65 protein-coding genes and 1 tRNA gene (1 of these 66 only partly in view) are annotated in these 57,237 nt (G+C 49.3%); 11 read left to right on the forward strand and 55 right to left on the reverse strand.

Annotation, left to right across the window (positions count from 1 at the left end):
- Positions 1–322: 322 nt before the first annotated feature.
- From FM042_RS11085 to dusA, 34 genes are all read right to left on the reverse strand, one after another.
- A complete protein-coding gene (locus tag FM042_RS11085; RefSeq protein WP_143236518.1) occupies positions 323–808 on the reverse strand; it encodes a YajQ family cyclic di-GMP-binding protein in 486 nt (161 codons plus the stop codon).
- 158 nt (positions 809–966) lie between these two features.
- Positions 967–1,365, reverse strand: a complete 399-nt coding sequence (gene rplQ / locus FM042_RS11090) for a 50S ribosomal protein L17 (protein WP_143236519.1) — start codon at positions 1,363–1,365, stop codon at positions 967–969.
- Between the two features lie 52 nt (positions 1,366–1,417).
- Complete coding sequence (locus FM042_RS11095; protein WP_143236520.1) at positions 1,418–2,407, reverse strand: DNA-directed RNA polymerase subunit alpha; 990 nt, start codon at positions 2,405–2,407, stop codon at positions 1,418–1,420.
- 25 nt (positions 2,408–2,432) lie between these two features.
- Positions 2,433–3,053 carry a 30S ribosomal protein S4 gene (gene rpsD / locus FM042_RS11100; protein ID WP_143236521.1) on the reverse strand — a complete coding sequence of 207 codons (621 nt, stop codon included), beginning with the start codon at positions 3,051–3,053 and terminating at the stop codon, positions 2,433–2,435.
- 30 nt (positions 3,054–3,083) lie between these two features.
- Positions 3,084–3,473, reverse strand: a complete 390-nt coding sequence (gene rpsK, locus FM042_RS11105) for a 30S ribosomal protein S11 (protein ID WP_007419210.1) — start codon at positions 3,471–3,473, stop codon at positions 3,084–3,086.
- A gap of 12 nt (positions 3,474–3,485) precedes the next feature.
- Entirely contained in the window at positions 3,486–3,842 is a 357-nt protein-coding gene (rpsM, locus tag FM042_RS11110; protein WP_143236522.1) for a 30S ribosomal protein S13, read from the reverse strand.
- Between the two features lie 122 nt (positions 3,843–3,964).
- Complete coding sequence (gene rpmJ / locus FM042_RS11115; RefSeq protein WP_072155090.1) at positions 3,965–4,078, reverse strand: 50S ribosomal protein L36; 114 nt, start codon at positions 4,076–4,078, stop codon at positions 3,965–3,967.
- Between the two features lie 24 nt (positions 4,079–4,102).
- Positions 4,103–5,431: a preprotein translocase subunit SecY gene (secY, locus tag FM042_RS11120; RefSeq protein ID WP_143236523.1), complete on the reverse strand. Its 1,329-nt coding sequence runs from the start codon at positions 5,429–5,431 to the stop codon at positions 4,103–4,105.
- A gap of 7 nt (positions 5,432–5,438) precedes the next feature.
- Entirely contained in the window at positions 5,439–5,873 is a 435-nt protein-coding gene (gene rplO, locus FM042_RS11125) for a 50S ribosomal protein L15 (protein ID WP_143236524.1), read from the reverse strand.
- 3 nt (positions 5,874–5,876) lie between these two features.
- Positions 5,877–6,059 carry a 50S ribosomal protein L30 gene (gene rpmD, locus FM042_RS11130; RefSeq protein WP_143236525.1) on the reverse strand — a complete coding sequence of 61 codons (183 nt, stop codon included), beginning with the start codon at positions 6,057–6,059 and terminating at the stop codon, positions 5,877–5,879.
- A 6-nt stretch (positions 6,060–6,065) separates the two neighbouring features.
- Complete coding sequence (gene rpsE / locus FM042_RS11135) at positions 6,066–6,566, reverse strand: 30S ribosomal protein S5 (protein WP_143236526.1); 501 nt, start codon at positions 6,564–6,566, stop codon at positions 6,066–6,068.
- Between the two features lie 9 nt (positions 6,567–6,575).
- Positions 6,576–6,929: a 50S ribosomal protein L18 gene (gene rplR / locus FM042_RS11140; protein ID WP_143236527.1), complete on the reverse strand. Its 354-nt coding sequence runs from the start codon at positions 6,927–6,929 to the stop codon at positions 6,576–6,578.
- 9 nt (positions 6,930–6,938) lie between these two features.
- Positions 6,939–7,472 carry a 50S ribosomal protein L6 gene (rplF, locus tag FM042_RS11145; protein ID WP_143236528.1) on the reverse strand — a complete coding sequence of 178 codons (534 nt, stop codon included), beginning with the start codon at positions 7,470–7,472 and terminating at the stop codon, positions 6,939–6,941.
- 13 nt (positions 7,473–7,485) lie between these two features.
- Positions 7,486–7,878, reverse strand: coding sequence for a 30S ribosomal protein S8 (rpsH, locus tag FM042_RS11150; protein WP_143236529.1), 393 nt, complete (start codon positions 7,876–7,878; stop codon positions 7,486–7,488).
- Between the two features lie 26 nt (positions 7,879–7,904).
- Positions 7,905–8,210 (reverse strand): 30S ribosomal protein S14, encoded by a 306-nt coding sequence (gene rpsN / locus FM042_RS11155; protein WP_143236530.1) that lies wholly within the window; start codon positions 8,208–8,210, stop codon positions 7,905–7,907.
- An 11-nt stretch (positions 8,211–8,221) separates the two neighbouring features.
- Complete coding sequence (rplE, locus tag FM042_RS11160) at positions 8,222–8,761, reverse strand: 50S ribosomal protein L5 (RefSeq protein ID WP_143236531.1); 540 nt, start codon at positions 8,759–8,761, stop codon at positions 8,222–8,224.
- A 20-nt stretch (positions 8,762–8,781) separates the two neighbouring features.
- Positions 8,782–9,096, reverse strand: a complete 315-nt coding sequence (gene rplX, locus FM042_RS11165) for a 50S ribosomal protein L24 (protein ID WP_143236532.1) — start codon at positions 9,094–9,096, stop codon at positions 8,782–8,784.
- 11 nt (positions 9,097–9,107) lie between these two features.
- Positions 9,108–9,476 carry a 50S ribosomal protein L14 gene (rplN, locus tag FM042_RS11170; protein ID WP_143236533.1) on the reverse strand — a complete coding sequence of 123 codons (369 nt, stop codon included), beginning with the start codon at positions 9,474–9,476 and terminating at the stop codon, positions 9,108–9,110.
- Between the two features lie 186 nt (positions 9,477–9,662).
- A complete protein-coding gene (locus FM042_RS11175; protein ID WP_143236534.1) occupies positions 9,663–11,006 on the reverse strand; it encodes a cell division protein ZapB in 1,344 nt (447 codons plus the stop codon).
- 132 nt (positions 11,007–11,138) lie between these two features.
- Positions 11,139–11,402 carry a 30S ribosomal protein S17 gene (gene rpsQ, locus FM042_RS11180; RefSeq protein WP_143236535.1) on the reverse strand — a complete coding sequence of 88 codons (264 nt, stop codon included), beginning with the start codon at positions 11,400–11,402 and terminating at the stop codon, positions 11,139–11,141.
- Positions 11,402–11,593: a 50S ribosomal protein L29 gene (rpmC, locus tag FM042_RS11185; RefSeq protein ID WP_143236536.1), complete on the reverse strand. Its 192-nt coding sequence runs from the start codon at positions 11,591–11,593 to the stop codon at positions 11,402–11,404. Before rpmC ends, rpsQ begins: the two co-directional genes overlap by 1 nt.
- The gene (rplP, locus tag FM042_RS11190; protein ID WP_143236537.1) at positions 11,593–12,006 is read right to left on the reverse strand and encodes a 50S ribosomal protein L16; all 414 of its coding nucleotides are present in this window, start codon (positions 12,004–12,006) and stop codon (positions 11,593–11,595) included. The genes rpmC and rplP overlap by 1 nt, the downstream gene beginning before the upstream one ends.
- Positions 12,007–12,017: 11 nt before the next feature.
- The gene (gene rpsC, locus FM042_RS11195; protein ID WP_143236538.1) at positions 12,018–12,704 is read right to left on the reverse strand and encodes a 30S ribosomal protein S3; all 687 of its coding nucleotides are present in this window, start codon (positions 12,702–12,704) and stop codon (positions 12,018–12,020) included.
- A gap of 10 nt (positions 12,705–12,714) precedes the next feature.
- The gene (gene rplV, locus FM042_RS11200) at positions 12,715–13,047 is read right to left on the reverse strand and encodes a 50S ribosomal protein L22 (RefSeq protein ID WP_126777749.1); all 333 of its coding nucleotides are present in this window, start codon (positions 13,045–13,047) and stop codon (positions 12,715–12,717) included.
- A gap of 12 nt (positions 13,048–13,059) precedes the next feature.
- Positions 13,060–13,338 (reverse strand): 30S ribosomal protein S19, encoded by a 279-nt coding sequence (gene rpsS, locus FM042_RS11205; RefSeq protein ID WP_143236539.1) that lies wholly within the window; start codon positions 13,336–13,338, stop codon positions 13,060–13,062.
- Between the two features lie 17 nt (positions 13,339–13,355).
- Entirely contained in the window at positions 13,356–14,180 is an 825-nt protein-coding gene (gene rplB / locus FM042_RS11210) for a 50S ribosomal protein L2 (protein ID WP_143236540.1), read from the reverse strand.
- A gap of 17 nt (positions 14,181–14,197) precedes the next feature.
- The gene (rplW, locus tag FM042_RS11215) at positions 14,198–14,500 is read right to left on the reverse strand and encodes a 50S ribosomal protein L23 (protein ID WP_126777746.1); all 303 of its coding nucleotides are present in this window, start codon (positions 14,498–14,500) and stop codon (positions 14,198–14,200) included.
- Positions 14,497–15,102, reverse strand: coding sequence for a 50S ribosomal protein L4 (gene rplD / locus FM042_RS11220; RefSeq protein ID WP_143236541.1), 606 nt, complete (start codon positions 15,100–15,102; stop codon positions 14,497–14,499). The genes rplW and rplD overlap by 4 nt, the downstream gene beginning before the upstream one ends.
- Before the next feature lie 18 nt (positions 15,103–15,120).
- On the reverse strand, positions 15,121–15,759 hold the full coding sequence (rplC, locus tag FM042_RS11225; protein WP_143236542.1) for a 50S ribosomal protein L3: 639 nt from the start codon (positions 15,757–15,759) through the stop codon (positions 15,121–15,123).
- Between the two features lie 35 nt (positions 15,760–15,794).
- Positions 15,795–16,106, reverse strand: a complete 312-nt coding sequence (gene rpsJ, locus FM042_RS11230) for a 30S ribosomal protein S10 (protein WP_007419233.1) — start codon at positions 16,104–16,106, stop codon at positions 15,795–15,797.
- 393 nt (positions 16,107–16,499) lie between these two features.
- A complete protein-coding gene (locus FM042_RS11235; protein ID WP_143236543.1) occupies positions 16,500–17,111 on the reverse strand; it encodes a DUF6445 family protein in 612 nt (203 codons plus the stop codon).
- Positions 17,112–17,199: 88 nt separating this feature from the next.
- On the reverse strand, positions 17,200–18,402 hold the full coding sequence (locus FM042_RS11240; protein ID WP_143236544.1) for a dipeptidase: 1,203 nt from the start codon (positions 18,400–18,402) through the stop codon (positions 17,200–17,202).
- Positions 18,403–18,461: 59 nt separating this feature from the next.
- Positions 18,462–18,767 carry a hypothetical protein gene (locus FM042_RS11245; protein ID WP_143236545.1) on the reverse strand — a complete coding sequence of 102 codons (306 nt, stop codon included), beginning with the start codon at positions 18,765–18,767 and terminating at the stop codon, positions 18,462–18,464.
- A 217-nt stretch (positions 18,768–18,984) separates the two neighbouring features.
- Positions 18,985–19,971 (reverse strand): tRNA dihydrouridine(20/20a) synthase DusA, encoded by a 987-nt coding sequence (dusA, locus tag FM042_RS11250; protein WP_143236546.1) that lies wholly within the window; start codon positions 19,969–19,971, stop codon positions 18,985–18,987.
- 148 nt (positions 19,972–20,119) lie between these two features.
- On the opposite strand from dusA, the gene zur reads away from it, so the two are divergent.
- The gene (gene zur, locus FM042_RS11255) at positions 20,120–20,593 is read left to right on the forward strand and encodes a zinc uptake transcriptional repressor Zur (RefSeq protein ID WP_143236547.1); all 474 of its coding nucleotides are present in this window, start codon (positions 20,120–20,122) and stop codon (positions 20,591–20,593) included.
- Positions 20,594–20,637: 44 nt separating this feature from the next.
- Here the strand turns inward: zur and alr are convergent, their stop codons facing one another.
- The 9 genes from alr to rnr all read right to left on the reverse strand — a co-directional run bounded on the left by alr (position 20,638) and on the right by rnr (position 28,520).
- The gene (gene alr, locus FM042_RS11260; protein WP_333472955.1) at positions 20,638–21,753 is read right to left on the reverse strand and encodes an alanine racemase; all 1,116 of its coding nucleotides are present in this window, start codon (positions 21,751–21,753) and stop codon (positions 20,638–20,640) included.
- Between the two features lie 3 nt (positions 21,754–21,756).
- Entirely contained in the window at positions 21,757–23,169 is a 1,413-nt protein-coding gene (gene dnaB / locus FM042_RS11265) for a replicative DNA helicase (protein WP_143236548.1), read from the reverse strand.
- A gap of 140 nt (positions 23,170–23,309) precedes the next feature.
- Positions 23,310–23,762 (reverse strand): 50S ribosomal protein L9, encoded by a 453-nt coding sequence (rplI, locus tag FM042_RS11270; RefSeq protein WP_143236549.1) that lies wholly within the window; start codon positions 23,760–23,762, stop codon positions 23,310–23,312.
- Positions 23,763–23,776: 14 nt separating this feature from the next.
- Complete coding sequence (rpsR, locus tag FM042_RS11275) at positions 23,777–24,004, reverse strand: 30S ribosomal protein S18 (RefSeq protein ID WP_007419241.1); 228 nt, start codon at positions 24,002–24,004, stop codon at positions 23,777–23,779.
- A gap of 12 nt (positions 24,005–24,016) precedes the next feature.
- Positions 24,017–24,343, reverse strand: a complete 327-nt coding sequence (priB, locus tag FM042_RS11280) for a primosomal replication protein N (protein WP_185960784.1) — start codon at positions 24,341–24,343, stop codon at positions 24,017–24,019.
- Entirely contained in the window at positions 24,343–24,711 is a 369-nt protein-coding gene (gene rpsF, locus FM042_RS11285) for a 30S ribosomal protein S6 (protein ID WP_143236551.1), read from the reverse strand. The genes priB and rpsF overlap by 1 nt, the downstream gene beginning before the upstream one ends.
- 186 nt (positions 24,712–24,897) lie before the next feature.
- The gene (locus FM042_RS11290) at positions 24,898–25,347 is read right to left on the reverse strand and encodes a hypothetical protein (RefSeq protein ID WP_143236552.1); all 450 of its coding nucleotides are present in this window, start codon (positions 25,345–25,347) and stop codon (positions 24,898–24,900) included.
- 3 nt (positions 25,348–25,350) lie between these two features.
- Positions 25,351–26,100, reverse strand: coding sequence for a 23S rRNA (guanosine(2251)-2'-O)-methyltransferase RlmB (gene rlmB / locus FM042_RS11295; protein ID WP_143236553.1), 750 nt, complete (start codon positions 26,098–26,100; stop codon positions 25,351–25,353).
- Positions 26,097–28,520 carry a ribonuclease R gene (gene rnr / locus FM042_RS11300; RefSeq protein WP_143236554.1) on the reverse strand — a complete coding sequence of 808 codons (2,424 nt, stop codon included), beginning with the start codon at positions 28,518–28,520 and terminating at the stop codon, positions 26,097–26,099. Before rnr ends, rlmB begins: the two co-directional genes overlap by 4 nt.
- Positions 28,521–28,765: 245 nt before the next feature.
- Between rnr and FM042_RS11305 the strand changes: the two genes are divergently transcribed.
- Positions 28,766–30,637: a DUF885 domain-containing protein gene (locus tag FM042_RS11305; protein WP_143236555.1), complete on the forward strand. Its 1,872-nt coding sequence runs from the start codon at positions 28,766–28,768 to the stop codon at positions 30,635–30,637.
- A 252-nt stretch (positions 30,638–30,889) separates the two neighbouring features.
- Positions 30,890–31,420, forward strand: a complete 531-nt coding sequence (locus tag FM042_RS11310; protein ID WP_143236556.1) for a carboxymuconolactone decarboxylase family protein — start codon at positions 30,890–30,892, stop codon at positions 31,418–31,420.
- A gap of 81 nt (positions 31,421–31,501) precedes the next feature.
- Here the strand turns inward: FM042_RS11310 and FM042_RS11315 are convergent.
- Positions 31,502–31,588: transfer RNA gene (locus FM042_RS11315), tRNA-Leu, on the reverse strand.
- Between the two features lie 137 nt (positions 31,589–31,725).
- Between FM042_RS11315 and FM042_RS11320 the strand changes: the two genes are divergently transcribed.
- Entirely contained in the window at positions 31,726–32,247 is a 522-nt protein-coding gene (locus FM042_RS11320) for an RDD family protein (protein ID WP_143236557.1), read from the forward strand.
- Between the two features lie 20 nt (positions 32,248–32,267).
- On the opposite strand, the gene lptG is transcribed toward FM042_RS11320, so the two are convergent.
- Together lptG and lptF are read right to left on the reverse strand one after the other, a co-directional pair.
- Positions 32,268–33,335 carry an LPS export ABC transporter permease LptG gene (gene lptG / locus FM042_RS11325; RefSeq protein WP_143236558.1) on the reverse strand — a complete coding sequence of 356 codons (1,068 nt, stop codon included), beginning with the start codon at positions 33,333–33,335 and terminating at the stop codon, positions 32,268–32,270.
- Complete coding sequence (gene lptF, locus FM042_RS11330; RefSeq protein WP_143236559.1) at positions 33,335–34,444, reverse strand: LPS export ABC transporter permease LptF; 1,110 nt, start codon at positions 34,442–34,444, stop codon at positions 33,335–33,337. The genes lptG and lptF overlap by 1 nt, the downstream gene beginning before the upstream one ends.
- Positions 34,445–34,728: 284 nt before the next feature.
- On the opposite strand from lptF, the gene pepA reads away from it, so the two are divergent.
- Genes pepA through FM042_RS11345 form a run of 3 tightly spaced genes read left to right on the forward strand, consistent with a single transcriptional unit; the run spans position 34,729 to position 39,548 of the window.
- Positions 34,729–36,234, forward strand: a complete 1,506-nt coding sequence (gene pepA, locus FM042_RS11335) for a leucyl aminopeptidase (protein ID WP_143236560.1) — start codon at positions 34,729–34,731, stop codon at positions 36,232–36,234.
- Positions 36,235–36,236: 2 nt separating this feature from the next.
- Positions 36,237–36,677 carry a DNA polymerase III subunit chi gene (locus FM042_RS11340; protein WP_143236561.1) on the forward strand — a complete coding sequence of 147 codons (441 nt, stop codon included), beginning with the start codon at positions 36,237–36,239 and terminating at the stop codon, positions 36,675–36,677.
- Between the two features lie 27 nt (positions 36,678–36,704).
- Positions 36,705–39,548 (forward strand): valine--tRNA ligase, encoded by a 2,844-nt coding sequence (locus FM042_RS11345; protein ID WP_143236562.1) that lies wholly within the window; start codon positions 36,705–36,707, stop codon positions 39,546–39,548.
- Between the two features lie 79 nt (positions 39,549–39,627).
- Here FM042_RS11345 and rraB read toward each other — a convergent pair whose 3' ends face one another.
- The 6 genes from rraB to nudF form a co-directional block, all read right to left on the reverse strand.
- Positions 39,628–39,987 carry a ribonuclease E inhibitor RraB gene (gene rraB, locus FM042_RS11350; protein WP_143236563.1) on the reverse strand — a complete coding sequence of 120 codons (360 nt, stop codon included), beginning with the start codon at positions 39,985–39,987 and terminating at the stop codon, positions 39,628–39,630.
- Complete coding sequence (locus FM042_RS11355; protein ID WP_143236564.1) at positions 39,981–40,739, reverse strand: 1-acylglycerol-3-phosphate O-acyltransferase; 759 nt, start codon at positions 40,737–40,739, stop codon at positions 39,981–39,983. The genes rraB and FM042_RS11355 overlap by 7 nt, the downstream gene beginning before the upstream one ends.
- Positions 40,740–40,860: 121 nt before the next feature.
- Positions 40,861–43,146 carry a DNA topoisomerase IV subunit A gene (gene parC / locus FM042_RS11360; RefSeq protein ID WP_143236565.1) on the reverse strand — a complete coding sequence of 762 codons (2,286 nt, stop codon included), beginning with the start codon at positions 43,144–43,146 and terminating at the stop codon, positions 40,861–40,863.
- Positions 43,147–43,183: 37 nt separating this feature from the next.
- Positions 43,184–45,082: a DNA topoisomerase IV subunit B gene (gene parE, locus FM042_RS11365; protein WP_143236566.1), complete on the reverse strand. Its 1,899-nt coding sequence runs from the start codon at positions 45,080–45,082 to the stop codon at positions 43,184–43,186.
- A 113-nt stretch (positions 45,083–45,195) separates the two neighbouring features.
- The gene (locus FM042_RS11370; RefSeq protein ID WP_143236567.1) at positions 45,196–45,633 is read right to left on the reverse strand and encodes a DUF1249 domain-containing protein; all 438 of its coding nucleotides are present in this window, start codon (positions 45,631–45,633) and stop codon (positions 45,196–45,198) included.
- Positions 45,626–46,252: an ADP-ribose diphosphatase gene (nudF, locus tag FM042_RS11375; RefSeq protein WP_143236568.1), complete on the reverse strand. Its 627-nt coding sequence runs from the start codon at positions 46,250–46,252 to the stop codon at positions 45,626–45,628. The genes FM042_RS11370 and nudF overlap by 8 nt, the downstream gene beginning before the upstream one ends.
- A gap of 291 nt (positions 46,253–46,543) precedes the next feature.
- Here nudF and tolC point away from each other — a divergent pair, with 291 nt between their 5' ends.
- Both tolC and lpxL read left to right on the forward strand, forming a co-directional pair.
- Entirely contained in the window at positions 46,544–47,896 is a 1,353-nt protein-coding gene (gene tolC / locus FM042_RS11380) for an outer membrane channel protein TolC (protein ID WP_143236569.1), read from the forward strand.
- Positions 47,897–48,008: 112 nt separating this feature from the next.
- A complete protein-coding gene (gene lpxL / locus FM042_RS11385) occupies positions 48,009–48,983 on the forward strand; it encodes an LpxL/LpxP family Kdo(2)-lipid IV(A) lauroyl/palmitoleoyl acyltransferase (RefSeq protein ID WP_185960785.1) in 975 nt (324 codons plus the stop codon).
- Here the strand turns inward: lpxL and glnE are convergent.
- Entirely contained in the window at positions 48,980–51,862 is a 2,883-nt protein-coding gene (glnE, locus tag FM042_RS11390; RefSeq protein ID WP_143236570.1) for a bifunctional [glutamate--ammonia ligase]-adenylyl-L-tyrosine phosphorylase/[glutamate--ammonia-ligase] adenylyltransferase, read from the reverse strand. The genes lpxL and glnE overlap by 4 nt on opposite strands.
- Before the next feature lie 5 nt (positions 51,863–51,867).
- A complete protein-coding gene (locus FM042_RS11395) occupies positions 51,868–52,485 on the reverse strand; it encodes a CYTH domain-containing protein (protein WP_185960786.1) in 618 nt (205 codons plus the stop codon).
- Between the two features lie 236 nt (positions 52,486–52,721).
- Between FM042_RS11395 and putA the strand changes: the two genes are divergently transcribed.
- Positions 52,722–55,886, forward strand: a complete 3,165-nt coding sequence (gene putA, locus FM042_RS11400; RefSeq protein WP_143236572.1) for a bifunctional proline dehydrogenase/L-glutamate gamma-semialdehyde dehydrogenase PutA — start codon at positions 52,722–52,724, stop codon at positions 55,884–55,886.
- 71 nt (positions 55,887–55,957) lie between these two features.
- Here the strand turns inward: putA and FM042_RS11405 are convergent, their stop codons facing one another.
- On the reverse strand, positions 55,958–56,125 hold the full coding sequence (locus tag FM042_RS11405; protein ID WP_143236573.1) for a PLDc N-terminal domain-containing protein: 168 nt from the start codon (positions 56,123–56,125) through the stop codon (positions 55,958–55,960).
- A gap of 169 nt (positions 56,126–56,294) precedes the next feature.
- On the opposite strand from FM042_RS11405, the gene rlmD reads away from it, so the two are divergent.
- On the forward strand, positions 56,295–57,237 hold the 5' portion of the coding sequence (rlmD, locus tag FM042_RS11410; protein ID WP_143236574.1) for a 23S rRNA (uracil(1939)-C(5))-methyltransferase RlmD. The gene runs 500 nt beyond the window's last position; 943 of the gene's 1,443 nt are visible here — the first part of the coding sequence; its start codon is at positions 56,295–56,297; its stop codon lies beyond the right edge, outside the window.

A 57,237-nucleotide genomic window follows, 5' to 3' on the forward strand; every position in this document is an offset into this window, starting at 1 on the left:
GCAAGTGCCCACACAGATTGCTTGGCTTGATAAATTGTTAAAGAACGTTGCTTCTTTCCGAAGCAGGGATGCGAATTCTACGCGACCCCTAGGGTAAGTCAAGCAGCTTTGGATCTTTTTTTGATCTAGCGCAATCTTGCGCTGCTTCTTGCTTTCCGGCTGCCAAGTTATCCCTGACAACGGAGGCGCATTATAAGGATCGATGCATGGCGATCAAGATCTTTTTTCAAAAAAAATACCGATCGCCTATTTTCTGTTCGAAACGCCCATAAAAAGCTCTAAATTCACGAAATTTCACAGTTTTTTAACAATTTAGGTAACGTTAGTCGCGGAAGTTTTCAAATTGAAGTGGCAATTCGATATCCGAGTCTTTGAGTAAGGCGATAGCCATTTGCAGATCATCACGCTTCTTACCGGTCACTCGAACTTTCTCACCTTGGATTGAAGTTTGAACCTTTACTTTACTGTCTTTGATCACCTTGATGATCTGCTTGGCGATCGGTTGATCAATCCCTTGCTTAAAAACAACATTAAACGCGTAGGTTTTGCCACTATGCACAGGTGTATCTTCGATATCCGCACCAGCAAGGGAAATTCCTCGCTTCGTACATTGGTTGCGAAGGATCTCCAAAAGCTGTCGAACTTGGAAATCAGACTCGGTTTTCAATGTGACAGTGAGTTCTTTAAGTTCGATAGTCGATTCAACACCACGAAAGTCAAAACGCGTGGTTAGCTCACGATTCGCATTATCCACTGCATTCTTCAGTTCAACTTTATCTATCTCAGACACAATATCAAAACTTGGCATGGTGTTACTCTCCTCAACCCGTTGCTCAAACGAAAACTCCAGTCCATCTGGACAAAGTACATCACTATAAAAACCTATTTCGTGCTTCACAAGTAGATAGACATAAAAAAACGGAGCCTAAATAGACTCCGTTTTTATTAAGTGTTGGAACCAAGTGCTTACTCTTCAGCAGCCGCTTCTTCTACAACTTCTTCAGTTACAGGTCGGTCAACCAACTCGATAAATGCCATAGGGGCGTTATCACCAGCACGGAAACCACACTTCAGAATCCGGGTGTATCCACCTGGACGCTCTGAAAAACGTGGGCCCAGCTCGTTGAAAAGCTTACCTACAACTTCTTTATCGCGAGTGCGAGCAAATGCCAAACGGCGGTTTGCAACGCTATCTTCTTTTGCCAAAGTAATTAAAGGTTCAATTACTCGGCGCAACTCTTTCGCTTTTGGCACAGTGGTTTTGATCACTTCGTGACGAACCAATGAGCTAGCCATGTTACGGAACATAGCCTGACGATGGCTGCTGTTTCGGTTAAGTTGACGACCACTCTTACGATGGCGCATACCAATACCCTTCTCAGTAAATCTTCTACCTAGGCGACCTTAATCGGCGTCCTTAGTCGTTATCCATCAAACTTGCTGGTGGCCAGTTCTCTAAACGCATGCCTAGAGACAATCCACGTGATGCAAGCACATCCTTGATTTCGGTCAGCGATTTCTTACCAAGGTTAGGTGTTTTCAATAACTCAACCTCAGTGCGCTGGACCAGATCGCCAATATACTGAATCGCTTCTGCTTTCAGACAGTTTGCAGACCGGACAGTCAGCTCCAGATCATCAACTGGACGCAGGAGAATCGGATCAAATTCCGGCTTCTCTTCTTTCTCTTCTGGTTCGCTAACATCGCGCAACTCAACAAAGGCTTCTAATTGTTCAGCCAAGATTGTAGCCGCTCGACGAATGGCTTCTTCTGGTTCGATGGTACCATTGGTTTCCATATCGATTACCAGTTTGTCCAAATCAGTGCGTTGCTCTACACGTGCCGCATCGACATTGTAGGCAATACGCTCAACCGGACTAAATGAAGCATCTACCAAAAGACGTCCAATCGAACGACCTTCTTCTTCATTCTGCTGACGAACGTTTGCAGGGACGTAACCACGACCGCGTTCAACTTTGATGCGCATTGAAAACTCAATGTCACCGGTCAATGTACAAATCAAGTGGTCTGGATTGCAGATTTCAACATCACCATCAGTGGTGATGTCGGCCGCAGTTACCGGACCTACACCTGACTTGCTCAAAGTCAACGTAGCTTCGTCTTTGCCGTTCAGTTTGACAGCCAGACCTTTTAGGTTGAGCAGGATCTCGATGATGTCTTCCTGCACACCCTCTTTCGTGCTGTATTCATGCTGTACGCCGTCAATCTCTACTTCAGTTACCGCACATCCTGGCATTGAAGAGAGAAGGATACGACGCAGAGCATTCCCCAGCGTATGACCGAAACCGCGCTCCAACGGCTCCAAAGTGACCTTTGCGCGGTTGGTGCTAACTTGCTCGATATCAACGAGTCGCGGTTTCAGAAATTCGGTTACAGAACCCTGCATTGTGTCCTCTCTTTATGCTGAGGCCTTACTTAGAGTAAAGCTCTACGATCAACTGTTCGTTAATGTCTGCAGACAGGTCAGTCCGCTCTGGTAGACGTTTGAAGATACCAGACATTTCTTTAGTATCTACTTCTACCCAAGTCGGCTTTTCACGCTGCTCTGCAAGCTCAAGCGCAGCACCGATACGTGCTTGCTTCTTCGCTTTTTCGCGAACGCTGACCACGTCTTCAGGCTTAACCTGAAACGATGGAATGTTCACAACTCGACCGTTAACGACGATCGCTTTGTGGCTTACCAACTGACGCGCTTCAGCACGAGTTGACGCAAAGCCCATCCGGTAAACTACGTTATCGAGGCGAGCCTCGAGTAATTGCAGCAGGTTCTCACCGGTGTTGCCTTTAATTCGCGCAGCTTCTTTATAGTAGTTACGGAATTGCTTTTCGAGCACGCCGAAAATACGACGAACTTTTTGCTTTTCGCGCAACTGGAGACCGTAGTCAGACAAACGACCGCGACGCGCGCCGTGTTGACCAGGTGCATTCTCCAACTTACATTTTGAGTCGATTGCACGTACGCCGCTCTTTAGAAAGAGGTCGGTGCCTTCGCGACGACTCAGTTTGAGTTTTGGACCCAAATATCTAGCCATGTTCTTTCTCCAACTATCGTTTCACGCCAATTAAACGCGACGTTTCTTAGGCGGACGACAACCGTTGTGAGGAATAGGAGTCACATCGGTGATGTTTGTGATTTTGTAACCGACCGCATTCAAGGCACGAATCGAAGATTCACGACCTGGACCTGGTCCTTTCACGAACACTTCCAAATTTTTCAGACCATATTCCTTCGCCATTTCGCCTGCGCGCTCTGCAGCTACCTGAGCAGCAAACGGAGTCGACTTACGCGAGCCACGAAAACCTGAGCCACCAGCGGTAGCCCAAGACAATGCGTTGCCCTGGCGATCGGTGATTGTCACGATCGTGTTGTTGAAAGACGCATGGATATGCGCCATGCCGTCGGTCACTTGCTTTTTAACGCGTTTCCGAGCGCGAGTAGGTGTTTTAGCCATTTTCGCTTCTCCTTACTTACGAATCGGTTTACGCGGACCTTTACGAGTGCGCGCATTAGTTTTAGTGCGCTGACCACGTAACGGTAAGCTGCGACGATGACGGAGACCACGGTAACAACCGAGATCCATCAGACGCTTAATGTTCATTGATACTTCGCGACGCAGGTCACCCTCTACTGAGTATTTTGCAACCGCATCACGAATTACGTCGATTTGTTCCTCTGACAAAGTGCCTAGTTTTGTATCTTCAGCGATACCAACGGCAGCCAAAATCGCTTTAGAGCGAGTACGGCCGATACCGAAGATCGATGTCAATGCAATAACTGCATGCTTGTTGTCAGGGACGTTAATGCCAGCTATACGGGCCACTAACATATCTCCTATAGTTTAATGGGCACCAGTTGAAAAGCCCGTTAGGATACTCAACCGGTTTACTTAATGCAAATAGCATTTATCACAGCCCGGCAAAGCCGGACTGTGAAACTTCTTTCTTAACCCTGCCGCTGCTTATGCTTAGGGTCAGTACAAATCACCCGGACTACACCGTGGCGCTTGATGACCTTGCAGTTGCGGCAGATCTTCTTAACGGAAGCACGTACTTTCATTGCTAGTCTCCGTAACCAACGACCTTAGCGGCCGTAGCCCTTAAGGTTCGCTTTTTTCAGTACCGACTCATATTGATGAGACATCAAATGAGTTTGTACCTGAGCCATGAAATCCATAATAACAATGACGATAATCAATAGTGACGTTCCGCCAAAGTAGAACTGAACGTTCCACGCAATCATCATGAATTCAGGAACCAAACAGATAAATGTTATGTACAGAGCGCCAGCCAGCGTGAGTCGTGTCATCACTTTGTCAATGTAGCGCGAGGTTTGCTCCCCTGGGCGAATACCCGGGATGAACGCACCAGACTTCTTCAAGTTATCTGCTGTATCGCGCGGGTTAAATACCAACGCAGTATAGAAGAAACAGAAGAAGATAATCGCAGCGGCATATAACATCACATACAAAGGCTGTCCCGGTGACAATGTCAACGCAACGTTTTGTAATGCTTCTGCCACACCGCCTTCACCTTGTCCAAACCATGACGCCATAGTGCCAGGGAACAAGATGATGCTTGACGCGAAAATCGGAGGAATTACACCTGCCATATTAACTTTCAATGGCAAATGCGAACTCTGTGCGGCAAAAACTTTACGACCTTTCTGTTGCTTGGCGTAGTTTACCACAATCCGACGCTGTCCGCGCTCTACAAATACAACAAAGTAAGTAACCGCAATCACGACTACTCCGATCAACAACAGAAGTAACAAATGCAGGTCGCCCTGACGTGCTTGTTCTGCTGTTTGACCAATCGCTGAAGGCAAGCCTGCAACAATCCCGGCAAAGATGATAATTGAGATACCGTTACCGATGCCTCGCTCCGTGATCTGCTCACCTAGCCACATAAGGAACATCGTTCCTGTAACTAAGCTCACTATTGCAGTGAAGTAGAACGCGAAACCCGGATTTGCTACCAAGCCTGGTATCAGGTTTGGTAAACCGGTCGCGATCCCTATCGACTGCATGGTTGCGAGAACAAGAGTACCCCAACGCGTGTATTGGCTGATTTTGCGTCGACCTGACTCCCCTTCCTTTTTCAGCTCTGCTAGCTTTGGATGAACCACCGCTAACAATTGCATAATAATGGCTGAGGTAATGTAGGGCATAATACCCAACGCCAGAATCGACGCACGCTCGAGAGCACCACCACTGAACATGTTAAACATGGCCACGATGGTACCCCGTTGCTGTTCGAACAAATCAGCTAATACGGCTGCATCTACACCAGGAATCGGCACGAAAGACGCAGCACGGAATACGATGATTGCTCCAAGAACAAACAACAAACGCGTTTTCAGTTCTGATAATCCGCCTTTCGCGCTGGATTTTTCCAATCCTGGTCTAGCCATGAGTCAATTATCCTTCGACTTTGCCGCCGGCCGCTTCGATTAACTCGCGCGCACCTTTAGTGACTTTAATACCCTGTACAGTGACTGCACGGCTGATTTCGCCAGATTTGATGACTTTTACGAACAAAATGTTCTTTTTCACCAAACCTGCATCTTTCAAACCGCCCAGAGTCACGGTATCACCGGTTACTTTGGCCAATTCACTCAGCGTTACTTCCGCAGTTTGCATTGCTTTACGCGATGTAAAGCCAAACTTTGGTAAGCGGCGCTGAAGTGGCATTTGACCACCTTCGAAACCTGGTCTGACGCTTCCGCCTGACCGAGATTTCTGACCTTTGTGACCGCGACCACCTGTTTTGCCAAGACCAGAACCAATACCGCGACCTACGCGCTTCTTAGCTGTCTTTGCACCAGGTGCAGGAGAGAGAGAATTCAAAAACATGTCTTACTCCTCTACCTTAACCATGTAATAAACCTTATTCACCATACCGCGAACTGCAGGAGTATCCTCCAGTTCAACCGTGTGGTTAATACGGCGCAAACCCAAACCTACTAAAGTGGCTTTATGCTTTGGTAAGCGGCCAATTGAGCTTTTAGTTTGAGTAACTTTGATTGTCTTCTTCGCCATCGTTCATTACCCCACGATTTCGTCAACAGACAGTCCGCGTTTTGCAGCGATTTGCTCTGGCGAGTGCATTGCCTCGAGAGCTTTAATCGTTGCGCGAACAACGTTGATTGGGTTAGTTGAACCGTACGCTTTTGACAGAACGTTATGTACACCGGCTACTTCAAGTACCGCACGCATCGCACCACCGGCGATGATACCTGTACCTTCAGAAGCTGGCTGCATGTATACGTTCGAGCCAGAGTGACGACCTTTTACAGGATGCTGCAACGTACCATTGGTTAACTCTACAGTTACCATGTTACGACGCGCTTTTTCCATCGCCTTCTGAATTGCAGCAGGCACTTCACGTGCTTTACCGTAACCAAAACCGATTTTACCTTGTCCATCACCTACCACAGTCAGCGCAGTGAAGCTAAAGATACGACCACCTTTAACCACTTTAGAGACGCGGTTGACTGTGATCAATTTTTCAACCAGTTCACCGTTTTGAGCTTCTTGATTTGCCATTATCGTCTCCTAGAACTGCAGTCCTGCTTCACGGGCAGCATCTGCCAGTGCAGCAACACGACCGTGGTACTTGAAGCCACTGCGATCAAAAGATACAGACTCAACGCCCTTCTCTTTTCCACGCTCGGCGATCAACTTACCGACGAATTTTGCGGCTTCCACGTTACCCGTGCTTTTCACCTGCTCTTTAATCGCGCTTTCTGCAGTAGAAGCAGAAGCTAACACTTCTGAGCCACTTGCTGCGATCAACTGAGCATAAATGTGCCGCGGGGTACGGTGAACCACCAGACGGGTTGCACCCAACTCTTGAATTTTCTTACGTGCGCGAGTAGCACGACGTAAGCGAGCTGATTTCTTGTCCATCGTATTACCCTATTTTTTCTTGGCTTCTTTACGGCGCACTTGCTCGTCGCTGTAACGTACACCTTTGCCTTTGTAAGGCTCAGGTTTACGGTATGCACGAATATTCGCAGCAACCTGACCAACCAGTTGCTTATCAGCGCCCTTCACCACAACTTCAGTTTGAGTTGGAGTTTCAACAGTAACACCTGCTGGAACCGCATACTCAACTGGGTGTGAGAAGCCTAGGCTCAGATTCAGTTTGCTACCTTGAGCTTGTGCACGATAACCAACACCAACTAGGTTCAGTTTACGTTCAAAGCCTTGGGTAACCCCGATAACCATATTGTTTAATAGAGCGCGAGCAGTACCTGCCTGTGCAATAGCGTTCGCAACACCTTCACGAGGTGTGGTACGCAGTTCTTGATCAGCAGAAACGATCTCTACTGCATCGTTGAACACACGAGTCAGAGCTCCTTTAGCGCCCTTTACTGTTACTTCCTGGCCGTTAACTGCAACATCAACGCCGGCAGGGATTGCAACAGGTGCCTTAGCAACGCGTGACATATCCTACCCTCCGTTATGCTACATACCCGATGATTTCACCACCAAGGCCAGCACTACGTGCAGCTCGGTCGGTCATCAGGCCTTTCGACGTGGAAATAACTGCAATACCGAGACCGCCCATTACTTTAGGCAGTTCGTTACGCTTCTTATAAATCCGCAGACCAGGACGGCTAACACGCTGGATAGATTCGATGACAGGCTTGCCTTCGAAATATTTCAACGTGATTTCCAACTCTGGTTTAACGCCAGACTCTACTTTGTACGCGGTGATATAACCTTCATCTTGCAGAACTTGAGCTATTGCTTCTTTCTGCTTAGATGCTGGCATCACCACTGCTACTTTGTTCGCAGACTGAGCGTTGCGAATGCGAGTAAACATATCCGCAATTGGATCTTGCATGCTCATTATTGCTTTCTCCCGTGATTCGTGGCTTACCAGCTAGCTTTTTTCAAGCCAGGAATTTCACCGCGCATAGCTTTTTCACGAACCTTGATACGGCTCATGCCAAACTTACGCAGATAACCATGTGGACGACCAGTCACCCGGCAGCGGTTACGCTGACGAGAAGGACTGGAATCACGAGGAAGCTTCTGAAGTTCCAGAACGGCTTCCCAGCGCTGTTCGTCAGTGGTCGCTGGATTGCTAATAGTAGCTTTCAGTGCGCGGCGTTTATCAGCGTATTTCGCAGCTAATGCTGCGCGCTTGATATCGCGCATTTTCATAGAAACTTTTGCCATAACTCTACACCTTACTTTTTAAACGGAAAGTTAAAGGCAGACAGCAATGCACGCGCTTCATCATCGCTTTGTGCACTGGTGGTAATCGTGATATCCAAACCACGTACCCGATCAACCTTGTCATAGTCAATTTCAGGGAAAATGATTTGCTCACGAACGCCCATGCTGTAGTTCCCGCGACCGTCAAAAGACTTCGGGTTTAAACCACGAAAGTCGCGAATCCGAGGAATCGCAATAGAAACTAGTCGTTGCAGGAAGTCCCACATGTGCTCGCCGCGTAGAGTTACTTTACAACCAATCGGGAAGCCTTCACGGACCTTGAAGCCAGCGACAGATTTACGCGCAACAGTACGCACAACTTTTTGGCCAGTAATGGCTTCAAGGTCTGCAACTGCATTGTCGAGAATCTTTTTGTCAACTAATGCTTCACCAACACCCATATTCAGGGTGATTTTTTCAATCCGAGGGACTTGCATGACACTGGTGTAGCTGAACTGTTTCATCAGATCAGGAACTACAGTCTCATTGTAAAAATCATGCAGTTTCGCCATCGTATACTCCAAATTTCAATTTAGATGGTTTCGTTATTAGATTTGAAAACGCGAACTTTCTTCTCGCCTTCAATCTTGAAACCAACTCGATCTGCTGTGCCGGTCGCTGGGTTAAAAATCGCCACGTTAGAAACATGAATAGGGGCTTCTTTTTCTACGATGCCACCTGGTTCATTCAGAGACGGATTAGGTTTCTGATGCTTCTTAATAACGTTAACGCCTTCTACCACTACACGATCGCTGCCAGTTAAAACTGAAAGCACTTTTCCGCGCTTTCCTTTGTCTTTACCAGCTAACACAACCACTTCGTCATCACGTCTGATTTTTGCCGCCATTTATAGACTCCTTATAGTACTTCTGGCGCCAGAGAGATGATCTTCATAAACTGCTCACCGCGCAATTCACGAGTCACCGGGCCAAAGATACGGGTCCCAATTGGCTGAGAGTTGTTATTCAACAACACAGCCGCATTGCGGTCAAAACGGATAACAGAGCCGTCTTGACGACGGACGCCTTTCCGGGTGCGAACGACCACCGCATTGTAAACATCGCCTTTCTTCACCTTGCCACGAGGAATTGCTTCCTTCACTGACACTTTGATGATGTCACCGATGTTTGCGTAACGGCGGTGCGAACCACCTAGAACCTTAATACATTGTACGCTGCGTGCGCCGGAGTTGTCGGCCACGTCCAGCATAGTTTGCATCTGGATCATCTCAGTGCTCCGCTTGAGTTAGTAAACCAGACTCTCCCGAGTCCAAACAACTTCTTGCTGAATATCAGTAAGAAGACCCCATATTAAAAGGGCGCGAAATTGTAACAGAAAAAATTGGCAGAAGATAGAGGATTTTTGAAGAAAAGAAAGGCGTGTGGGGCACCGAGGATGGGGCCCCAGATCGACTTAAAAATAGTAACCGAAGTTTATATTAAAACGGGTATTAGTTCTACCCCCATCGACACCTGTTGATCCGCCAATAAATGGATGATTTCGTGCCGTCACTAGGTCGAAATAGGTATACAGGCCACCCGCGGTCACGGCAACGCCAAGTACGTTCATCCAAGTATCGTCATTGAACTCGCGTTTATTGGTCATCAGGCTGTAATTGTTATACCAAAGCAGGTGGGAAATAGGCCCAAACTCAACAGGCATACTATAGGCAACATTGCCTGTCCATAAATCCGCTTTTGAGGGCATGGTTTCAAAATACGCATAGGCACCCATCACGACACCCATGTGGTCCATGTCAAAACTGTAATCATACTGTGCATATTGGCCTTGGAATTCCCAAGGTCCCGTATTGTAAACCGCGTGAATACCCAAGTTCTGACGGTCACCAATATTGTTCACACCATCGTTGAACCGACCTAACTGACCGGAAAAACCGGCCTCAAAACTTTGTTCGTCGCTCATCTGCCACTTGCGTGCGACCCGTACCATAAAGGTATTACTTTCACTGGCCAATTGGGTTGGGTCAGCAAAAGGATCTTCCCCGGCTAATCGAACCCCCACTACATCATAGGCATAGCGATCCGCAAGGCTACGGGTAAATCCGGTAGAGCCACCAAGTTCATCGTTCTTAATAAAGGCAAAATCGAGATCCCATTCATCGCTACGGCGCATCAAGCGCAGGCCTGCACCAGGATTATCTTCCATCCCAACATAAAAGTTAGTACTGAAAAAGTAGTTATGGGAGTTGTATGGCATAACACCGAAAGGTTGAATCACGAGGCCGACCTGCCCTTGCCATTCATCGGAAAAATCATAACCAAAATAGGCGTGGCGTACGGCTTCCATGTATTGGAACCAACGGTATTGAGCCGACAAAATAACGTCACCCATGCGCCCATTAAAATCGATACGAATCAGATCAAAGTCGAGATCGCCACCGCGCTCACGTTGCGGACGGTTGTAATCGCTCACCTGATATTGAAAGCGTACGGCCCCGCCTATGGCGATGCCGTCATCAGCGCTCTCGTCGGTACGCTCGGCTGTTTCACTCGCCGCCTGCTCTGCTTCACGAGCCGCTCGTTGGGCTACAGCACGGTCTTCCTGTGCTTGTTGCCGATCTTCCTCTGCTTTTTGCTGAAGTGCTTCATTCTCTTCACGCAGCGCCTGTAATTCTTTCTCTAAAAGCGATATGCGTTCTTCAATGGTTAGTTCCGAAGATTGCGCAAATGAAGGACTAGCGATGAAGGTCACCAAGCTAAGCAAACCGACACAAATTAAACTTTGGTATCGCGGCATCTCTTACTCCTTGTACGAGAACTATGTAAATTAATAAATTAGTGAATTAAGTATAGTAAGCCTTTGGCATCCCGCAAAAAAAAACGACCCTCCGAGGAGAGTCGTTTCTTCAATGGCATCTCTGCCGGCGGATTAAACGCCTGCAGCACGCTCGATAACGTCTACCAAAGTCCATGACTTAGTTTTAGATACCGGGCGAGTTTCCCGGATCGATACCAAATCACCTTCTTGGCATGTGTTATTTTCATCGTGTGCGTGGAGCTTAGTAGTCCGCTTAATGTACTTACCGTAAATCGGGTGCTTAACCTGACGTTCGATAGCAACAACAATAGACTTGTCCATTTTGCTGCTAATCACACGGCCTTGCACAGTACGGGTAGATTTTGCTTCACTCATTACGCACCTGCCTTTTGATTAATCACTGTTTTCACACGTGCGATATCTTTACGCACTCGCTTCAACAGGTGTGACTGATTCAGTTGGCCGGTCGCAGCTTGCATGCGCAAATTAAATTGCTCACGCAGCAAACCAAGCAGCTCCTGATTCAGTTCTTCTACGCTTTTCGCGTTCAGTTCGCTTGCTTTCATTACATCACCGTCCGAGAAACAAAGGTGGTCTTGAATGGCAGTTTGGCAGCCGCTAATTTGAATGCCTCACGTGCCAGCTCTTCAGATACGCCGTCCATCTCATACAAGACGCGACCTGGCTGAATCTGAGCAACCCAGTATTCAACGTTACCCTTACCTTTACCCATCCGCACTTCAAGAGGCTTCTTGGTAATTGGCTTGTCTGGGAATACGCGAATCCAGATTTTACCTTGACGTTTAACGTGACGAGTCATCGCACGACGGGCAGCTTCGATCTGACGTGCAGTCATACGACCGCGCTCAGTAGCCTTCAGGCCATAAGTACCGAAGCTTACTTTGTTACCCGACTGCGCCAGACCGCGGTTACGGCCTGTGTGAACCTTACGAAATTTCGTACGCTTAGGTTGTAACATGTTGCTTCTCCTTACTTACGACCTTTGCCGCGCTTCTGCGCCGCTGGTTTTTCTTCAGCGACAGGCATTCCGCCCAATACTTCGCCACGGAAAACCCAGACCTTCACGCCAATGATACCGTAAGTTGTTGCAGCTTCTGCGGTAGCGTAATCGATGTCAGCACGCAATGTGTGCAACGGAACGCGACCTTCACGGTACCACTCAGTACGTGCGATTTCCGCACCACCAAGACGACCACTTACTTCAACTTTGATACCTTTGGCACCCAGGCGCATTGCGTTCTGTACCGCGCGCTTCATAGCACGACGGAACATCACACGACGCTCCAGCTGACCAGCGATGTTTTCAGCAACCAATTGAGCATCAAGCTCTGGCTTGCGAACTTCAGAAATATTGATCTGAGCTGGAACACCAGTCAGCTTCGATACTTCTTGACGCAGCTTCTCAACATCTTCGCCTTTCTTACCGATAACCACGCCAGGACGTGCAGTGTGAATAGTCACACGAACACTCTTAGCAGGACGCTCGATAACGATGCGTGATACTGATGCACCCTTCAGCTTTTCTTTCAGGAGCAAACGCACCTGATGATCACTGTGAAGGTTATCAGCAAAATCCTTGGACTCCGCGAACCAGGTAGCATTATATGGCTTGGTGATACCTAGGCGAATACCATTAGGATGTACTTTCTGACCCATAACTTATCTCCTAGCTATCTGAAACAACCACAGTAATGTGGCTGGTGCGCTTTAAGATACGATCCGCACGACCTTTCGCACGAGGCTTGATCCGCTTCATCGTTGGACCTTCGTCGACCATAATGGCTGAAACTTTCAGCTCATCAATGTCCGCACCTTCGTTGTGTTCAGCATTTGCAATCGCTGATTCAAGAACTTTCTTGATCAGAGTCGCTGCTTTCTTCTGGCTGTATTCCAGAGTTTCCAGCGCTTTTGCAACTGATTGACCACGAATTTGGTCTGCAACCAAACGACCCTTTTGCGGAGAAAGGCGGGCAAATTTATGTTTAGCAATAGCTTGCATTGTATTCACCTCTTACCGTTTCTTAGCTTTCTTATCAGCGGCATGGCCACGATAAGTGCGAGTCGGAGCGAATTCACCAAGCTTGTGACCAATCATTTCCTCAGAAACGAAAACTGGTACGTGCTGGCGACCGTTATGAACAGCGATGGTCAAACCAATCATATCTGGAATGATCATTGAACGACGGGACCAAGTCTTAATTGGCTTCTTGTCCCCGCTTTCCATCGCCTTCTCCACCTTCTTGAGTAGGTGAAGGTCAATAAATGGACCTTTTTTAAGAGAACGTGGCATTATAAAACCCCTTGCCTTTACTTAGTGCGACGACGCACGATGTACTTGCTAGTACGCTTGTTCTTACGAGTCTTATAACCCTTCGTAGGAACACCCCATGGAGACACCGGATGACGACCACCTGAAGTCCGGCCTTCACCACCACCGTGTGGGTGATCAACCGGGTTCATGGCAACACCACGGACCGTTGGGCGAACACCACGCCAGCGCTTAGCACCAGCTTTACCCAATTGCTTGAGCATGTGTTCAGCGTTACCAACCTCACCGATTGTCGCACGACATTCGGCTAGAATCTTACGTACTTCACCAGAACGCAAACGTACAGTTACGTACAAGCCTTCTCGTGCCAGTACTTGCACAGATGTACCCGCAGAGCGAGCCAACTGAGCACCTTTGCCAGGCTTCATCTCAATAGCGTGCACAACAGCACCTACTGGAATGTTGCGCAGAGGCAATGCATTACCTGCTTTGATTGGTGCATCTGAACCAGACACAACTTTGTCACCAGCAGTCAGGCCTTTAGGGGCCAGAATGTAGCGACGCTCGCCGTCTGCGTACAACACCAGAGCGATATTCGCTGACCGGTTAGGGTCATACTCAATGCGCTCTACAGTAGCTGGAATACCGTCTTTGTTACGTTTGAAATCAACCAAACGATAGTGATGTTTGTGACCACCACCAATATGACGTACGGTAATCCGGCCATTATTGTTACGACCACCGTTCTTGGCGTTCTTTTCCAACAACGGAGCGTATGGCTTGCCTTTGTACAGGTCCTGACCAACGACTTTAACGACGTGGCGACGACCCGGAGACGTAGGCTTCATTTTTACAACAGCCATCTTCAATATCCTCCTGTTTACTCAGCGCCGCCGACGAAATCGATGTCAGCACCTTCGCCTAGAGTTACGTAAGCTTTTTTCCAATCGCTACGCTTCCCTACGCGCATACCAAAACGCTTAGTTTTACCTTTCACGTTTAGCGTGCGTACGCCGGTGACTTCGACTTCAAACAGTTTCTCTACCGCAGCTTTGATTTCTGACTTAGTCGCGTCTTTTGCTACTTTGAACACAACAGTGTTGTTGTTCTCAGCAGAAACAGTCGCTTTTTCAGAAACGTGAGGCGCCAGAATGACTTTCAGCAAACGTTCTTCACGCATCATGACAATGTCTCCTCAAGCTGCTTGACTGCGTCCGCAGTGAACAGAACTTTATCAAACGCGATCAAGCTGACCGGGTCGATGCCCTGTACATCACGTACGTCGACTTTATGCAGGTTACGAGAAGCCAGGAACAAGTTCTCATCAACATCTTTGGTGATGATTAGAACGTCGTTCAATTCTAGCTCTTTCAACTTGCTTACCAGTTGCTTAGTCTTTGGTGTATCAATACCAAAGTTCTCAACAACGATCAGACGATCTTGACGAACTAACTCAGAGAGAATGCTCTTGAGTGCGCCACGATACATCTTCTTGTTAACCTTTTGGGCGTGATTCTGTGGTTTCGCTGCGAAGCTAACACCACCTGAACGCCACAATGGGCTGCGGATAGTACCCGCACGAGCGCGACCAGTACCTTTCTGGCGCCATGGCTTTTTGCCACCACCAGAAACTTCTGAACGCGTCTTTTGAGCCCGACTACCTTGACGTGCGCCAGCTGCATAGGCCACTACGACCTGATGCACCAAAGCTTCATTGAATTCACGTCCAAAGGTAGCTTCGGAAACTTCAAGAGCGCCTTTCGCGTCTTTTAATGCTAATTCCATCACTAATCTCCTCAGACGTTACGCTTTCACTGCTGGCTTAACGATAACGTTGCCACCAGAAGCTCCAGGGACAGCGCCTTTAACCAGAAGCAAGTTGCGCTCAGCGTCAACACGGACGACTTCAAGGGACTGCACAGTTACGCGCTCAGCACCCATGTGGCCGGCCATCTTCTTACCTTTAAATACTTTACCAGGTGACTGGTTTTGACCGATAGAACCCGGTGCACGATGCGACAATGAGTTACCATGCGTCGCGTCTTGCATACTGAAGTTCCAGCGTTTTACGGTACCAGCGAAACCTTTACCTTTAGAGGTACCGGTTACGTCTACCATTTTGGTGTCCGCAAAGATTTCCACGGTCAGCTCAGATCCAACTTCGATGTCAGCACCTTCTTCGCCATTCAGGCGGAATTCCCACAGACCACGGCCGGCTTCTACGCCAGCTTTGGCGAAGTGACCTGCTGCAGGTTTGTTGACACGGTTGGTCTTCTTGCTACCAGTGGTCACCTGAAGTGCACGGTAACCGTCGGTGTCTAGGTTTTTCACCTGAGTCACGCGGTTCGCTAACACTTCGATCACAGTCACAGGAACTGATGCGCCATCTTCTTGGAAGATACGCGTCATTCCTACTTTCCGACCGACTAGACCAATAGCCATTGTTAAAACCTCTTATCCAGAATCTTGTTGCTCACTTAGCCCAGGCTGATCTGTACATCAACACCAGCAGCCAGGTCCAAACGCATCAGAGCGTCAACAGTTTTTTCTGTTGGCTCGATGATATCGATAAGACGCTTGTGGGTGCGGATCTCGTACTGATCACGGGCGTCTTTGTTTACGTGCGGAGAAATAAGCACGGTGAAACGTTCTTTGCGCGTTGGCAGTGGAATTGGTCCACGAACCTGTGCACCGGTACGTTTCGCTGTATCTACGATTTCCGCTGTAGACTGGTCGATCAGGCGGTGATCGAAAGCTTTCAAGCGAATCCGAATTCTTTGACCAGACATATAATCAAAGCCTCATATAAAGAGCATTTAAAAAAGAGCATAAAAAAACTCGCCGCTTCGGCTACCTTTACGGCAGGAAGAGGAAGTATTTTTAACCACCATTCGACCCCCAATCGGGGCCGTTGTCGCAGCATCTGTAGAATTAAGAACAAAGCCAGAGGCTTTGCAGTACTTGAATCTACGATACCGAATCTAAATTACGTCCAAAAAGACGTGGGCGAGATTATACGGGTTTAGGAGGGTAAGTCAAGGCTTTCTGCGGTATTGATATGAACAGTCGAGGTGTCTGCGCTGGTGATCGACTGCTATCCGATAATGAGGTCGAACAGGGATTGGTGCTTGCCTAAAAACAGACCCAAGCCAGTGCTCGGGTCTGTCTACTAGTCGACTTCTTTATCGGCGTGCCGATCCGAAAAACATTAAGTACACTAATCGACCATTCTCAGGCTTAGTTCCAAATGATTCGCCGGCGGTGTGCCATAACCAAGGGCGTAACAATACCAATCGGTTAAACCGCATGGGCACACGCATGGTCATTTCCCATTTCGAATCGTCAGTGGAGTCGCTATCGAGGATATCCGCGGTCCACTGCTTTGCCGAAGTTGCACCAAACTTCTGTAATGCTTCTTGATCGCTGTACGGCGCCCGCTCAGTATCGGTCGGGATATGCCGGAAAAACTCCGTGCCGCCACGACAATCTTCAGGGTTACTTAAGTACAAGATGCCAGACCAATGGGAGCCGTCCACATGCACTTTCGCTTCGCCGACATCACTTTCCAACGCAATGCGGCATTTGCCGTGCGCTTGCCCCTGCTCCATCGCTACCAAAGGTTCACCGACAATTCGCGATACTTCATTGGTAAGGCCCTCTAAGTTGATCCGCTCAACGGAGTTCCGACCAGGATAGGGACCTTTCACTTCTGGGTAAGTTAAACGTAGTGCTGCATCACGCAGTCCTTCGGCATTACTGAAAAAATCATCAACGACGATTAACGATGTCGGCATGGAAAAAACCTAATTTCGGTGAATGTACCGCCGAGTATATCTACATTTATTTAACGAATAAACCCGCAGACAACTCGGCTGCGAAACCTTACTCTGCTTGTGCCGCGGCATAGGCTTCAGCAGCTCGCCACACACGTAAGGTATTCCCATGTAAGATTTTATTGATGTCTTCTTCCGAGTAACCACGATCTAACAGACCTTGGATCAAATTCGGAAAAGTGCGCACATCCTTCAAGCCCACCGGCAGTGTATCGCCAACACCATCGTAATCAGATCCTAAGCCTACATAATCAATGCCCACGAGGTTCACGATGTGATCGATATGATCGAGAACATCGGCTTTGGTGGCAAAGGGGTACGGATTTTCCTCACGCATTTTTTCAATGGCAGCGACAGCTTCCGGCGTCCCTTCACCTAATCGCTCATTAATTTCTCGGGTGAGTCGTTGAATCCGCGCACGATGTTGGTTCGCCATGGTCGTTACAAACGTAGAACCGAAGGTAACCTGAATCACCCCACCGTTTTCAGCCAACGCTTTAATCATGTCATCGTTCATATTGCGCTGCCAACCTGGCGTAAAGCGTCGGGCTGAGGAGTGCGTTGCCACCACCGGCACTTGGGTAATCTCCAGAACATCGTAAAACGCCTTGTCGGAGATGTGAGATACATCGACCATCATGCCAATTCGGTTCATTTCTAGCACGAGATCGCGGCCAAACGGGCTTAAACCACCCCAGGTTTGCCGGATATCATAAGAGGAGTCTGCAATGTGGTTATCTTCGGAGTGGGCCAATGTAATGTAGCGAACGCCCCGGTCATAGAAGTGATAAAGTTTCTCCATATCCCCTTCGATGGGGGCGCCATTCTCCATACCCATGGCAAGACTCATGAGGCCTTGCTCTTTGTGAGCAAATAAGTCATCTACGGAGTGGGGGATAGCAAATTTCTCTGGTGCGCGGTATACCAGCGCTTCCATATAATCAATGAGTTGGTTGGCCAGCGTATAAGCGCCATTATCTTCATAACTGGAGGGAATATAAATCGCCATAAATGGAACGTTAAGACCACCTGCAACTGCACGCTCATAATCAAAATCACCACGTTGAGTCGCTTTACTCACATCCTCCCAGTCGTTAATTAAGCGCCAGGGGACGTCGATGTGAGTATCAATAATCATCGACTCTTGAGCAATTCGCATGGCCTGCTCACCCGCCACAATCTCAGTACTTTGAGCTGAGAAAGTTGAAAGCGACAGTGCGCCGGCAATCGCCATCGCAAGTACGTTCTTCATAGCTAATTCCTTGTGTTCTTCTTATGGTGTTGTGTCACACGAGACTAGCAAAGAATTCGTTACGGAGCGAGCGGCTTATCTCCTTTCTCAGCGCGTTCTGCAAGCACATGGTCGTTTTCCGCTAACTCATCAAGCATCGCACTTTCAAAGTCTTGCTTACCGAGTTCTAACTGCTGGCGGGCAACACTTGTAATCGATTGTGTGAATTGCTGATTAAATTGCTGCACTTGCCCAACTAAATCTTGTTTCAGTACATCATGAATACTTACATCGTACTGATCAAAAGTCTGCTCTGCTGCAATTGCAGGTGCTTGCATTACCAATGCAACTGCTGCCGCACTTATTAACAATTTTACTGAAGTCATGGTGTTTCTCCTTTCGTTATCCAATAACAAATGGGTGTACTTCTTATTTCCACTTGTCGGTTTCTTTGATGCATAACGATGTATATTCAATCTCCATGCCAACTTTGTAAGTCGTTAATAAATAAAACAATACTAAAATCAAAAAAGGCCAACCCGATGTATGAATGCATCGCGTTAGCCTTTTTGACTAATAAATTTATCTCAATGGTCGATTTGACTAATCCACACAGGCGGCGCGCTCTTGCATCCGCATTGTCTCCCGCTCTACAATCGCAAAAGCTTCCCATAGGGGGGATGCATCTACTGCGGTTGGCCCTTGCTGGCTCAGGTGTCGACGCCATTGTCGCGCTCCCGGACAGGCTTGGAATAAACCAAGCATGTGGCGCGCCACGTGCCAAAAACGCCCACCTTGGGCAATATGGGATTCAATATAAGTTGCCATCGTTTGAATCACCTGCGCCTTCTCAGCGGCTATGCTGCCCTCACCCACTAAAGCATCCACCTCTGCGAGGAGCCATGGATTTTGATAAGCAGCCCGCCCAATCATCACACCATCTACATGGGAAAGATGTGCACGGGCTTGTTCAATGGTTTCTACGCCACCGTTTAAATGGATCTCAAAGTCAGGGTAATCGCGTTTGGCGTGATACACCCGTTCATAATTCAACGGCGGTACTTCGCGATTTTGCTTCGGGCTCAATCCATTTAACCAGGCTTTGCGCGCGTGCAAGATCACCCGTGGGCATTGAATACTGCGCAGAGGTTCAAGAAATGCTTGCAGAAACTCATAGCTATCGTGTTCATCAATGCCCAACCGAGTTTTCACCGTTACCGGCGTATTCGGGGCCGCATCTTGCATCGCCGCAATACAATCCGCCACTAATTGTGGCTCTGCCATTAAGCAAGCACCAAAACGTCCGTTCTGAACGCGGTCAGACGGGCAGCCCACATTTAAGTTGATCTCATCATAACCACGCTCTTGCGCAAGACGAGCACAACGTGCCAGATCTGCTGGGTCACTGCCCCCAAGTTGCAGAGCCACAGGATGCTCTTGCTCATTGTAAGCAAGAAAATCCATACGCCCATGCAAAATAGCGCCAGTTGTCACCATCTCGGTGTACAACAACGCATGCTGGGAAATTTGCCGATGAAAGAACCGACAGTGTCGATCGGTCCAGTCCAGCATCGGGGCAACGCTTATCATTACAGACTCCTATTTATAGGCGCGCTATTTTACTGGAATTTCGCCTCAAAAAATAGGTGAGCTGTAGCGCCCTTGCAATTCCATGAACAAACCATGCTAAGATGAGAATTCGTCACTCTGTTTTTTTAGCAAAGAAGCGCTTCTGAGTATGGAAAAAAATACCCAACAATTAATTCAACGTGCCGAGGTTATGTGCCAACGTCGAGGTGTTCGGCTAACCCCAACACGTCGCGAGGTGTTCGCGTTGCTTACACAACAAGCTGGGGCCATTGGCGCTTACGATTTGCTTGAGCAGCTCAAAGAAGGAATGCCGAACGCAAAGCCACCCACGATTTATCGTGCACTCGAATTTCTGCAAGCGCAGGGCTTTGTGCATAAAGTGTCGTCGTCAAATAGCTATGTTTTGTGCTCACACTTTGAGAAACAGCATCCAGTACAAATGCTGATCTGCTCTCATTGTGGTGGCGTTCAAGAAATTCATTCGCGCGGCGTTCATGAAGAGTTTTTACAGCAAGCTCAGCATCAGGGCTTTACCGTTCATCAACAAACAGTTGAGGCAGTGGGCATTTGCCAAACCTGCACCAAGGAAGGCATTGAAAGCGAAGCACCAAAAGTGATGTAGCGCTCACCACAGATGCTTAAAAAAGGGGCGCTTGCGCCTCTTTTTTACGTTTCGAGATAATCTAAGTTGACGCGCCGAGCGACGTTACACAGCAACTCGTAGGGAATAGTTCCCACCTTCTCTGCAACCTGCTCTACCGGCAAGTCAGGCCCCCACAGCTGCGCCGTGTCGCCAAGCTTCGCGCTCATGGTATCACCCAGATCAACAGTCACCATGTCCATGGCAACCCGACCGACAATAGGATATACCTTGCCGTTAATCCAGACGGGTGTTCCATTGGGTGCAAGGCGTGGATAACCATCGCCGTAGCCAATGGCAACAATGCCAATCCAGGTATCTTTGCTTGCGGTCCAAGCCGCGCCATACCCGACCGATTCTCCAGCGCGGATTTTGCGCACGGAGATAATGCTCGCTTGTAAATTCATCACCGCCCGCAAATCTAAGTCACGACCGGTTTCTTGCGCAAACGGGCTAATTCCATAAAGTGCGAGCCCTGGGCGAACCCAATCATCATCAGGTGCCAAGCCCGCAAACAATGCGGCGCTATTCGCAAATGACGTGGTTACATCAGGAAGCGTTGCTTTAATGCTCTCAAACAGCGCAATTTGGCGTTGATTCTGCCCATGCTGTGGTTCATCGGCACAGGCAAAATGACTCATTAACACAGGGCGAGCTGCAACTTGTGGTGCAGCTTCAAGGGTTTTGTATACCCGCTCCGCATCTTCAGGGTTTAGCCCTAGGCGGTGCATACCGGTATCGACCTTTAACCAGACGCGCATGGGCTCCGGTAAGTCCTGAATACTTAATAGCTGCCCTACTTGGTGTTTAGTATGCAGAACGGGTTGAATATGGCTCACTGCAAGCACGGGAATCTGTTTAGCGTCGAAGAAACCTTCTAACAAAACGATCGGACGCGTCACCCCAGCATTGCGCAGTTGCAGTGCCTCATCGACTCGCGCCACGCCAATGGCATCCACATCGCCAAGCTCTTGGGCGATACGGGTTAAACCATGACCATAAGCATTCGCCTTAAGTATAGCGAGCACGCGCTTAGAGCCCGCTCGGGCACGGATCACCTCAAGATTGTGGCGTAATGCCCCTAGGTGAATATCGGCCCAGGCAGGACGCATACTGAGCGGGGAAATAGGCGTGTCTGTCACAGCTTAATACTCATCATCCACTGGTGCGCCTGAATAGTTATCAAAGCGCGAATACTGACCATGGAAACGTAACTTAATGCGACCGATTGGACCGTTCCGTTGTTTTCCAATAATAATTTCAGCAAGACCTTCATCTTCTGTTTCCGGGTGATATACCTCATCCCGATAAATGAACATGATTACGTCCGCATCTTGCTCAATCGAGCCAGATTCACGTAGATCGGAGTTCACCGGCCGCTTATCAGCCCGTTGTTCAAGTGAGCGGTTTAACTGCGACAACGCCACCACTGGGCATTTCAGTTCTTTTGCCAAGGCTTTTAGTGAGCGCGATATTTCCGCAATCTCAAGGGTGCGATTTTCTGAGATACCAGGCACGGTCATCAACTGCAGGTAATCCACCATTACCATACTCACACCATTGTGTTCTTTCGCAATGCGGCGCGCACGCGAACGCACTTCTGTTGGCGTCAGGCCAGAACTATCGTCGATATAGAGCTTGCCTTTCTCTTTGAGCATGGTCATTGCTGAAGCGATACGCGCCCAGTCGTCGTCATCCAGCTGACCAGTTCGCACCTTGGTTTGGTTTACTCGACTTAACGACGCTAGCATCCGCATAATGATTTGCTCAGAGGGCATCTCCAAACTAAACACCACTACAGGTTTTTCTTCATTCAGTGCGGCCCGCTCTACCAAGTTCATGGCAAAAGTGGTTTTACCCATTGATGGACGGGCCGCCACAATCACTAAATCAGAAGGCTGCAAGCCTGCAGTTTTCTTATCCAGATCGGCAAAGCCTGTAGATACCCCAGTCACGCCACTCAGATTGGTGTTTTGGCTTAGATACTCAATGCGATCGAGAGTCTTATCCAAAATGCCTTTGAGGTTTTGCGGTCCCTCAGTACTCGAACTGCGCTTTTCTGCAATGGCGAATACTTTTGATTCAGCGAAATCGAGCAGCTCTTTGCTCGGCCGCCCTTTTGGAGTGTAACCTGCCTCGGCGATTTCATTGGCCACACCGATCATTTCTCGGATCAGTGCCCGCTCCCGAACGATATCCGCATACGCATTAATATTCGCCGAACTCGGCGTATTCTTTTGAATCTCAAGCAAGTAGGCAGCGCCACCTACCCGATCTAACTCATTCGAGAGTTCTAAGCGTTCCGTTAGGGTCACCAGATCGATGGGTTGGTTTTCTTCGCTCAGGCGCAGCATCGAAGCAAAAATCAAACGATGGGAAAGCAGATAAAAATCTTCTGTAATCACTCGCTCGGCCACGTTATCCCACGATTGATTGTCGAGCATCAGCCCGCCCAACACAGATTGTTCGGCTTCAATTGAGTGCGGTGGAGTTTTCAATGCATCGAGCTTGGCATCTGCTGATTTCGACGCGTTCGATGTTGAGTTCTTTGTGGCCACAGAGTTCGCTTCCAAATTGCTGCTTGAATGATTTGCAAAATAAAATTGATATGCAATTCACGATAGAGAACGATAATACACAGACCACAAAAAAAAAGCAGCACCGAGGTGCTGCTTTTCATGGAAAGGATGTGTAATCCTTACTCGCTCGCTTCTACCTTTAAGGTAATTGCGGCAAGTACATCGGCGTGCAGTTGCAGTTCGATTTCGTATTCCCCTACTTCACGGATAGTACCGTGCGGCATAAGAATCTCGCTCTTCTGCACTTCAACGCCTGCAGCAGATACTGCATCAGCGATATCACGCGTACCGATAGAACCGAACAGTTTGCCTTCGTCGCCCGCTTTAGAAGCGATAACGATAGTGTCTAAACCGTTGATTTTCTCTGCACGTGCTTCAGCTGCTGCTAAATCTGCAGCCAATTTCTCTTCCAACTCAGCGCGACGTTGTTCAAACATCTCAACGTTCGCTTTTGTCGCTGGAACTGCTTTACCTTGCGGGAACAAGAAGTTACGGGCATAACCAGACTTCACGTTCACCTGGTCGCCCAGGCTGCCAAGGTTTGCAACTTTATCAAGAAGGATAATATTCATCGTTACAATCTCCTTTACTTGTGGCCATCAGTGTATGGCAGCAAGCTCAGGTAACGGGCACGCTTGATAGCGCGCGCCAGCTGACGCTGATACTTAGCTGAAGTACCGGTAATACGGCTAGGGACGATCTTACCAGTTTCAGTGATATAGTTTTTCAGCGTAGCGATATCTTTGTAATCGATCTCTTTTACGCCTTCTGCCTTAAAGCGGCAGAACTTACGACGACGGAAAAAACGAGCCATGGTGTTCTCCTGTTAAACCTGTTTTATAGTCTGGGCGTGGAGGACTAATCGTGGGATTCCGTTAGCGTTTTCATGACGCTGAATGAATCCGCTTGCCTCAATTTCACTACCCAGAGAAAGTTTCGTAGACCAGGATTCTGCTTCCACTCCGCTTACCACTGCTTGAATTCTTGCATAACACTGTCGTGTTAAGCCCGCTTCCTCTTGCATCGAACGATGTTCGATAGCCAACAGCAAATGGGAAATTCCAGCGGGGCTGCGGGTCAAGCGAGGCGCCTTAACTAGCGTGCCGCGAATGACGAGGTGATTCATTGCAGAGCCCTGAGCTGTAGCCGACATCACTCAGCAGATGCAGTCTCAGCTTTCGCTTCACGGCGTTCTTCTTTTTCTTTTGGCTTACCAAAAGGTGAAGGTTCGCTGATCGCTTCGTCTTTACGCATAACCAGGCTGCGCAGTACCGCATCGTTGTAACGGAAGTTGGTTTCCAGCTCTTCCACAGCTTCTGCAGTTGCTTCTACGTTCATCAGAACATAGTGTGCTTTATGCAGCTTGTTGATTGGATAAGCTAGTTGCCGACGGCCCCAGTCTTCTAAACGGTTAATAGAACCGCCAGATGATTTCACGGTTTCTGTGTACCGCTCGATCATGCCTGGAACCTGTTCGCTCTGGTCCGGATGAACCATGAATACGATTTCATAATGACGCATTAAATTGCTCCTTATGGATTAAAGCCTAGGTGCAGCTCAGCCCGGCTGACATGAAGGCAAGGAACTTGAAACATTGTGTTGGGCTGATTCAAGCCGGCGCATTGTACGTAACTTAGCCAATAAGCGCAAGCAAAACCCCGCTTTTCACCTGTCCAGAACAACTTAGGTAAATAGGGGCTCGCAGCCTTATTGATTGGTTTGACGGGTGATTTCTTGATTGATCAACGAAAAGAGCTTGCCTGATAGCATTAAACTGGCGTTTTCCGGGCCTTCAACCACTTGGGTATAACCACTACTTCGGGCTGAAGATATTTCCGCTTCAGCACGAATACCCGCACTCACAGTGCGAACCCGAACCAACACACGAAAATGTGCGTCTTCGGGTTCGTCCGTTATCCGATAGGTATGATGCGTATTCATACGATAGCGTATGTCGTCCGCCAAAATAATCAGCGGACGGGTGTTCTCTTCTAATTCAACAGTGAGGGCCAACGGCGGACGGTAGCCATGTTCGGCATCGTCGGGGGTACCTACCCACGCCAACACAAGGAGCGTAAGCACCACAGCGACAATAGCGATCACAGGTGCTAGTTTCTGCCACCAACTGCCTGCGTTCACACTATCTTGTTTCGCCATTGTTTATCCTTGATTCCCGCGTTGGCGCACCACTTCAAACAAGCACACGCCTGCGGCAACCGACACGTTCAAGCTACTCACGGTGCCCGCGAGGGGAATCGCGACCAAGTCGTCGCACAATTCCCGGGTTAGTCGCCGCATACCCGTGCCTTCCGCGCCCATGACAAGTGCGACTGGGCCAACAAATTTATTTTGATACAAGGTTTGCGTGGCTTCACCGGCAGTACCCGTCACCCAGACACCTTCGTCTTTGAGAATGCGGAGCGCCCGTGCCAAGTTGGTCGCTGTTACCAATGGAACCACTTCAGCGGCGCCACTGGCCACTTTGCGCACGGTACTATTTAATCCAGCCGCTTTATCTTTTGGCACAATCACCGCAGTCACGCCGGAGGCGTCTGCTGTACGCAAGCAGGCTCCAAGGTTATGTGGGTCGGTTACCTGATCGAGCACTAAGAACAATGCCTTTTGTCCCGCTTGCTTACACAACTCCGGCAAGTCCGCTTCTTGGTATTGACGTGCTGGGGTTACAAACAACAACACACCTTGATGATTGCCTTCGTCCACGCGTTCATCGAGGGTTTTGCGATGGCTGAACTGCGGACGTACACCAACTTGGCGGGCCATTTTTACAATCTCTTGAACCGCCGGATCTTCACGATCTTTTTGGACGAATAACTCAATCGCCCGTTCAGGATGATGCTGCAATACTGCAGATACTGAGTGGATGCCAAAAACTACATCATTCTTGCTCATGAAGACCGCCGTTTTTTCTGTTTAGGACTCTTACTTGCCGCACCACTGTTTGGGCTTTTTCCTTTCGGCTTGCCTGCGCCGCGCTTGCCCTTTCCTTTCGCTGGCCCCTGTCCTTTGCCACCAGAACGTTCCGGTTTGGCTCCGCGCGCAGCGCCTTTACTTGGGCCTTTACTTGGGCCTTTGCCGCCGTCTTTGCGCTTGCCACGTTTATTATCAACACGCTTACGAGGCGGTAACGCGTCAGAAGTGTGCTCCACGGAAATTAAGGCAAAATCAATCTTACGTTCTACCAAATTAGACGCGGCTACCTTCACTCGCGCTTTATCACCAATGCGATATACCTTGCCACTACTCTCACCAATCAGCAGGTGACGATCCGCATCATAGTGATAATATTCTTGTGTCATATTGGAGATATGCACCAGGCCATCAATCATTAAATCATTAAGGCGAATAAAGAGACCAAAATTGGTGACCGAGGAAATCACACCATCGAATTCATCACCCACATGATCCTGCATATATTCGCATTTTAGGAACTCATCCACTTGCCGAGTCGCATCGTCGGCTCGGCGCTCTGTATGCGAACAATGCGGGCCCAACTCACCAAGGGCCGCCGCATCATAAAAATGCTTACCTTCTAAGCCTGGCATTCCCGGCAAGGTTTCACTGAGAATTCGTTTGATTTCCCGGTGTAAAATAAGATCCGGATAGCGGCGAATCGGTGAGGTAAAGTGCGCATAACCGGCGAGACTTAACCCAAAGTGGCCCCGATTATCTGAGCTGTATACCGCTTGTTGCAGCGATCGCAACAGCATGGTTTGAATGAGCTCTCGATCCGGTCTATCTGCGATCTGTTCTAGCACCCCAGCAAAATCTCGTGGATGTGGGTCACCTTGCACAGGCATGGTAAGCCCTAACTCGCCGAGCACCATGCGAAATGCCATTAAGCGATCTTCATCCGGAAGATCATGCACCCGGTAAAGCGCGCCACCTTTGTGTTGTTCAACAAATTGGGCCGCCGCCACATTGGCCATAATCATGCATTCTTCAATCAGCATATGAGCCTGATTTCTATGCACCGGAACAATGCGGTCGATTTTGCGATTCGCATTAAAGATAAAACGGGTTTCGACGGTATCAAAGTCAATCGCTCCCCGTTTTTCCCGCGAGCCCCGCAATACTTTATACAATTGCTGTAGGTTCTCGAGGTGCGGCACCACATGATCATATTCTTTGCGAAGTTGCGGATCGCCTTCCAGGATAGCGGCAACCTTGGTGTAGGTAAGACGCGCATGGGAATTCATCACGGCCGGATAAAAGCTATATTCCACCAACTTACCACGCGGCCCGATCACCATTTCCGCCACCATACATAGGCGGTCAACCTGAGGATTCAAACTACACAGGCCATTCGACAAGGCCTCTGGTAACATCGGAACCACATTTTTAGGGAAGTATACCGAGTTGCCGCGAGCCAAGGCTTCTTTATCGAGAGCCGTTCCCGTACGCACATAGTGGCTCACATCAGCGATGGCCACCCATAAACGAAACCCTTTACCGTCGGGTTGGCAAAATACCGCATCATCAAAGTCACGGGCGTCTTCACCGTCAATGGTAACCAACGGTAATTTGCGTAAATCGACCCGGCCTTTTTTGTCTGCGTCAGACACTTCAGCAGGAATTTTTTCAGCTTCCTTGAGCAGTGCATCTGGCCATACATAAGGAATGCCATGCTCGCGAATGGCCACTTCAATTTCCATGCCTGGAGCCAAGTGGTCACCCAAGATTTCTTTGATACGTGCTAGCGGAGAAGAACGACGACTAGGGCGAGCCAGTACTTCCGCCACCACCATTTGACCATGACGTGCACCGTTCACATGCTCAGGTGGAATAATCAAATCTTGGCCCTGACGCGTATCGTCAGGCACAACCAGCGATAACCCCTCTTCAAAAAAATAACGCCCCACAATTTCGCGTTTCTCTTCACTCAAGCTGCGCACAATGCGCCCTTCTCGGCGCCCCCGAGAATCGGTTGAGCCCGCTTTTACCAGCACTCGATCGCCATGCATTACCAGTTGCATTTGATGGTAAGGGAGATAGAGATCTTGTCCCCCTTCATCTAATTGCACAAATCCAAATCCGTCACGATGACCAATCACCACGCCCTTCTTCAGATCCATGCGTTCCGGCAGGCCATAAGAATCATTACGGGTATAAACCAACTGTCCATCACGTTCCATCGCACGTAAACGGCGCTTCACCCCAATATGTTGGCGCTCATCTTTGAGCTTAAAGTGCGCCAATATATCTTGGTACGGCACGGGTTTAAGGGCATCGCGAATGACTTCTAACATCGCGTCGCGCGAAGGAATCTCTACATCGAATTGCGGTTCTGGGGCATTTGGGTCTTGAGTCATAAAATCTAAGTATCCATTGCATGTTTGCAGGATTGAGGGCGTTCACGTTAGCGTGACAAGGTAACGCGTGAACGACTTTATTGCAGTATATCACTCCCACGCGGTCATGCGTAACTTGAAACCTCACAACTTCGTAAAAACCTGCTAGGCTTCAATAGGTTCACATAAAAATTTAGTGAAGCTTTTTGTCCATTACGCTGAATCTGTCCGTCTCGAAAGTAACGCACAGCATGCGAGGAGAGATCATGAAACGTTTGTTACTTATTTTAAGCACTACAGCATTTATTATCGGTTGTGGCGAAGCGCCGCAACGCCAAGAAGTTGCCTCACCGGAAGTATCCAGCCAGGTTGAAGCGGCGTTAACCGAGTCAGAGCGTCTTACCCGATGGTTCGACGAACGTTACGAAGAGCGCCTGCAGTTAAGCCCTATTCAGATGACCATGCAAGGGCGCAAAGATCGCTACGACGAGCTCGATGATATTAGCGAAGAAGCCCAAGAAGAGATGTTGGCATGGCTCGAGCGCACTGCCGTTGAACTACAAGCCAATTTCGATTACACCCAGCTCAATGAAGAAGCACAAACCTCGTACGACTTATGGCTCTATAACGTCGATCGCGCCCAACGCAGCGCCGAATATCGTGATTTCGGCTATGTGTTGCACCAAATGTCGAGTCAACATGCGAATTTGGCGCAATTTATTATCGGATTTCATAACGTAGAAAGCGAAGATGATCTGCAAGCCTATATCACCCGCTTAGAAGTCATGGGTGATCGCTTAAACACCATGACCGAGATGGCTCAATCCCGTGCCGAAAAAGGGATCCGCCCCCCGGATTTCGCGTATCGCGGTGCCATTCAACAAGCGCGTAATTTAGTCACTGGTGCGCCTTTTGAAGAAACGTCCACGCGTTCACCGATGTACCAAGACGCCTATTCAAAAATCAATAAGCTGCATGATTCTGATGTGATCAGCTACGATCAAATGGATAGCTATATGGCGCAAGCGCGGTCAGCACTCCTTAACCATGTAGGCCCTGCTTATCAGGACATGATCGCATGGCTTGAGGCCGATATGGAGCATGCACAACAGAACCCGACCGGTGTTGCTCGCCACGAAGGTGGTCAAGATTTTTACCAACACATGCTCTGGTTCCATACCACCACAGATTTAACCGCGGAAGAGATCCATCGCATTGGACTTAATGAAGTGGCCAGAATTCAAGATGAAATGCGTACCATTATGGAGCGTGTTGAGTTTACCGGCACATTGGAGGAATTCTTTGAATTCGTACTCGAAGATGAACAATTTTACTATCCAAATACCGATGAGGGTCGCCAAGCTTACTTAGACGACTCAAAAGCATTCCTCGACGGCATCAATGACAAATTACCGGAATTCTTTGGTATTTTGCCGCAAGCCGATCTTGTGGTACGCCGGGTTGAACCTTTCCGTGAGCAAGACGGTGCCCCGCAGCATTATTACCCGGGTACCCCGGATGGCTCACGCCCAGGCATTTACTACGCGCACCTGTCGGATATGCGCTCCATGCCAAAAATTGATATGGAAGCGGTGGCCTATCATGAAGGGAATCCAGGTCATCACATGCAGATCTCCATTGCTCAAGAGCTTGAAGGGATCCCACGCTTCCGGACACAAGAACGACATACGGTGTATGTAGAAGGTTGGGCGCTCTACTCTGAGTTGTTGGCCAAAGAAATGGGCGGCTACGAAGATGACTATTCTGATTTCGGACGCCTCATCGCTGAAATTTGGCGTGCAGCTCGCCTCGTGGTGGATACCGGTATGCACAGCTTAGGCTGGACCGAACAAGACGCCATAGACTACTTCAAAGCCAATACACCCATTACCGAAGGTTCAATTGTCGCGGAAGTTCAGCGCTACTTAGTGTGGCCAGGACAAGCCACAGCCTACAAAATCGGGATGATGCGTATTCAAGAGCTGCGCGCTGAGGCGGAACAAGAGCTTGGTGAGCTGTTCGATATTCGGGCTTTCCACGATACTATCCTCGGCGGCGGCTCATTGCCTCTGCCATTGCTGGAAGCGCGTGTACGCAATTGGATTGAGCGGGTGCAAACCGGGGTAGAGGGTAGCTAACGAGCCTTTGAAAACCCTATGCACAGCGCGGGACTTACCATTTTCACGGTAAGTCCCGCTTTTTTTTCAACGCTTGTTTTTGTTGATTGTATCGGCGTTTTGGTCATTGTCGCCTACTTCTAGCCCCTCTAAACTAGTGCCAGATTGCTTTGCGCTTCACATCGTATGGGCGTTCTCAATGCTCGCGGTAGCGCAAATTCAAGGTAACCATCACCGCTGCCAATACTTCACTTTTCAACGCAGGAGTTGACTATGACCGACTTTACTATCCACACAAAAGACAATGCACCAGAGAACAGCAAACAATTGCTCGACAAAGCTGAAAAAGCCGTGGGATTTATTCCAAATTTGTTTGGCGTCATGGCTGCATCACCACAATTACTGGAAGCCTATCTCACCTTAGATAACTTGGCCAAAAACTTGAGCCTTAACAGCACAGAAGTGACGGTCGTATGGCAAACCATTAACAGCACTAATCAATGTCATTATTGCATTCCGGCTCACACAGCCATCGCGAAACAAATGAAAGTATCCGACCGTGTGAATGATGCCGTGATTAACGATAAGTCGCTGGAGGATAACAAGCTAGAAGCGCTGCGTTCTTTCACAAAAGCCATTATTCAGAAACAAGGAAAAGTTGATGAGGTGGGTGTCGATAAATTCCTCAGTGCGGGATATACGCAAAAACAGATACTTGAAGTGGTTATGTTGGTTGGGCAAAAAACCTTGAGCAACTACACCAATTACTTCGCGCAAACACCGATTGATGCGCAATTTAAATAATGTTGTGAGCATAATAGCCCAATGAAGGCAGCACGGTTATAAACCTGCCTGACGGGTCATTAAATACGAGATAAGTAGCGTTGGTGCCCGGGGCCGGACTCGAACCGGCACACCATTTCTGGCGGCGGATTTTGAATCCGCTGCGTCTACCAATTTCGCCACCCGGGCATTTTTTTGAGGTGGCGTTCTCACGAGGAGAACGCTGCGCATTATACCCATGATCACGCGCGGTGCAAGCGTTGCTGAAAAAAAAGAGTGCATCATGTATCATCTTGAATCTTTCGTGTTCAGGAATTAATCACATCATGTCGGATAGTCGCATCTCTGAGGAATTTTCACCGGAATTCAGCACCTTCCCTCGCGCCGGATTTTGGCGTCGTATCGGTGCCATTATTTATGATTTGTTAGTGGTCGCCGCGGTGATTATGTTTGCTGCTGGGGCCGCATTGACCTTGGTTGCTGTTCTTGTCTCCGCGGGATTGATCAGCCTTGCCGAGGGCCAAGACCATGCCAGCGTAATTCAAGGCAACCCATTGTTCACGCTCTATATCATTGCCGTAATTCTATTGTTCTATACGGGATTCTGGCGCCGAGGTGGACAAACCTTGGGGATGCGCGCGTGGCGCATGCGTGTGCAAAATAGCGATGGCTCGCGAATTAGTTGGAAACAAGGTCTCATTCGCGCCCTTACCTCCCTATGTGGCTTAGGTAACTTCTGGGTGTTATTTAACCGCGAAAAGCTTGCCCTACAAGATAAGATCGCCGGATGCGAAGTAGTGGTTCTGACATCGGAAGCCAATCAATACAAAAACTGGAAGCGCAAATAATTGCGCTTCTTCCGTAACGCTTAAATACGGTTGCGACTAAGAATGTATATCGCGATAGATGCGAAGATTAGGCCCGGCAAGACGGCCCCTAAGAACGGTGGTATTTGATACACCTGAGATATGGGGCCAAACACTTCATTAAACACATGAAACACAAAACCTGTCACGACCCCCAACAATACCCGAGCCCCCATAGTAACCGACCGCAGCGGCCCAAAGATAAACGACAGCGCCACCAATAGCATTACCGCAACAGTAAAGGGCACCATCACTTTACGCCAGAACGCCAACTCATAACGGCTTGCATCTTGTCGGTTCGCTTTCAAATAATTCACGTAACTACTTAGCCCAGAAATCGACAAAGATTCTGGGCGAACGGTGAATATACCTAACTTCTCGGGCGTTAAAGTTGAACGCCAACTCCAACTGGCCAGGCGATAGTTGCGCACTTCTGTGTCTGAAACTTCTGTATATTGGGCATCATGGACGCGCCAATCCGGTCCAATATAGGTGGCACGACCGCCATGCACTACTTTATCCAGTTCGCGCCCGGTAAATTGATAGATGGTGACATTGCGCAAGCGCCCAGTATCTTCAACTTCACCGATATGAATAAAGTGCTCACCATCTTTAGCCCAAATACCATGCTCGCCACTAATTAAACTTCCCCCTGAAACCGCTTGTGCGCGCAGCTGACGCGCTTGCGCTTCAAGTTGTGGCGCTACCCACTCACCAATCACCAACACCGCGAGCATCATTACTACGGAGGCTTTCATCACCGAAGCAATAAGATTCAAACGCGAACGTCCGGCCGCCATCATTACAGTGAGTTCGCTATTGCTGGCAAGCAAGCCCATGCCAATTAAGCCACCGAGTAGTGCCGCTATGGGAAAGAACATTTCCACATCGCGTGGAAAGCTCAGAACCACAAATACCAGCACATCGGTCATTTCATAGGTCCCGCGCCCAATAGCGCGAATTTGTTCAACAAAGCGAATCAGAGCACTTAGTCCAGTAAGCACAACCAAGCTTAATAACGAAGTGACCAGCACTGTTTTACCGATATAGCGATCGAGGATACTAAACATTAGCGAAGCCCCCGTATTGCAGCTCGGAAACGGTATCCCGACGGTCGTTCACGAATAAGCAAAGATATACCGATAATGAATAACCCCGCATGAATCCACCACAACCCTAACCCTTCAGGGAGCGAGCCATCGGCTAATGCGCGTTTCGCCGCCATCAACACCATAAAGTAGCCCATATAAATCAAAATCGCGGGACCCATCTTGGCAAACTTGCCTTGGCGGGGATTCACCCGACTTAACGGCACCGCAATCAGTGCAAGCAACGGCATCGCTAATGGAATCGCGATACGCCACTGCATTTCCGCATGGGCTTCACTTCCAGGTGTATTTAGGAGTTCTTGCGTAGGTACTGCTTCTAAACGACGGCGTTCTTCATCGTATTCTTGTTCGCGGATCTGTATCTGGTATTCATCAAAACGCATCACATGGTGATCGAGGTTTACCAAAGATTGTGAATAACGGCGTCCATCATCCAGCACCAATAATTGCGCACCATTGGGCATGGTTTCCACGCGACCTCGAGCAGACATCACCACACTGGCACGTTGATCGTCGGCGTATTCACCGCGAGCGGGTAACTGGGCCACAAAGATCTCTTCCAGTTCGCCATCACGACCTTGGCGTTCGACAAAAATCACCGCTCGCTGTTGCGCCGCTTGTTGAAAACGCCCGGGTTGAATCACAGACACACCTGCCTCCGCTCGGGCGCGCTCAGCCAAGGCGTGTTCTTGGGCCAATGCCCACGGACTCAGCCACAAGGTAAGCACAGAGGTAATAATGGCGATAATTACTGCGAACACTAAGGTAACCCGTGCGATATACCACTCACTTACACCACAGGCATGCAGTACCGACATCTCATGATCGGTATACATACGACCATGGGCCATTAAGATACCCAAGAAAAGACTGATCGGCAGGATCAACGAAGCCAAACCCGGCAACTGAAGGCCGAGCACTGCAAGAATCAATTGCGCTGGAAGCTGTCCGTCGGATGCCTGCGTCAGTATTTGCACGAACTGCTGGCTGACAAAAATAGTAAGCAGCACCAGAAAAACAGCGATTTGTGCTTTGAATGTTTCTCGTAAAACGTAACGAAATATGAGCACGTGCCCAATCCTTAACTTCGTTTTTCACTGGAATTCACTGAATATTTCAGTAAACTCTGTATTTTGGCAAGTTTAATGTGCGAAAACTGAGTATTTACGGCTTCTGTTAACCCGATTTTTTTAAGTTAACTTATTTGATACAGCCCTGTTATGGCTCACTTGGTTTGTTTTCTTAGGGAAAACCAAAGCGAGCTAGCAAACTCAGGCTGTCGTATTCGAGAATACTTCAGGCGCGCGACAATGATGCCACGCTTGGCATCAATAAACCAGAAATGGGAGTGATTATGGAATTCAATGTAAAGAGCGGAAGCCCCGAAAAGCAACGCTCAGCCTGTATCGTTGTCGGTGTCTTTGAACCGCGCAGATTATCACCCGCGGCAGAACAACTGGATAAAATTAGCGACGGGTACCTCAGCAACCTGCTTCGCCGAGGCGACATTGAAGGAAAAGCAGGCCAAGTGCTGCTGTTACATAATGTTCCAAACGTATTGAGTGAGCGTATTTTATTGGTCGGCTGTGGGAAAGAGCGCGAGCTCGATGAGCGCCAGTATCGCCAAATTATCAGCAAAACCATTGCCACCCTTAACGACACAGGTGCCATGGAAGCGGTCTGCTTTTTGAGTGAACTACATGTAAAAGGACGCGACACCTATTGGAAAGTTCGCCATGCAGTAGAAGCCGCGCAAGCAAGCTTATACGTATTCGACCAACTCAAAACTCATAAAGAAGAGCCGCGTCGACCATTGCGCAAATTGGTATTCAATGTACCCACGCGTCGTGAATTACCCATCGGAGAGCGCGCGGTAACCCACGGTTTAGCAATCGCTAAAGGGGTCAAGCTATGCCGGGATGCGGCAAATATGCCCCCGAATATTTGTACGCCTGTGTGGCTAGCAGAACAGGCGGAACTGTTAGCGACTCAATACGAGCCGCTGAAAGTAGAGCGAATTAACGAGTCCGATATGGCAGAACTTGGCATGAACGCCTACTTGGCGGTGAGCCAAGGTTCTGCTAATCCAGCGGTAATGACGCTCATGCATTATCGTGGTGCCAAAGACGATCGCGCTCCAATTGTCTTGGTCGGTAAAGGTCTTACTTTCGACTCCGGCGGTATTTCCATTAAACCTGCCGAAGCCATGGATGAAATGAAATATGATATGGGTGGCGCTGCTGGCGTGCTGGGCACCATGCAAGCGCTAGCCGAATTGCAGCTTCCCATCAACGTGATTGGAGTGCTCGCTGGCTGTGAAAATATGCCAGATGGGCGTGCCTATCGCCCAGGCGATATTATTAAAACCATGTCAGGGCAAACCGTGGAAGTGCTCAATACGGATGCCGAGGGCCGCCTTGTGTTATGCGATGCCCTCACCTATGTAGAGCGGTTCCATCCGGAAGCAGTGATTGATATTGCTACCCTCACCGGCGCCTGTGTTATTGCCCTAGGTGCCCATGCCACTGGATTATTAAGCAATCACAACCCGCTTGCCCATGAATTACTGAATGTCGGTAAACTCAGTGGAGACCGCGCATGGCAATTGCCGTTGTGGGATGAATACCAAGAAATGCTCGATAGCCCATTTGCAGATATGACCAATCTTGGCGGACGCCCTGCGGGAACCATTACCGCGGCGTGCTTCCTGTCGCGCTTTACCAAGAAATATCATTGGGCGCATATGGATGTCGCAGGAACTGCTTGGAAAGGTGGCAAAGATAAAGGCAGTACCGGTCGTCCTGTACCCATGCTGACCCAATTTTTGTTGACCCGTGCTAACGCAGCGCAGAGCGAATAACTGTGGCCCAAGTCACATTTTATGTGCTGAATAGCGAGCAACAACCCATGGATATGGCCTGCGAGTTGTTGCTCGCACGTCTGCAACAAAGGCAGCGTATTGCGGTAGTTGCCGATAACCGTAAAGCGGCCGAAGCCTTTGATGAGCTATTGTGGCAACGCCCAGCAGATCGATTTATCCCTCACAATTTATTGGGGGAAGGTCCAGCTGGAGGCGCGCCCGTTGTGATTGGCTGGGATCAACCATTCAGTGCTTATGGCTACACTAAACATTGTTTACTGAACTTAAGTGAGAATGTTCCCGATGATGCCCATAAATACCGGCAGATCGTCGATTTCGTTCCCAGTGATGAAGAAGGTAAAACAAAAGCGCGTGAACGCTATCGGCAATACCGGCGCTTAGGGTTTGAGCTCAGCACCCAAACGCTCACCAACAACGAATAAACACCAAATATTGTATTGAAGGACACTATGGATAAGACGTACTCGCCCCAGAATATCGAGCAACCGTTATACGAACGCTGGGAAAAAGCAGGTTATTTCCGTCCCTCCAATCAGGGCGACTCTTACTGCATTATGATTCCACCTCCAAATGTAACCGGCTCGTTGCATATGGGGCATGCGTTTCAGCATACGTTGATGGACACCTTAGTGCGCTACAAGCGCATGGATGGCTTTAACACCCTGTGGCAAGTGGGCACGGATCATGCGGGTATCGCCACGCAAATGGTGGTGGAACGCAAACTAGCGGCACAAGGGGTGGATCGCCACAGTCTTGGACGCGAGCAGTTCATCGACAAAGTGTGGGAATGGAAAGCGGAGTCTGGGGGTACCATCACCAAGCAGATGCGTCGTTTAGGCGACTCTGTCGATTGGGAGCGCGAGCGCTTCACCATGGATGACGGCCTCTCAAAAGCGGTGCAAGAGGTGTTTGTTCGCTTGTACGAAGATAATTTGATTTATCGCGGTAAGCGGTTGGTGAATTGGGATCCAAAACTCAAAACCGCGATTTCTGATCTTGAAGTAGAAAACAAAGAAAGCCAGGGCAGCCTGTGGCACTTACGCTACCCGCTGGCAGATGGCGCCACAACAGCAGACGGTAAAGCCTATCTTATCGTTGCCACAACGCGCCCTGAAACCATGCTCGGCGATGCCGCCGTTGCGGTGCATCCAGACGATGAACGCTACCAAACCTTGCATGGCAAATATATCGAGTTACCACTCACAGGGCGCCGCATCCCGATTATCGTGGATGACTACGTGGACCAAGAGTTTGGATCCGGCTGCGTAAAAATCACCCCAGCCCACGATTTCAACGATTACGATATTGGTAAGCGCCACGACTTGCCGTTGATTAATATTCTCAGCGACGATGCCCATGTGCTCTCCGCTGCTGAAGTCTTTGATTTAAAAGGTCAGCCGCGCACTGACGTGGGCACTGACCTGCCAGCGGAGTTTGCTGGCCTAGAACGCTTTGCTGCCCGTAAAGCCATTGTTGCTGCGATGGATAGCGCCGGCTTGCTCGACAAAATCGAAACGCACAACAATAAAATTCCATATGGCGATCGCTCAGGGGTAGTCATTGAGCCTTTCCTGACCGATCAATGGTATGTGCGCGTTGCGCCTTTGGCAGAAACGGCGACACAAGCAGTTGAGAACGGTGATATTCAGTTCGTGCCAAAGCAATACGAAAACATGTATTTCAGTTGGATGCGCGACATCCAAGACTGGTGCATTTCCCGTCAGCTCTGGTGGGGACATCGTATCCCTGCTTGGTACGACGATGCTGGTCATGTTTACGTGGGTCGCAGCGAATCGGAAGTGCGCGCAAAACATGGCATCGCCGAGAGCGTTCCCTTACACCAAGATAACGACGTGTTAGATACTTGGTTTTCCTCTGCACTTTGGACTTTCTCTACCTTGGGATGGCCCGAAGATACTGAGGCATTAAAAACATTCCACCCAACCGATGTGTTAGTCACCGGTTTCGATATTATTTTCTTCTGGGTAGCACGCATGATCATGATGACCATGCACTTCCTCAAAGATGAGCAGGGCAAACCACAAGTACCCTTTAAAACTGTGTATGTCACCGGTCTGATTCGTGACGAGCAAGGCAATAAAATGTCGAAATCGAAAGGGAACGTCATTGACCCCCTAGATATGATCGACGGTATTAGTCTCGACACCTTGCTCGAGAAGCGCACCAGTAACCTGATGCAAGAAAAGCTCGCTCAGCAAATCAGTAAGCGCACGAAAGCAGAGTTTCCCGAAGGGATCTCTGCCCACGGTACCGATGCGTTGCGCTTTACCCTAGCAGCTTTAGCGTCAACGGGCCGTGATATCAACTGGGACATGAAGCGCCTTGAAGGCTATCGTAACTTCTGCAACAAACTGTGGAATGCCAGTCGCTACGTACTGATGAACACCGAAGAGCAGGATTGCGGTACGCAAGGGGGCGAGATGGAGCTATCCCTAGCAGACCAATGGATTATTGAGCGTTTCAACGGTACCGTGAAGCAATTCCGAGGAGCCCTTGATCAATATCGTTTCGATCAAGCGGCGGCTATTGCCTACGAATTCACGTGGAACCAATTCTGTGACTGGTATTTAGAATTAACCAAGCCGGTGCTCGCTCAAGGCAGCGAAGCGCAACAACGGGGCACCCGTCATACTCTAGTGAATATTCTGGAGCAATTGCTGCGGTTATTACACCCACTGTTGCCATTTATCACAGAAGAGATTTGGCAGCGCGTATCGCAGCTTGCAGGTACCCATGCGGATACCATTATGAATCAACCTTATCCGCAGACTCAGGCGGTTCGCTTCGCCCAAGCCCAAGATGATATGGAATGGCTAAAGCAAGTCATCGTGGGAATTCGTAATATCCGTGGCGAGATGGATTTATCCCCGAATAAACCATTACCTGTGCTCATCACCAAGGCAGACGACACGGCAAAGCGTCGACTCACCGACAATGCCTCATTCTTGGCCGCTCTCGCCAAGCTAGAGACAGTCACTTTCTTAGCTGAGGGTGACGACCTGCCGGCCAGTGCAACCGCCTTAGTGGGCCGTATGGAGATTCACATTCCGATGGCTGGCTTAATTGATAAAGATGCGGAACTGGCCCGTTTAGGTAAAGCCATTGAGAAAGCACAGAAAGATCTACAGCGCGTTGCCGGAAAACTCAACAACGAAAACTTTGTGAGTAAAGCACCAGCCGACGTGATTGAAAAAGAACGGGAAAAACTGCGCGAAGCAGAAGATACCTTAGCGCAATTACAAGAACAGCACGCCCGTATCCTCGAAATGTAGCCGCCCCTGCGGTCATTAAAAAACCCCGATAAGCGAACGCCTATCGGGGTTTTGTTTATTCTGCGTTTACTTTACTTGGCTACTCTTCTTCTTCGTCGCCAAGAAAGGTGCCCCAACCGTCATACTCTACATTGCAGGCATCAGCGACCTTGCAAATTTCCCGCGTTTGGTCTGCGAGCACTTTCTGATCCGGCAGGCATTCAACTATTGCGGCAAAGTAAAAACAAGGTGTGCCATCGTCGAGCTGAAATTCCTCGGCGTCTTCAACGTGATAGCCTAACTTCACGAGTTCAACGGCGGCTTTCTCGAGTTTGCTAAAATCTGAGCTGACAAGATGATGTTCAATTTCTAACTCAAGATCGTCATCAAATCCCGCTTCTAGGATCGCTTCAATAGTTTCGTCGCTTTGCGCCAATAGGGCTTCTAAATCATTCATGATGACCGGGCTCCTTCACCCTCTGTCTGCTGTTGTGCGTAAGCACTAACTTCACGATCAAGCTCGGTAATTTTATGCAACATCTGTTGATACATATCGGCCATGAGCGCGCGAACGTTGTCGCGGGAATAACCGTCAACAGGCACCGGCGGCAACATTTCGATAATCACTTTACCATTGTTCCAACGGTTCAGCTTCACTTTTTTGGTGGTCGTCGACATACACACAGGCACCATAGGAACCTTGGCTTGCACCGCTGTATGAAAGGCGCCTGTCTTAAAAGGAAGCAACCCTTTGCCATAACTACGGGTACCCTCGGGAAACATCCAAATTGAAAGTTCTTTGTCTTTGATCGCCGACACCGCTGAAGAAATAGTGCCATGGGCACGGGAGCTGTTCTTCCGATCAATCAGAATGTTCCCTGATAACCAATAAAGCTGACCGAAGAAAGGAATCCACTTCAGGCTTTTCTTACCGATGGTCACCGTGCCCGGCAACAGGCTGCGACTCATGGTAAAAATATCGTAGCTATTTTGGTGATTGGCCACATAAACATAAGGACCACCCTGGGCCACTTCGTCGGGCACACGGATTTCCAGCGTGATGCCGAGGAGCTTATGCATGCGTCCAAACAGATGAGCAAAGAGCGCAGTGTTGTTGCGATGAAACGGGCGCAGCAGGCAAAACAGTGAGCCTAAAACCCCCGCCAGAACAATAAAAATGCCGATAATCAGCAATCGAATTACAGCTAACATGTGTTCACTTAAATTTATAAACGAACGCTCAGTATACCTGTTTCGAACAATAATTGCTGCCAAAAATAAAGGCCCACTTGGTCAAACCAGAGGGCCTTTTCGTGCGTACAGTTGTACTTATTTACGACACATCATCGGATTCCGTAGGTTCCACCGGAGCGGCCGTTACCTGCTCAACTTGTAAGGCATCGACCCGCTGTAATCCCCGGGGCAGTTTATTGCCTCGACGACCACGCTCACCGCGATAATGCTCTAAATCTGACGGCTTCAGCGATAATTTACGCCGCCCTGCGACAATGGTCAGAGTCGCGTCTGGAGCAAATACAGCGACAGCCTGCACATACTCTTCCCGAAGTTTGGCACGACTCGACGGAATGCTCATCATCTTGTTCCCTTTGCCTTTCGCTAACTGCGGCAAATCTTTTACTGGGAACACAAGTAGGCGACCTTCATTCGACACAGTAGCGATAAGATCCCGCTCCACATCGGTGACCGGCTGAGGTGGCAATACCCGCGCCGAGCTCGGCAGACTTAACAACGCTTTACCGTTTTTCACCCGACTCTGCATATCGACAAACTTGGTCACAAAGCCATAGCCCGCATCGGATCCCATCAGCCATAAGCTTTCGTCTTTACCCATCAGCACTTGCGAAATGCTCTCCCCCGCCACTAGGCTAAAGCGTCCAGTAAGCGGTTCTCCTTGGGTGCGTGCCGACGGCAAGGTATGCGCCTCACAGCTAAAGCTCCGCCCTGAAGTATCAATAAACACAACGGGCTGGTTTGAGCGCCCAGAGGCTTGCCCCAAGAAGCTATCCCCAGCTTTGTAATTCAATCCCGCGCCATCAACATCGCCACCTTTAGCGCAGCGCACCCAGCCTTTTTGCGATAACACAACAGTAACCGGCTCCGAAGGCGTTAATTCCCGTTCGCTCAATGCTTTCGCTTCCTGACGCTCAATCAAGGGTGAACGACGGTCGTCGCCATACTTCTCTGCGTCTGCGACTAACTCTTTTTTCACTAAGGTTTTTAAGCGGCGTTCTGAGCTCAACAAGAGCTGCAGGGCGTCACGTTCTTTGCTTAATTCGTCTTGCTCTGATCGCAGTTTCACTTCTTCCAATTTCGCCAAGTGGCGTAATTTTAGTTCAAGAATGGCTTCGGCTTGTGTATCCGACAGGGAGAAGCGCTCCATCAACACCGGCTTTGGCGAATCTTCGCGACGAATAATTTCAATGACTTCGTCGATATTCAAAAATGCAATCAACAAGCCATCGAGAATATGCAAACGTCTTTCCACTTTATCCAAGCGGAACTGCAAGCGGCGAGTGACGGTTTGTAATCGATATTGAATCCACTCTTTGAGAATAGTCACCAGCGGCTTCACCTGCGGCCGACCATCAAGACCGAGCATATTCAGGTTCACCCGATAACTTTTCTCCAAATCCGTGGTGGCAAACAAATGTGCCATTAACTGTTCGGTATCAACACGGTTTGAGCGCGGCACCACCACCAAACGCGTCGGATTCTCATGATCTGACTCATCCCGGAGGTCCGACACCATAGGTAATTTCTTCGCCTGCATTTGTGCCGCGATCTGTTCCAAAATCCGGGCACCGGAGGCATGGTGAGGCAAGGCATCAATCACAATCTCGCCATCATCGATGCTGTAACGCGCACGCATTTTTACGCTGCCCTTGCCTGATTCGTAAATCTTCTCAATGTCTTCGGCTGGGGTAATAATCTCTGCATCGGTTGGGTAGTCAGGGCCTTTGATATGGGCCATCACGTCCTGCAGACTCGCACTTGGCGTATCCAGCAGCATAGTGCATGCTGCGGTCACTTCACGTACGTTATGGGGCGGAATATCCGTGGCCATGCCCACGGCAATACCGGTCACTCCATTGAGTAAAATATGCGGCAAACGTGCGGGCAGGATTTTTGGCTCTTCCATGGTGCCGTCAAAGTTGGGCACCCAATCAGATGTTCCCTGACCAAGTTCACTGAGCAACACTTCCGAGAAACGAGATAAGCGCGCTTCGGTATAACGCATGGCTGCGAAGCTCTTAGGATCATCCGCAGAGCCCCAGTTCCCTTGTCCATCCACTAACGGATAGCGATAGGAGAATGGCTGCGCCATTAACACCATTGCTTCGTAACACGCCGAATCACCGTGAGGGTGGAATTTACCCAACACGTCACCCACGGTACGCGCGGATTTTTTATACTTCGCTAATGCGGAGAGGCCCAATTCAGACATCGCATAGATAATCCGACGTTGAACCGGCTTCAGACCATCACCAATATGCGGAAGTGCGCGATCCATGATCACGTACATGGAATAATTCAGGTACGCATCTTCGGTAAACTTATGCAGCGGTAATTGTTCTATGTTTTCTAACGCTGTACTCATGCAGATTCCCAATCGTTGTTATTCTGCCCGTCGTGCTCTAAATAAGCTCGACCAGATTTCCTTTGGTTTCTAACCACTCTTTGCGATCTGGCGACCGTTTTTTCGCCAACAACATGTCCATTAAGGTATCCGTATCCGCCGACTCATCTACGGTAAGCTGAACTAAGCGACGGGTATTTGGATCCATGGTAGTTTCACGCAATTGCAGCGGGTTCATTTCGCCCAAGCCTTTAAAGCGTTGCACATTCACCTTTCCGCGTCGCTTCTCTGCTTCAATACGGTCGAGTATCCCTTGCTTCTCGCTTTCATCAAGCGCGTAGAACACTTCTTTACCGACATCGATACGGTACAAGGGCGGCATAGCCACATACACATGACCAGCAGACACCAAGGGGCGGAAATGCTTCACAAACAAAGCACACAGCAAGGTGGCGATATGCAGTCCGTCGGAATCCGCATCGGCGAGAATACAAATCTTACCGTATCGCAGTTGGGTTAAATCCAAAGCGCCTGGGTCAACCCCAAGGGCCACCGAAATATCGTGAATTTCTTGAGAGGCAAGAATTTGGTCTGGATCCACCTCCCAAGTATTTAGAATTTTACCGCGTAATGGCATGACCGCCTGAAATTGGCGATCCCGGGCTTGTTTTGCGGAGCCGCCCGCAGAATCCCCTTCCACTAAAAACAACTCACTGCGGTCTGGATCTTGGGACGCACAATCCGCCAACTTACCCGGTAACGCCGGACCTTGAGTAACGCGTTTACGCACTACTTTCTTGGCGGCTTTCATGCGCCGTTGCGCACTGGAAATACAGAGATCTGCAATCAATTCCGCTTGGTCTGTGTGCTCATTCAGCCACAAACTGAAGGAATCTTTCACCACACCCGACACAAATGCAGCCATTTGCCTTGAGCTTAGTCGTTCTTTGGTTTGCCCAGAAAACTGGGGATCTTGCATTTTCACCGAGAGGATATAGCTACAGCGGTCCCAGATATCTTCGGGAGTTAAGCGCACACCTCGGGGGAGCAAGTTACGAAATTCACAGAACTCGCGCAAGGCCTCGAGCATGCCCTGACGCAATCCATTCACATGGGTTCCACCTTGCGGAGTCGGAATCAAGTTCACATAGGATTCGCCAATGCCCTCGCCGCCTTCTGGTAACCAGGTCACTGCCCACTCTGCGCCTTCTTCAGTGGCATGCAATTGGCCAACAAAAGGATCTTCCGGCAGCCGTGGTAAATCCCCCAAGGCTTCGATGAGATAGTCACGTAAACCATCTTGGTAACACCAGGTAATACTTTCGCTGTTTACATGGTCTTTGAAGGTAATGGTTAACCCTGGACATAACACCGCTTTCGCACGTAATTGGTAGCGTAAGCGGGTGACCGAGAATTTCGGTGAGTCGAAATACTGAGGATCTGGCCAGAACCGCACCCGCGTACCGGAGTTGCGCTTGCCGACTGTACCGGTAGCCACAAGGTCTGATACCTTGTCGCCATGTTCAAAAGCCATTTCAAATATTTGTCCATCACGACGCACGGTGACATCCACCCGGGTAGATAGCGCATTCACAACGCTAATCCCCACCCCGTGTAAACCGCCGGAGAACTGATAGTTCTTGTTTGAGAACTTACCACCCGCATGGAGCTTGGTCATGATCAGTTCTACACCAGGAATACCCTCTTCTGGATGGATATCCACCGGCATACCACGACCATCGTCAATCACTTCGAGTGATTGATCGGCGTGTAAAATAACTTCGATAATGCGTGCGTGTCCTGCTAACGCTTCATCCACAGAGTTATCGATAACCTCTTGTCCCAAATGATTTGGGCGAGTGGTATCGGTATACATACCGGGACGACGTTTGACAGGTTCGAGGCCGTTAAGGACTTCAATCGAGTCTGCTCGATAATCTTTATTTTGAGTTGTCATGGAAGCAACGTACCTGATTATTCTTGTATTCGAGCTATCCTGAAATGTTCAGACCAAAAACGCAAGCCCGAAAATACGCTTCACGTGCAGTCTGTTGATGTAACCGCAGTTGTTTACCCCGCAGGCGCATATTGCCAAGACGTGGCAGCGCGCCCTTGCCGGAAGCACAAGCGCAACCATTCAGACAAATGCTGACTTAATTGTAATTTTTCATCTTTTTGATGGGCTACTGCATGTAAACTTTTCGGATGCAGCGCTGTTAAACGATCTTGGCCTTGGCAATCAATGATTTCTGCCATGCGCGCATCATGATAGAGCCGCACTAAAAAGCGTGCTTGTAGATAATCGGCAACATCAGGCGCAATCTGCGTGACTTGCAAATCTGTGGTGTATCGAGATTCCGAGGTGCAACGCAATTCAAACTGAAGCACGTCACCTATTTGAATGGTACGCGCCGGATTCCCACGAGGCAGAAGTCGTGCCAACGCAGAATAGTTGCGTTCAGCAAGACTATGTAAATCCTTTAAGTTCGGCACATAACGTTTATTCATTTAATTCTTGGTATCCCCATTCACGACGGAAACGATTCAAGTGCAAGCTCAACCATTGTAGGCCAATCACGGTTGCAGCGTTATCCACTTTACCATTTTCAAGCAGTGACATCACCTCAGCCCGCGCTGTCGGTTGCACCCGAATATCTTCATGTTCCTCGGCTAAGCCCCCAAATGCGGAAGCCTCGTTACTATCTACTTGGGCCAAATAAATATAAATCCGTTCCGTCATCCCTCCAGGACTTGATAAATAACTGAGTGCAAAATGCAGGGATTGCGCGTTCAAGCCTGCTTCTTCTTGTAATTCACGATGGGCGACGTCTTCTTTTGTTTCCCCTGGATCCACCATACCGGCAACCAATTCGATCAACCAAGGGGTCGTGCTCGTAGCAATGGCGCCGACCCGAAATTGCTCTAACATCACGATACAATCCCGTGCTGGATCATAAGGAATAACCACCACCGCGTGGCCCCGATCCATAACTTCCCGTTGCATCACCTCGCTCCACCCACCATTAAACAATCGGTGGCGCAGCGAATATCGGCTCACTTTGAAAAAACCGTTATAAATTGGCTCTTTCGATTGGATGTCGACATCTTCTTGGGTAAAGGTCGGCACAGAGCACTCCTCTTAATTTGTAAATTTCACACATTCTGCACAATGTTCCTGCACCATAGGCAACATAGCAAGCAAAACGCAAACCCTTGCATGATATACGCGCGACTTAAATCGCAAGATTTACGCGAGTCAGCGCCTTTGCGTTTGCGATTTTCAATAATCTGTTACACTTTTTGCCGTAATTACTTGACCAACGGGCTTACTTTGCCGGGCAACACAGGCTAGAATAGCTCCAGTTTTTTGCTGCAAAATTTTTCGCTGTACCTTTTTGCAAAAAGGAAATAAGTACCCATGAAGATCAAAATCTTGTCTGTCGCGCTGACAATGGGGCTGGGACTTGCTGCGTTCCAGGCAAATGCGACAAATCTTGCTGACGTCTATCGGTTAGCACTGGAAAACGATCCGCGCTTGTTACGAGCGGCGGCGGAGCGTGATGCGGCCAAATCAGGTGTCGATATTTCTCGTGCCGATTGGTATCCGCAGGTTAGCTTGGATGTCGGCTATACCGATTCTCGGGCAGACACTGTGCAACCTCAGGAAGATGGCTTCTTTATTGCCACCACCAACACGCAAACGTTCAGCCAAACAGTGCGCTTAAGCCAGGCCGTATTTAACCTCGCTACATGGCGCGGTACCGGCATTACTGAAAAGCAAGCCTATCAAGCAGAAGTTAACTACTTACTAACGCGCCAGCAATTATTGCTGCGCGTTACCGATGCCTACTTCGCTGTGCTGCAAGCCCAAGATAACTTGGAGTTTGTGCAAGCCGAAAAACGCGCCATTGAGCGTCAGCTTGAGCAAACCAAGCATCGTTTTTCTGTCGGTCTCACGGCAATTACCGATGTGCATGAAGCCCAAGCACAATTTGATAACGTGGTTGCGCGGGAAATCCAAGCGCAAAACGCGGTTGAAATTTCCCTAGAAGGTCTTCGGGAAATTACCGGGCGCCAGCACTACGATATTCATCGTTTGAATACCGAACGCTTTGAGCCGGTTCGTCCGGATCCTGAAGGCGTTGACCGTTGGATTCGTTTAGCCCACGACCGTAACTTGCAACTTCTCATTAGCCGTACCGGTTTAGAAATTGCAGATCAACGCATCGAGCTCGCTCGCGCAGGGCACTACCCACGGATTAACTTGGTTGCCAGCTATCAAAACCGCGATCAAGATACCTCTACTATGGGTAACTCACGCAATTTGAGCGGCCTGAATACCCGTAATGTTGGCTTAGAGCTATCATTGCCGCTGTATACCGGTGGCCGCACTATCGCCTCCACTGAGCAAGCGCGTAATGACTACATAGCGGTTAGCCAAACACTGGAAGAAAACCGCCGTTCTGTTGAGCGTGCTGTGCGCAGCGCCTACTTTGATGTAGTCGCCAGCATTTCCAGTATCCGGGCGTTCGAACAAGCTGTGGTATCGGCGGAAAGTGCCTTGAATGCCACCCAAGTGGGTTTCGAAGTAGGTACCCGTACTATCGTTGACGTGCTCGATAGCACTCGCAACCTGTTTAATGCTCGCCGTAACTTATCTGAGGCTCGGTACACGTACGTAAACCGTATCCTCGCCCTCTATCAAGCGGCTGGCATTATCTCTGAAGCAGATATGCTATCCATCAACGATGGTTTAAGGGCTCCAGAGTAATAACAACCCGTTTGCACACCAACTAACAAAGCCGACCTCAGGTCGGCTTTGTTTTTCTTTTCCTGTGACTTCGATACAATCGCTGTAGAATTACATTAAGGATCCTGCTTACGTGGCTACCCAGTCTTCTATTAAATCGGTCGAGTTACCGCGTTTTCGTCTCTATTTTTTGCACCCTCAATTTTGGCCGACTTGGTTATTGGTAGGCTTTCTCTATGGGCTTTCCTGGTTGCCGTTTCGGCTTCAGTTAGCGCTTGGCAGAGGTTTAGGCTGGTTATTTTATAAAATCATGCCCAAACGCGTGGCCGTCGCTCGACGAAATCTTGAACTGTGTTTTCCCGATATGCCGATTCCTGAACGCGAGATTTTGCTGCGCGAAAATTTCGCCAACACGGGGATTGCCTTATTTGAAACAGGCATGGCGTGGTGGTGGCCAGATTGGCGCATGCGCCGCAAGCTTCAGGTTGAAGGTTGGGAGCACATTGAACGCTGCGCAGCCGAAGGAAAAGGTGTATTTCTGCTGTTGTTCCATTTTCTCTGCCTAGAAGTTCATGCGCGTGCATTCGGTTTGGTGAAACCATCCGTAGGCTTATATCGCCCGCACAATAATGCCGTCATGGAGTACTTGCAAACCCGTGGGCGCAGTCGCAGCAATAAGTTTATGATTCAACGCAAAGACGTGCGTAGCATGCTTGCTTCTCTGGATGCCGGTGAAGTAGCAGGCTACCTACCCGATCAAGACTATGGCCGTCACCGTTCCGTGTTCGTGCCCTTGTTTAATGTGCCTGACGCCTGCACCACTACCGGGACCACTATTTTCGCCGCGGGAGCCCATTGTGAAACCTTAATTAGCACCTGCGAACGGCTCCCAGGCAGTCAAGGATACCGACTCACGATCTATCCACCGGAACACCCAATACCTAGCGGTGATGAAACCACTGACGCCATTCATGTGAACCGTGAAGTTGAACGTGCCATCCGCACTATGCCCAATATGTATATGTGGGTGCACCGCCGATTTAAAACGCGTCCGACTGACGAATTAAAGAGTTACTATCCAAAGAAACAACGGCGTAAAGACAGTTAATCTTCCGACTGTGGCCATTCGTTAAATAACGTATACCAGGCCTCGCTCACATGTTGGACCGGTTCTGTAAAGGCGTGCTCGCTTAACCCACCTTGTTCAGCCAGAGCGAGGCGGTGAGTTTCATAGCGATAAGCTTGATAAGCGGCGATCAATTGATTCGCTTGCTGTGCCGGTAATAATTTGTGGGTGCTGGCAATCTCAAGAATGCGGATATTATCAGTCCAAACACAAAGATCGGGAATTTCGGCACTCCAGCGCAACACCAGATACTGAGTAATAAATTCAATATCTGCCATACCGCCCGGCATTTGTTTTACATCATTGCGTTCTGGCTTCTTCTGCCAAAGATGCTGACGCATCTTCCATCGCATATTCAAAACATCTTCCTGCAAAGATTCAGGATCACGTTTCAGCTTTAGCACATTGCGCCTTATCGCATTGAATTTCTCCAACAGCACAACAGCTCCAAACACGAAGCGAGCGCGCACTAACGCCTGTATCTCCCAAGTCCATGCATCGGTCATCAGATATTCTTTATAAGTGCTCACGCGCACAACAAGAAGGCCTGATTGACCAGAGGGGCGCAGGCGCATATCCACCTCGTACAACACACCACCCATGGTACGTGTGGTACACAAATGCAAAATACGTTGAGCTAAACGCAAATAAAACTGCTGCACGTCGATGGGCCGCTCGCCATCGGTTTGCCCACTGATATCGTCGTCACACAGGAATACTAAATCTAAATCCGAACCATAGCCCAGTTCATAGCCACCAAGCTTGCCGTAGGCGATAACGGCAAAGCCAGTGTCCGACTCATCGCGCCCAGGTGGTGTACCATGTTTTTCCGCCAACTGGCGCCAGGCCATCAGCACCACTTGTTCAATTATGGCTTCCGCTAGATAGGTGAGATGATCACTCACTCGCATCAAATGCACCCCCTCATTCAAATCCGCGGCGGCCACTTTCAGCTGAAAAATTTGTTTTACATGGCGCAGGGTATCCATCTGCGCTTCCACATCGTTTTGTGGCAGGCGCATCATGTACTCCGATACCTGGCTGCGGTAACTCGTGACATCGGGGAGTTGATACAGTTGCACAGGATCGATTAACTCATCCAACAGCCACGGGAATTTCGCAAGAAGGTGAGCAATCCACGGACTCGAACCGCAGAGAAATACTAATTGGCTGCGCGCTTCTTCGTTTTCGGCCAGCAATTCTAAGTAAGTCGTGCGCGACATAATTTGTGTGAGCACGTCGAAGGTTCGATTCAGAACCACCGCCGGTTCTTTCTGGGCCAAGGCAGTTTCAATGGTAACGGGAATCAGCTGGGCAAGCAGCTCACGGCCGCGCGGCCCGGAAGGGCGTTTTTTTGTGACCTGCCGAAATGCTTGAATATGCTCCCAACATTGAGCTGCATCTTCAGCTCCGCCCTCGGTGAGCACATCAATCGCTGTCGTATCATCTAATAGATCCTGCCAAAGCACTGAATACTCGCTATCTTCTGCGCTCAACATATCTTCTTCACCGCCTATCGCATCGAGGAAGTGGCGGTGAATCCCTTGCATGACTTGATGCAAGTGATCGTGAAAATCGCTCCACCCCTGCTCTGTGGCCGGATAGCCCGCCGCAACTAATACGCGATATCGATTCACCTGATCTTCAGGCAATGTTTGCGTTTGCTGATCGTCGATTTCTTGCAAGATATGTTCAACTTTACGCAAATACGCATAACCCTCGAGCAATTCGTGCACGCCATGGGCATCGATAAGTCGATGTTGCTCACAAATACTTAAAGCAGCAACCAGCGAACGCGTTTGCAACTCTGGCTCTCGCCCGCCACGAATCAACTGAAATACTTGGGCAATAAACTCCACTTCACGAATGCCGCCTAAGCCGAGTTTAATATTCTGAGACACCCCTTTGCGCCGGGCTTCCTGATTTATCATCAGTTTCATCTTACGCAGCGCATCAATGGCGCTGTAATCGAGGTAGCGGCGATAAACGAAAGGACGCAGTACATCCTGTACTTCTGCTCGCAATGTCTCATTAGCACCTAGTACACGCGCCTTCACCATGGCATAGCGTTCCCACATGCGCCCTTGTTCATGGTAATAATCCATTAAAGCAGCAAGACTCGACACCATGGGGCCCGATTGACCAAATGGGCGCAAACGAAGATCGATCCGAAATGGCTGTCCATCCGCAGTGTTCTCACCCAGTAACCGCATAAATTGCTGAGCGAGTTTGCCGTAATACAGCTCAAAATCGACTTGTTGCCGACCTCCACTGGTTTCACCGCGCTCCGGAAAGCAGAAGATCAAATCAATATCAGAGGAAAAGTTAAGCTCTTCACCGCCGAGCTTACCCATGGCCAGTGCAATAAGTGGCTGCTCAACGTCATCTTTTAGGGCGCGTCCATAGCGCTCTGAAATCTGCAACCGAGCCAATTCTAAGCCACGCTCAATCAGCATATCGGCAATGGCGCTGGTTTCTCGCAGCATACTATCTAAGGGCAACCAGCCTAATAAGTCACGCCCGGCGATACGCGCCATTTCTACATGGCGAAAGCGTCGAATTGCTGCAAGCAATTCACGCTCCGGCACATCAGGCAACACCTGTTCATCAAGAAGTTCTTGGGTAGCCGGTAACGGGCTGAATAGCCGCTCAACCAGTGCCTGACCATAGCGCTCCAGGATACGCGCAAAAAAAGGACTCACCATCGCAAGCCAACGTACCTGTTCCTTTGCCTCATCATCTAAAGCCGTGACCGCCTCAATAGCGGCAAGCCGTTCCCAATTTGCTTGCTGTTCCTGCTCGAGACGTTCTGGCAACCGCCAGTGCTTCGGGCCAAGCGATGGATTTGGAAGAGTGAGCATTGGGGTTAACTCTTGGCTTTATCGCGTAATGCAAAGCCGCGCTGAGCTTTACTTAAGGTGCCCGGCGTGAGGGCCACATGCGGTTCTAAATCCGACACCAAGCGTTCAATCTCACTCACGTCGCCGTCGATTAGCTCCAGCTCTAGCTCACACACCGGCTCTTCACGTTCACCGGCAATAATACGGCCCTGATCAAGAGCAACCTCAATCAGCGTGCCTTCAGCGTCACATAACCAACGCTCCCGCAAGAAGGCCACTTGGAACATCGGCACCAACTGGGCGGTGATCGCGACGGGATCGAGATGATCACCAAATATATCCTCAGGGAACTTTGTTAAATCTGGCACGTCGGAATCACAAGGTTGGTTGTACTCAGGTCGCTGGCTCATCGCTCCCTGCTGTACACCCGCCAATTTAATTGTTTGTTCGCACTGGTCATTCCAGCGCCGAATGCGTAATCCAATTCGCTCCTCGCTGAGTACCTCATCGGGAGTATCAAAGTAAGTGTTATCGAGCTGAAGCGGATCAAGCGGCTTCGCGCGCGCATCCAAATACTGCCGGAGGGCATCTATTTCTTTATTATCAATCAAAAACTTAAGTTCAATTTCTTGGTCATTCGTCACGATAACGCACCTTGGTCTGATTGATTCCATTGAGTCCTATTCTGCGGCTCGAACCCAACCACGGTCAACCACCGATCTGCCGCTCGTCATCGCAGGAATTGCTAAACTCATCGGGCAAGTCAAAAAATCGTATCGACAAGGCTTTACCCAGCGCAAAATAAACATACAATGGCGGCCATGTTCCCGTGCGGATCTGTGGTACCGATTCAGGTCGGTTTTTGCTTACAGGAGACGTAATGTTTAAAGCCAGTCAAGTGTTGACTCAACACAACCAGCCCCAGCAGCTTAAAGCACTGCGACAGGCAATCACCGACAATTACTCGGTGGATGAAAATGCTTATTTGGAAGAGTTGATTGCTCTGGTGCAAGCCGATGATGACACCGTGCAATCGCTTACCCAAGCTGCGCATGATCTGGTGCACGATGTGCGCGAAGAAACTCAAGGCGGCGATGGCGTTGATGCGTTTCTACAGCAATACAGCTTGGATACCGAGGAAGGTATCATTTTGATGTGCCTAGCCGAAGCATTGCTACGAATTCCTGATAGCTTTACTGCAGATGCGCTGATTCAAGACAAGTTAGGCAAAGGTGCCTGGAACGATTACGTGAAAAAAAGCGAATCGATTCTTGTGAACACCGGAACCTGGGGTCTGAATCTCGCAGCGAAAGTCGTCAATCCTCATGGTCGCAGCAAAGATGAACCGGTAAACCGCTTTCGCCGCTTGGTGAAGCGCTTAGGTGAACCTGTTGTACGCACCGCCACCTATCAAGCCATGAAGCTGATGGGCAAACAGTTTGTATTGGGTCGTACCATCGAAGAGGCGCTAAAGAATAGCCGCAAGAACCGTGAGATTGGCTACACCCACAGCTACGATATGCTCGGCGAAGCGGCTCTGACCAGTAAAGATGCAGCCCGTTACAAGCAAGCCTATGTGAATTCAATTCAGCGTGTGGCCTCAGAGGATTTCAATAATCCTGACGTACCTCGGCCAACCATCTCCATTAAATTATCAGCCTTGCACCCGCGTTATGAGCAGGCCAATAAAGAACGGGTACTGACCGAACTCGCATCGACCCTTACCGATCTCATTAAATTGGCGAAAGATGCCAATGTGGGCGTGAGTATTGATGCGGAAGAAATGGACCGCTTAGAGCTGTCGCTCGATTTGTTTGAGAAAGTGTATCGCAGCGGCGTATGCAAGGGCTGGCCTTACTTTGGACTAGTGGTTCAGGCTTACTCTAAGCGTGCTTTACCTGTGTTGCTTTGGATTAATACTCTGGCCCAAGAGTGCGGCGATGAAATTCCTGTGCGCTTGGTAAAAGGTGCCTACTGGGATACAGAAATTAAGCATTGCCAGCAATTGGGACTTCCGGGATATCCTGTATTTACCCGCAAGGCAAGCACCGATGTGTCCTATATGGCATGTGCTCGTTACTTATTGAGCGATGCCACCAAAGGCAACATCTATCCACAATTTGCGACACACAATGCGCAAACTATTGTGACCATTCAGCACTTAGCGAGTGATCGCAAATATGAGTTCCAGCGCTTGCATGGCATGGGTAAAGATCTGTACGACGCATTCTTGGAGAAAAACCCAGGAAAAACCGTCCGCATCTATGCACCCGTTGGCGCGCACAAAGAACTTCTGCCCTATCTCGTGCGACGTTTGCTCGAGAACGGTGCAAACAGCTCATTCGTGCATAAGTTGCTCGATCCAAAAGTGCCAATTGAAGAGTTGGTTGAGCATCCGCTGATTAATCTGCGGAAAAAGCCATCATTGGCTAACGACAAAATTCCTCTCCCGTCGCAAATTTTCGGGCAACGCAAGAACTCACTGGGGTTAAACATGAATATCGAATCTCAAGGCGCTCCTTTCTTTGAGAAAGTTCGCAGCTATCAGAATAACCAATGGCAAGGCGGCCCAATCGTTAATGGCAAACTTGTAGAAACCGGACAACGAGTTGGCGTTACCTCACCGCAACAAAGCACCCATCAAATCGGTACCATTGGTTGGGCCGACGCGGAACTTGCTGAACTCGCCTTAGAGTCGGCAAACAAAGCCTATCCTCGTTGGACCAATACCGACGTAAACGTACGTGCTGATGCCTTAGAAAAATTGGCCGACTTGTTGGAAGAACACCTGCACGAGCTCATCGCGTTATGTACGCTTGAGGCCGGTAAAACATTACAAGACGGCATCGACGAAGTTCGCGAAGCCGTGGATTTCTGTCGCTACTACGCCATTCAAGCACGCACGCTTATGGGTAAAGGCGACAAACTGCCAGGACCTACCGGCGAAACCAATGAATTGTTTGTGCAAGGCCGCGGTACCTTTGTATGTATTAGCCCATGGAACTTCCCACTCGCGATTTTCCTCGGACAAATTACAGCGGCACTTGCTACCGGTAACTGCGTGATTGCAAAACCGGCGGAGCAAACGGGTTTAGTTGCCTATCGCGCCGTGCAACTCGCGCTGGAAGCAGGTATCCCGGGCGACGTATTGCAATTCTTGCCAGGTAAAGGCGCTGAAGTTGGTGCGTATCTTGTCAGCCAAGAAAACATTGCTGGGGTGTGTTTCACCGGCTCTACCAATACCGCCCAAGCCATTAACCGCGCACTAGCCGCTCGCACAGGGGCCTTGGTACCACTGATTGCTGAAACTGGCGGTCAGAATGCCATGCTGATCGATTCCACCGCGTTGCCTGAGCAAGCGGTCACCGACATCGTTGGCAGTGCCTTTAAGAGTGCTGGTCAACGCTGTTCTGCGTTACGTGTCTTGTATGTGCAAGACGACATCGCTGATCGCATTATCGACTTATTGAAAGGGGCAATGCAGGAGTTGTTGGTGGGTGACCCTATCGACCACAAAACCGATGTTGGCCCGGTGATCGACGGTATCGCGAAAACCAACCTTGAACAGCATATTATCGATATTCAGCATGTGGGCAAACTGATCTCCGAAGCGCCGATGCCCGAGTACACGCGCGGCGGCACCTTCGTGACCCCAACAGCCATTGAAATCGATACGATTAGTCAGCTTCATCGCGAGAACTTTGGTCCTATCTTGCATGTGATTCGCTTCCAGCGGGATCAACTAGACCAAGTCATCGAAGATATTAACAATACCGGATTTGGCTTAACCTTCGGTATTCATAGCCGTAATGAGACCTTCGCCTATGACGTCGCCAAACGGATTAATGTCGGTAACGTGTATATCAACCGGAACCAAGTGGGCGCAGTTGTTGGCGTACAACCATTTGGTGGCCGCGGATTGTCAGGGACCGGTCCAAAAGCCGGTGGCCCACACTATCTGTATGCCTTTATGACCGAGAAAACATTCAGTGACAACATCACAGCAGTGGGCGGAAACGCAACCCTGTTGTCGCTCGGTGACTAAGGGCTGCGTTTGAAACACGCACAAAAAACGGCCATCCATGATGGCCGTTTTTTTGTATCCTCAGAGCGCTATTACTTTGGTCCGGCGAGAAACCAAACAATAAAACCGATAATAGGCAATAAAACAACGAGCACAACCCACAGCGCTTTGTTACCAGTACTCACTCCGCTTTGCATGATGTTCACCAATGCCCAGATAATCAAAATGAGATGAATAATACCTAAAAGACCTGTACCCATTCTCTAGCTCCTGTATATGGCCACAACGCATACTTGAGCGTTGCTTAACGCGGATTACGCTTGGCTAACCCCATTAAACCTAGCAGAATTTGAAAGAAACACACGGTGACCGTGCTAAAATAGCTGAATTCAGGCATAACCTTTACATACAGATACACTAGGCCCATTCATGGCATCTTTATTTGATCGATATCAGAAAGAAAAACGACAGAAGAAAAACAAGGCGAAACAAGCACAAAGCCAGCGTCAACAACCGGCAATGACAACGCCCACTTCCCCTGGTTTACATATCGAGCGACTCAGCCATGAAGGTCGCGGTATCGCCCACGACGCGCAAGGAAAAACGGTATTTGTTGAAGGGGCCCTTCCGGGTGAGTCCGTGACTGCGCAAATTACCCAAAGTCGCAGCCGCTATAACGAAGCCCATGTTGTACAAATATTACAACATGCTCCTGATCGCGTAACACCTCGCTGCCAGCATGCCGAAGTGTGTGGTGGCTGTTCGTTGCAACACATGAGCCACAACGCGCAGGTTAGCCATAAACAACAAGTGATTCGTGAGCACTTTCACCATTTAGCCACGCATCAGCTAATCGATATGGCGGCCATTCAAGCGCCGGCACTGACAAGCGCAGCTTATGGTTATCGCCGCAAAGCACGTTTGAGTGTTACCAAAACCAAATCACAAGGGTTAGTCGTCGGTTTTCGCGCTCGTGCATCGAAACAGATTATCCCTATTCAAGAATGCCCTATTCTGACCGAAGCGCTGCAGCCGATGATACCGGCCTTACAAAACTTTGTTCCTCAGTTAGCGGGACATGCGCACATAGGACACATTGAACTCATCGCCGGAGATAAGAAAAACCATCTGGTGGTTCGCGTTATGCAACCTATGTCATTGGCAGACCAAAAGCATTGGCGAGCATTTTCAGAGCAACATCAGGTGCAGATTATTGTGGCATCGACCCCATATACCGAGGGGCCATTGCGCTACCAAGTGTTGCACCAAGATGCCATGGAACCATTGGCCTATAGCCTCGAGGTTGGTGAGCGTACACTCACACTGGAGTTCCAACCTGGCGATTTCGTTCAGGTCAATACTGAGGTAAACA

The organism is Aliidiomarina halalkaliphila, from assembly GCF_007096385.1.
GTDB lineage: Bacteria > Pseudomonadota > Gammaproteobacteria > Enterobacterales > Alteromonadaceae > Aliidiomarina > Aliidiomarina halalkaliphila.

Coding starts and splice junctions, on each gene's coding strand:
- FM042_RS11085 (WP_143236518.1), bottom strand. CDS start 808: ATGCCAAGTTTTGATATTGTGTCTGAGATAGATAAAGTTGAACTGAAG.
- rplQ (WP_143236519.1), bottom strand. CDS start 1,365: ATGCGCCATCGTAAGAGTGGTCGTCAACTTAACCGAAACAGCAGCCAT.
- FM042_RS11095 (WP_143236520.1), bottom strand. CDS start 2,407: ATGCAGGGTTCTGTAACCGAATTTCTGAAACCGCGACTCGTTGATATC.
- rpsD (WP_143236521.1), bottom strand. CDS start 3,053: ATGGCTAGATATTTGGGTCCAAAACTCAAACTGAGTCGTCGCGAAGGC.
- rpsK (WP_007419210.1), bottom strand. CDS start 3,473: ATGGCTAAAACACCTACTCGCGCTCGGAAACGCGTTAAAAAGCAAGTG.
- rpmJ (WP_072155090.1), bottom strand. CDS start 4,078: ATGAAAGTACGTGCTTCCGTTAAGAAGATCTGCCGCAACTGCAAGGTC.
- secY (WP_143236523.1), bottom strand. CDS start 5,431: ATGGCTAGACCAGGATTGGAAAAATCCAGCGCGAAAGGCGGATTATCA.
- rplO (WP_143236524.1), bottom strand. CDS start 5,873: ATGTTTTTGAATTCTCTCTCTCCTGCACCTGGTGCAAAGACAGCTAAG.
- rpmD (WP_143236525.1), bottom strand. CDS start 6,059: ATGGCGAAGAAGACAATCAAAGTTACTCAAACTAAAAGCTCAATTGGC.
- rpsE (WP_143236526.1), bottom strand. CDS start 6,566: ATGGCAAATCAAGAAGCTCAAAACGGTGAACTGGTTGAAAAATTGATC.
- rplR (WP_143236527.1), bottom strand. CDS start 6,929: ATGGACAAGAAATCAGCTCGCTTACGTCGTGCTACTCGCGCACGTAAG.
- rplF (WP_143236528.1), bottom strand. CDS start 7,472: ATGTCACGCGTTGCTAAGGCACCTGTTGCAATCCCTGCCGGCGTTGAT.
- rpsH (WP_143236529.1), bottom strand. CDS start 7,878: ATGAGCATGCAAGATCCAATTGCGGATATGTTTACTCGCATTCGCAAC.
- rpsN (WP_143236530.1), bottom strand. CDS start 8,210: ATGGCAAAAGTTTCTATGAAAATGCGCGATATCAAGCGCGCAGCATTA.
- rplE (WP_143236531.1), bottom strand. CDS start 8,761: ATGGCGAAACTGCATGATTTTTACAATGAGACTGTAGTTCCTGATCTG.
- rplX (WP_143236532.1), bottom strand. CDS start 9,096: ATGGCGGCAAAAATCAGACGTGATGACGAAGTGGTTGTGTTAGCTGGT.
- rplN (WP_143236533.1), bottom strand. CDS start 9,476: ATGATCCAGATGCAAACTATGCTGGACGTGGCCGACAACTCCGGCGCA.
- FM042_RS11175 (WP_143236534.1), bottom strand. CDS start 11,006: ATGCCGCGATACCAAAGTTTAATTTGTGTCGGTTTGCTTAGCTTGGTG.
- rpsQ (WP_143236535.1), bottom strand. CDS start 11,402: ATGAGTGAAGCAAAATCTACCCGTACTGTGCAAGGCCGTGTGATTAGC.
- rpmC (WP_143236536.1), bottom strand. CDS start 11,593: ATGAAAGCAAGCGAACTGAACGCGAAAAGCGTAGAAGAACTGAATCAG.
- rplP (WP_143236537.1), bottom strand. CDS start 12,006: ATGTTACAACCTAAGCGTACGAAATTTCGTAAGGTTCACACAGGCCGT.
- rpsC (WP_143236538.1), bottom strand. CDS start 12,704: ATGGGTCAGAAAGTACATCCTAATGGTATTCGCCTAGGTATCACCAAG.
- rplV (WP_126777749.1), bottom strand. CDS start 13,047: ATGCAAGCTATTGCTAAACATAAATTTGCCCGCCTTTCTCCGCAAAAG.
- rpsS (WP_143236539.1), bottom strand. CDS start 13,338: ATGCCACGTTCTCTTAAAAAAGGTCCATTTATTGACCTTCACCTACTC.
- rplB (WP_143236540.1), bottom strand. CDS start 14,180: ATGGCTGTTGTAAAAATGAAGCCTACGTCTCCGGGTCGTCGCCACGTC.
- rplW (WP_126777746.1), bottom strand. CDS start 14,500: ATGATGCGTGAAGAACGTTTGCTGAAAGTCATTCTGGCGCCTCACGTT.
- rplD (WP_143236541.1), bottom strand. CDS start 15,102: ATGGAATTAGCATTAAAAGACGCGAAAGGCGCTCTTGAAGTTTCCGAA.
- rplC (WP_143236542.1), bottom strand. CDS start 15,759: ATGGCTATTGGTCTAGTCGGTCGGAAAGTAGGAATGACGCGTATCTTC.
- rpsJ (WP_007419233.1), bottom strand. CDS start 16,106: ATGTCTGGTCAAAGAATTCGGATTCGCTTGAAAGCTTTCGATCACCGC.
- FM042_RS11235 (WP_143236543.1), bottom strand. CDS start 17,111: ATGCCGACATCGTTAATCGTCGTTGATGATTTTTTCAGTAATGCCGAA.
- FM042_RS11240 (WP_143236544.1), bottom strand. CDS start 18,402: ATGAAGAACGTACTTGCGATGGCGATTGCCGGCGCACTGTCGCTTTCA.
- FM042_RS11245 (WP_143236545.1), bottom strand. CDS start 18,767: ATGACTTCAGTAAAATTGTTAATAAGTGCGGCAGCAGTTGCATTGGTA.
- dusA (WP_143236546.1), bottom strand. CDS start 19,971: ATGATAAGCGTTGCCCCGATGCTGGACTGGACCGATCGACACTGTCGG.
- zur (WP_143236547.1), top strand. CDS start 20,120: ATGGAAAAAAATACCCAACAATTAATTCAACGTGCCGAGGTTATGTGC.
- rplI (WP_143236549.1), bottom strand. CDS start 23,762: ATGAATATTATCCTTCTTGATAAAGTTGCAAACCTTGGCAGCCTGGGC.
- rpsR (WP_007419241.1), bottom strand. CDS start 24,004: ATGGCTCGTTTTTTCCGTCGTCGTAAGTTCTGCCGCTTTAAGGCAGAA.
- priB (WP_185960784.1), bottom strand. CDS start 24,343: ATGTCGGCTACAGCTCAGGGCTCTGCAATGAATCACCTCGTCATTCGC.
- rpsF (WP_143236551.1), bottom strand. CDS start 24,711: ATGCGTCATTATGAAATCGTATTCATGGTTCATCCGGACCAGAGCGAA.
- FM042_RS11290 (WP_143236552.1), bottom strand. CDS start 25,347: ATGGCGAAACAAGATAGTGTGAACGCAGGCAGTTGGTGGCAGAAACTA.
- rlmB (WP_143236553.1), bottom strand. CDS start 26,100: ATGAGCAAGAATGATGTAGTTTTTGGCATCCACTCAGTATCTGCAGTA.
- rnr (WP_143236554.1), bottom strand. CDS start 28,520: ATGACTCAAGACCCAAATGCCCCAGAACCGCAATTCGATGTAGAGATT.
- FM042_RS11305 (WP_143236555.1), top strand. CDS start 28,766: ATGAAACGTTTGTTACTTATTTTAAGCACTACAGCATTTATTATCGGT.
- FM042_RS11310 (WP_143236556.1), top strand. CDS start 30,890: ATGACCGACTTTACTATCCACACAAAAGACAATGCACCAGAGAACAGC.
- FM042_RS11320 (WP_143236557.1), top strand. CDS start 31,726: ATGTCGGATAGTCGCATCTCTGAGGAATTTTCACCGGAATTCAGCACC.
- lptG (WP_143236558.1), bottom strand. CDS start 33,335: ATGTTTAGTATCCTCGATCGCTATATCGGTAAAACAGTGCTGGTCACT.
- pepA (WP_143236560.1), top strand. CDS start 34,729: ATGGAATTCAATGTAAAGAGCGGAAGCCCCGAAAAGCAACGCTCAGCC.
- FM042_RS11345 (WP_143236562.1), top strand. CDS start 36,705: ATGGATAAGACGTACTCGCCCCAGAATATCGAGCAACCGTTATACGAA.
- FM042_RS11355 (WP_143236564.1), bottom strand. CDS start 40,739: ATGTTAGCTGTAATTCGATTGCTGATTATCGGCATTTTTATTGTTCTG.
- parC (WP_143236565.1), bottom strand. CDS start 43,146: ATGAGTACAGCGTTAGAAAACATAGAACAATTACCGCTGCATAAGTTT.
- parE (WP_143236566.1), bottom strand. CDS start 45,082: ATGACAACTCAAAATAAAGATTATCGAGCAGACTCGATTGAAGTCCTT.
- FM042_RS11370 (WP_143236567.1), bottom strand. CDS start 45,633: ATGAATAAACGTTATGTGCCGAACTTAAAGGATTTACATAGTCTTGCT.
- tolC (WP_143236569.1), top strand. CDS start 46,544: ATGAAGATCAAAATCTTGTCTGTCGCGCTGACAATGGGGCTGGGACTT.
- glnE (WP_143236570.1), bottom strand. CDS start 51,862: ATGCTCACTCTTCCAAATCCATCGCTTGGCCCGAAGCACTGGCGGTTG.
- putA (WP_143236572.1), top strand. CDS start 52,722: ATGTTTAAAGCCAGTCAAGTGTTGACTCAACACAACCAGCCCCAGCAG.
- FM042_RS11405 (WP_143236573.1), bottom strand. CDS start 56,125: ATGGGTACAGGTCTTTTAGGTATTATTCATCTCATTTTGATTATCTGG.